At 42.0% G+C, this 57,671-nt stretch carries 52 protein-coding genes and 1 pseudogene (1 of these 53 running past the window's edge); 36 read left to right on the top strand and 17 right to left on the bottom strand.

Translation table 11 applies throughout. The annotated features are described in order from the left end of the window. Together V7K30_RS33910 and V7K30_RS33905 are read left to right on the top strand one after the other, a co-directional pair. A protein-coding gene (locus V7K30_RS33910) for an AAA family ATPase (protein ID WP_335006971.1) crosses the window boundary here: on the top strand, positions 1-655 show its 3' portion. Its footprint begins 746 nt before the window's first position; only the last 655 of its 1,401 coding nucleotides appear in the window; its start codon lies beyond the left edge, outside the window; it ends in the stop codon at positions 653-655. After that, positions 655-1,260 carry an RloB family protein gene (locus V7K30_RS33905; RefSeq protein WP_335006969.1) on the top strand — a complete coding sequence of 202 codons (606 nt, stop codon included), beginning with the start codon at positions 655-657 and terminating at the stop codon, positions 1,258-1,260. The genes V7K30_RS33910 and V7K30_RS33905 overlap by 1 nt, the downstream gene beginning before the upstream one ends. Positions 1,261-1,661: 401 nt before the next feature. On the opposite strand, the gene V7K30_RS33900 is transcribed toward V7K30_RS33905, so the two are convergent. The 4 genes from V7K30_RS33900 to V7K30_RS33885 all read right to left on the bottom strand — a co-directional run bounded on the left by V7K30_RS33900 (position 1,662) and on the right by V7K30_RS33885 (position 5,261). After that, on the bottom strand, positions 1,662-2,108 hold the full coding sequence (locus V7K30_RS33900) for a hypothetical protein (protein ID WP_335006967.1): 447 nt from the start codon (positions 2,106-2,108) through the stop codon (positions 1,662-1,664). Between the two features lie 258 nt (positions 2,109-2,366). Then, complete coding sequence (locus tag V7K30_RS33895; protein WP_335006965.1) at positions 2,367-3,773, bottom strand: NAD(P)(+) transhydrogenase (Re/Si-specific) subunit beta; 1,407 nt, start codon at positions 3,771-3,773, stop codon at positions 2,367-2,369. Beyond that, the gene (locus V7K30_RS33890; protein WP_191757267.1) at positions 3,770-4,063 is read right to left on the bottom strand and encodes an NAD(P) transhydrogenase subunit alpha; all 294 of its coding nucleotides are present in this window, start codon (positions 4,061-4,063) and stop codon (positions 3,770-3,772) included. Before V7K30_RS33890 ends, V7K30_RS33895 begins: the two co-directional genes overlap by 4 nt. Before the next feature lie 31 nt (positions 4,064-4,094). Next, positions 4,095-5,261: a Re/Si-specific NAD(P)(+) transhydrogenase subunit alpha gene (locus V7K30_RS33885; RefSeq protein ID WP_335006963.1), complete on the bottom strand. Its 1,167-nt coding sequence runs from the start codon at positions 5,259-5,261 to the stop codon at positions 4,095-4,097. Between the two features lie 763 nt (positions 5,262-6,024). Here V7K30_RS33885 and V7K30_RS33880 point away from each other — a divergent pair. From V7K30_RS33880 to V7K30_RS33850, 7 genes are all read left to right on the top strand, one after another. Next, positions 6,025-6,537 carry a DUF2808 domain-containing protein gene (locus V7K30_RS33880; RefSeq protein WP_335006961.1) on the top strand — a complete coding sequence of 171 codons (513 nt, stop codon included), beginning with the start codon at positions 6,025-6,027 and terminating at the stop codon, positions 6,535-6,537. 150 nt (positions 6,538-6,687) lie between these two features. Continuing rightward, complete coding sequence (gene rpmH, locus V7K30_RS33875; RefSeq protein WP_094327629.1) at positions 6,688-6,822, top strand: 50S ribosomal protein L34; 135 nt, start codon at positions 6,688-6,690, stop codon at positions 6,820-6,822. 29 nt (positions 6,823-6,851) lie between these two features. Continuing rightward, positions 6,852-7,274 carry a ribonuclease P protein component gene (gene rnpA, locus V7K30_RS33870; RefSeq protein ID WP_335006959.1) on the top strand — a complete coding sequence of 141 codons (423 nt, stop codon included), beginning with the start codon at positions 6,852-6,854 and terminating at the stop codon, positions 7,272-7,274. After that, positions 7,261-7,653, top strand: coding sequence for a PH domain-containing protein (locus V7K30_RS33865; RefSeq protein WP_335006957.1), 393 nt, complete (start codon positions 7,261-7,263; stop codon positions 7,651-7,653). The genes rnpA and V7K30_RS33865 overlap by 14 nt, the downstream gene beginning before the upstream one ends. A gap of 207 nt (positions 7,654-7,860) precedes the next feature. Continuing rightward, on the top strand, positions 7,861-9,012 hold the full coding sequence (gene yidC, locus V7K30_RS33860; RefSeq protein ID WP_335006955.1) for a membrane protein insertase YidC: 1,152 nt from the start codon (positions 7,861-7,863) through the stop codon (positions 9,010-9,012). Beyond that, a complete protein-coding gene (locus V7K30_RS33855) occupies positions 9,009-9,536 on the top strand; it encodes a Jag family protein (RefSeq protein ID WP_335006953.1) in 528 nt (175 codons plus the stop codon). The genes yidC and V7K30_RS33855 overlap by 4 nt, the downstream gene beginning before the upstream one ends. A 215-nt stretch (positions 9,537-9,751) precedes the next feature. Next, positions 9,752-10,270: a YceD family protein gene (locus V7K30_RS33850; RefSeq protein ID WP_335006951.1), complete on the top strand. Its 519-nt coding sequence runs from the start codon at positions 9,752-9,754 to the stop codon at positions 10,268-10,270. A gap of 100 nt (positions 10,271-10,370) precedes the next feature. Here V7K30_RS33850 and V7K30_RS33845 read toward each other — a convergent pair whose 3' ends face one another. Continuing rightward, complete coding sequence (locus tag V7K30_RS33845; protein ID WP_335006949.1) at positions 10,371-10,577, bottom strand: hypothetical protein; 207 nt, start codon at positions 10,575-10,577, stop codon at positions 10,371-10,373. Positions 10,578-10,698: 121 nt separating this feature from the next. On the opposite strand from V7K30_RS33845, the gene V7K30_RS33840 reads away from it, so the two are divergent. The 3 genes from V7K30_RS33840 to V7K30_RS33830 all read left to right on the top strand — a co-directional run bounded on the left by V7K30_RS33840 (position 10,699) and on the right by V7K30_RS33830 (position 13,627). After that, positions 10,699-11,190, top strand: coding sequence for a hypothetical protein (locus V7K30_RS33840; protein ID WP_335006947.1), 492 nt, complete (start codon positions 10,699-10,701; stop codon positions 11,188-11,190). Between the two features lie 188 nt (positions 11,191-11,378). Beyond that, complete coding sequence (locus tag V7K30_RS33835; RefSeq protein ID WP_335006945.1) at positions 11,379-12,890, top strand: AAA family ATPase; 1,512 nt, start codon at positions 11,379-11,381, stop codon at positions 12,888-12,890. 227 nt (positions 12,891-13,117) lie between these two features. Then, positions 13,118-13,627 carry an SH3 domain-containing protein gene (locus tag V7K30_RS33830; protein WP_335006943.1) on the top strand — a complete coding sequence of 170 codons (510 nt, stop codon included), beginning with the start codon at positions 13,118-13,120 and terminating at the stop codon, positions 13,625-13,627. A gap of 96 nt (positions 13,628-13,723) precedes the next feature. On the opposite strand, the gene V7K30_RS33825 is transcribed toward V7K30_RS33830, so the two are convergent. Together V7K30_RS33825 and V7K30_RS33820 are read right to left on the bottom strand one after the other, a co-directional pair. Next, positions 13,724-15,076 carry a serine/threonine-protein kinase gene (locus V7K30_RS33825; protein WP_335006941.1) on the bottom strand — a complete coding sequence of 451 codons (1,353 nt, stop codon included), beginning with the start codon at positions 15,074-15,076 and terminating at the stop codon, positions 13,724-13,726. A 189-nt stretch (positions 15,077-15,265) separates the two neighbouring features. Beyond that, a complete protein-coding gene (locus V7K30_RS33820; protein ID WP_335006939.1) occupies positions 15,266-15,388 on the bottom strand; it encodes a hypothetical protein in 123 nt (40 codons plus the stop codon). Between the two features lie 232 nt (positions 15,389-15,620). Here V7K30_RS33820 and V7K30_RS33815 point away from each other — a divergent pair, with 232 nt between their 5' ends. Then, complete coding sequence (locus V7K30_RS33815; protein ID WP_335006937.1) at positions 15,621-17,069, top strand: peptidoglycan-binding domain-containing protein; 1,449 nt, start codon at positions 15,621-15,623, stop codon at positions 17,067-17,069. On the opposite strand, the gene V7K30_RS33810 is transcribed toward V7K30_RS33815, so the two are convergent. Continuing rightward, on the bottom strand, positions 17,066-20,092 hold the full coding sequence (locus tag V7K30_RS33810) for an SMC family ATPase (RefSeq protein ID WP_335006935.1): 3,027 nt from the start codon (positions 20,090-20,092) through the stop codon (positions 17,066-17,068). The two genes, V7K30_RS33815 and V7K30_RS33810, sit on opposite strands and share 4 nt — an antisense overlap. Positions 20,093-20,462: 370 nt before the next feature. On the opposite strand from V7K30_RS33810, the gene V7K30_RS33805 reads away from it, so the two are divergent. The 9 genes from V7K30_RS33805 (at position 20,463) to V7K30_RS33765 (ending at position 27,766) form a co-directional block, all read left to right on the top strand. Next, positions 20,463-20,870, top strand: a complete 408-nt coding sequence (locus V7K30_RS33805) for a hypothetical protein (RefSeq protein ID WP_335006934.1) — start codon at positions 20,463-20,465, stop codon at positions 20,868-20,870. A gap of 362 nt (positions 20,871-21,232) precedes the next feature. Next, on the top strand, positions 21,233-23,515 hold the full coding sequence (locus V7K30_RS33800) for a tetratricopeptide repeat protein (protein ID WP_335006932.1): 2,283 nt from the start codon (positions 21,233-21,235) through the stop codon (positions 23,513-23,515). Positions 23,516-23,574: 59 nt separating this feature from the next. Beyond that, positions 23,575-23,799 (top strand): hypothetical protein, encoded by a 225-nt coding sequence (locus V7K30_RS33795; protein ID WP_335006930.1) that lies wholly within the window; start codon positions 23,575-23,577, stop codon positions 23,797-23,799. Positions 23,800-23,807: 8 nt separating this feature from the next. Next, positions 23,808-24,227, top strand: a complete 420-nt coding sequence (locus V7K30_RS33790) for a PIN domain-containing protein (RefSeq protein ID WP_335006928.1) — start codon at positions 23,808-23,810, stop codon at positions 24,225-24,227. 508 nt (positions 24,228-24,735) lie between these two features. Next, the gene (locus V7K30_RS33785; protein WP_335006926.1) at positions 24,736-25,014 is read left to right on the top strand and encodes a hypothetical protein; all 279 of its coding nucleotides are present in this window, start codon (positions 24,736-24,738) and stop codon (positions 25,012-25,014) included. A gap of 2 nt (positions 25,015-25,016) precedes the next feature. Further along, positions 25,017-25,466, top strand: a complete 450-nt coding sequence (locus V7K30_RS33780; RefSeq protein ID WP_335006924.1) for an HNH endonuclease — start codon at positions 25,017-25,019, stop codon at positions 25,464-25,466. A gap of 440 nt (positions 25,467-25,906) precedes the next feature. Further along, positions 25,907-26,593, top strand: a complete 687-nt coding sequence (bchM, locus tag V7K30_RS33775) for a magnesium protoporphyrin IX methyltransferase (protein WP_335006922.1) — start codon at positions 25,907-25,909, stop codon at positions 26,591-26,593. 262 nt (positions 26,594-26,855) lie between these two features. Beyond that, entirely contained in the window at positions 26,856-27,335 is a 480-nt protein-coding gene (locus V7K30_RS33770; RefSeq protein WP_335006920.1) for a hypothetical protein, read from the top strand. Between the two features lie 50 nt (positions 27,336-27,385). Further along, on the top strand, positions 27,386-27,766 hold the full coding sequence (locus V7K30_RS33765; protein ID WP_335006918.1) for a DUF423 domain-containing protein: 381 nt from the start codon (positions 27,386-27,388) through the stop codon (positions 27,764-27,766). Between the two features lie 443 nt (positions 27,767-28,209). Here the strand turns inward: V7K30_RS33765 and V7K30_RS33760 are convergent, their stop codons facing one another. Further along, a complete protein-coding gene (locus V7K30_RS33760) occupies positions 28,210-28,971 on the bottom strand; it encodes a nucleotidyltransferase domain-containing protein (protein ID WP_335006916.1) in 762 nt (253 codons plus the stop codon). Position 28,972: 1 nt separating this feature from the next. Between V7K30_RS33760 and V7K30_RS33755 the strand changes: the two are divergent. The 3 genes and pseudogenes from V7K30_RS33755 to egtD all read left to right on the top strand — a co-directional run. Next, positions 28,973-29,239 (top strand): annotated as a pseudogene (locus V7K30_RS33755) (ergothioneine biosynthesis protein EgtC); the annotation flags it as partial. Positions 29,240-29,320: 81 nt separating this feature from the next. Next, on the top strand, positions 29,321-29,464 hold the full coding sequence (locus V7K30_RS33750) for a hypothetical protein (protein WP_335006914.1): 144 nt from the start codon (positions 29,321-29,323) through the stop codon (positions 29,462-29,464). Between the two features lie 260 nt (positions 29,465-29,724). Beyond that, on the top strand, positions 29,725-30,759 hold the full coding sequence (egtD, locus tag V7K30_RS33745; protein WP_335006913.1) for an L-histidine N(alpha)-methyltransferase: 1,035 nt from the start codon (positions 29,725-29,727) through the stop codon (positions 30,757-30,759). 314 nt (positions 30,760-31,073) lie between these two features. On the opposite strand, the gene V7K30_RS33740 is transcribed toward egtD, so the two are convergent. Beyond that, on the bottom strand, positions 31,074-31,421 hold the full coding sequence (locus V7K30_RS33740; protein WP_335006911.1) for a hypothetical protein: 348 nt from the start codon (positions 31,419-31,421) through the stop codon (positions 31,074-31,076). Positions 31,422-32,248: 827 nt separating this feature from the next. Between V7K30_RS33740 and V7K30_RS33735 the strand changes: the two genes are divergently transcribed. Together V7K30_RS33735 and glpK are read left to right on the top strand one after the other, a co-directional pair. Beyond that, a complete protein-coding gene (locus tag V7K30_RS33735; protein WP_335006909.1) occupies positions 32,249-33,541 on the top strand; it encodes a hypothetical protein in 1,293 nt (430 codons plus the stop codon). A gap of 290 nt (positions 33,542-33,831) precedes the next feature. After that, the gene (glpK, locus tag V7K30_RS33730) at positions 33,832-35,346 is read left to right on the top strand and encodes a glycerol kinase GlpK (RefSeq protein WP_335006907.1); all 1,515 of its coding nucleotides are present in this window, start codon (positions 33,832-33,834) and stop codon (positions 35,344-35,346) included. 634 nt (positions 35,347-35,980) lie between these two features. On the opposite strand, the gene V7K30_RS33725 is transcribed toward glpK, so the two are convergent. Then, on the bottom strand, positions 35,981-37,144 hold the full coding sequence (locus tag V7K30_RS33725; RefSeq protein ID WP_335006905.1) for a choice-of-anchor tandem repeat GloVer-containing protein: 1,164 nt from the start codon (positions 37,142-37,144) through the stop codon (positions 35,981-35,983). Positions 37,145-38,313: 1,169 nt separating this feature from the next. On the opposite strand from V7K30_RS33725, the gene argC reads away from it, so the two are divergent. Further along, positions 38,314-39,306, top strand: coding sequence for an N-acetyl-gamma-glutamyl-phosphate reductase (argC, locus tag V7K30_RS33720; protein ID WP_335007043.1), 993 nt, complete (start codon positions 38,314-38,316; stop codon positions 39,304-39,306). A 108-nt stretch (positions 39,307-39,414) separates the two neighbouring features. Beyond that, positions 39,415-39,639, top strand: a complete 225-nt coding sequence (locus tag V7K30_RS33715; RefSeq protein WP_335006903.1) for a hypothetical protein — start codon at positions 39,415-39,417, stop codon at positions 39,637-39,639. A gap of 83 nt (positions 39,640-39,722) precedes the next feature. On the opposite strand, the gene V7K30_RS33710 is transcribed toward V7K30_RS33715, so the two are convergent. Continuing rightward, a complete protein-coding gene (locus V7K30_RS33710; protein ID WP_335006901.1) occupies positions 39,723-40,778 on the bottom strand; it encodes a DUF1350 family protein in 1,056 nt (351 codons plus the stop codon). 1,670 nt (positions 40,779-42,448) lie between these two features. Here V7K30_RS33710 and V7K30_RS33705 point away from each other — a divergent pair. The 4 genes from V7K30_RS33705 to V7K30_RS33690 all read left to right on the top strand — a co-directional run bounded on the left by V7K30_RS33705 (position 42,449) and on the right by V7K30_RS33690 (position 47,653). After that, on the top strand, positions 42,449-43,090 hold the full coding sequence (locus V7K30_RS33705; RefSeq protein WP_335006899.1) for a hypothetical protein: 642 nt from the start codon (positions 42,449-42,451) through the stop codon (positions 43,088-43,090). A 10-nt stretch (positions 43,091-43,100) separates the two neighbouring features. After that, entirely contained in the window at positions 43,101-43,928 is an 828-nt protein-coding gene (locus tag V7K30_RS33700) for a pentapeptide repeat-containing protein (protein WP_335006897.1), read from the top strand. Between the two features lie 713 nt (positions 43,929-44,641). Beyond that, a complete protein-coding gene (locus V7K30_RS33695) occupies positions 44,642-45,985 on the top strand; it encodes a DVUA0089 family protein (protein WP_335006896.1) in 1,344 nt (447 codons plus the stop codon). A 219-nt stretch (positions 45,986-46,204) separates the two neighbouring features. After that, positions 46,205-47,653, top strand: coding sequence for a PQQ-dependent sugar dehydrogenase (locus V7K30_RS33690; protein WP_335006895.1), 1,449 nt, complete (start codon positions 46,205-46,207; stop codon positions 47,651-47,653). A 649-nt stretch (positions 47,654-48,302) separates the two neighbouring features. Here V7K30_RS33690 and V7K30_RS33685 read toward each other — a convergent pair. The 3 genes from V7K30_RS33685 to V7K30_RS33675 form a co-directional block, all read right to left on the bottom strand. Next, positions 48,303-49,313 carry an aldo/keto reductase gene (locus V7K30_RS33685; protein WP_335006893.1) on the bottom strand — a complete coding sequence of 337 codons (1,011 nt, stop codon included), beginning with the start codon at positions 49,311-49,313 and terminating at the stop codon, positions 48,303-48,305. After that, positions 49,310-50,707 carry a tetratricopeptide repeat protein gene (locus V7K30_RS33680; RefSeq protein WP_335006891.1) on the bottom strand — a complete coding sequence of 466 codons (1,398 nt, stop codon included), beginning with the start codon at positions 50,705-50,707 and terminating at the stop codon, positions 49,310-49,312. Before V7K30_RS33680 ends, V7K30_RS33685 begins: the two co-directional genes overlap by 4 nt. Before the next feature lie 216 nt (positions 50,708-50,923). Beyond that, the gene (locus V7K30_RS33675) at positions 50,924-51,358 is read right to left on the bottom strand and encodes a hypothetical protein (protein WP_335006889.1); all 435 of its coding nucleotides are present in this window, start codon (positions 51,356-51,358) and stop codon (positions 50,924-50,926) included. A 47-nt stretch (positions 51,359-51,405) separates the two neighbouring features. Here V7K30_RS33675 and V7K30_RS33670 point away from each other — a divergent pair, with 47 nt between their 5' ends. After that, the gene (locus V7K30_RS33670) at positions 51,406-52,428 is read left to right on the top strand and encodes an NADP-dependent oxidoreductase (protein WP_335006887.1); all 1,023 of its coding nucleotides are present in this window, start codon (positions 51,406-51,408) and stop codon (positions 52,426-52,428) included. Positions 52,429-52,515: 87 nt separating this feature from the next. Beyond that, positions 52,516-53,940, top strand: coding sequence for a collagen-like protein (locus V7K30_RS33665; RefSeq protein ID WP_335006885.1), 1,425 nt, complete (start codon positions 52,516-52,518; stop codon positions 53,938-53,940). A gap of 3 nt (positions 53,941-53,943) precedes the next feature. Here the strand turns inward: V7K30_RS33665 and V7K30_RS33660 are convergent, their stop codons facing one another. Next, positions 53,944-54,504 (bottom strand): nitrate transporter, encoded by a 561-nt coding sequence (locus V7K30_RS33660; protein WP_442941134.1) that lies wholly within the window; start codon positions 54,502-54,504, stop codon positions 53,944-53,946. Between the two features lie 434 nt (positions 54,505-54,938). Continuing rightward, positions 54,939-55,514, bottom strand: coding sequence for a TIGR04376 family protein (locus V7K30_RS33655; protein WP_335006884.1), 576 nt, complete (start codon positions 55,512-55,514; stop codon positions 54,939-54,941). A 368-nt stretch (positions 55,515-55,882) separates the two neighbouring features. On the opposite strand from V7K30_RS33655, the gene V7K30_RS33650 reads away from it, so the two are divergent. Continuing rightward, complete coding sequence (locus tag V7K30_RS33650; RefSeq protein WP_335006882.1) at positions 55,883-57,400, top strand: DUF3131 domain-containing protein; 1,518 nt, start codon at positions 55,883-55,885, stop codon at positions 57,398-57,400. Positions 57,401-57,671: the final 271 nt, after the last annotated feature.

The following is a 57,671-nucleotide window of genomic DNA, read 5'->3' as shown; positions in this document are numbered from 1 at the left end:
AGAAATTGAGCTAGATTTTGATCAACACTTTCCAACTATGCCTAAAACTGTAAGAGAGAATTTTCTTGAGAAGCTTGCGGAAGCTGATGATAACTCAGTAGCAATGATAGAAAATACAAGAGGTAAACGGTATCTCCTTGTCAAAAGTGAAGGCGGTCAATTAAGCTTAATTCAATTAAAAACTCAGCATCGTCATGAAGATGGACATCTTATTGATTTTACGATTGAAGAAGAGTCAGAAGGAACTCAACGCTTGATTAATCTTGTTCCATGTCTCTTTCTCTTAAAGGAAGAAACTGAAAAGGTCATTTTTTTAGATGAACTTGATAGGCGTTTGCATCCTCTCCTATCTCGATGTTTTGTACAAGCAGTAATAGATTGTAGAGAAAAAAGTAATCAATTAATCTTTACAACTCACGATACAAACCTACTCGATTTAGATTTACTACGACGTGATGAGATTTGGTTTGTTGAGAAGAACCAGCAGGGTATGTCCAACCTTTATTCTTTAGCAGAATTCAAGATTAGACCTGACCTAAAAATTGAGAAAGGTTACTTAAATGGTCGGTTTGGAGCTATTCCTTTTTTTGGAGATCCACAAAATTTAGGATGGTTTTGTGAAACAGATAAATCTGTAGAGATGAGCCAGAAGTGATGGGAAGAATCAATCGAACTAAACTACTGGATCGTCAGCATGACCGAAGAGATGCAAAGCTTTTCATAGTAGCGACTGAGGGTAAAGAAACAGAAAAGCAATATTTTGGAATGTTTCATAGTACCCGAATTAAAGTAGAAGTGTTAGCTACTGGGGATGATGGTAAATCTGCTCCCCAATACGTGTTAGAACGCTTGAATACCTTTAAGGAGCAATATGATTTAAATAAAGACGATATGCTTTGGCTTGTCCTTGACGTAGACCGTTGGGGAGAAAAGAATTTGAGTATGGTGTGTAGTCAAGCCAGACAAAAAGATTATTATTTAGCTGTCAGCAACCCGTGTTTTGAAATTTGGTTGTGTCTACACTTTGAAGATTTAAACTCTGAAGATAAAACCTGCCAGGATTTTAAATCGAGACTACGAACACTTTTAGGAAGTTACAATAGTAGTAATCTAGATTTATCTTTATACAAACCTAATATTGCGGATGCAACAAATCGTGCAAAATTGCTGCACCCCAAATCTCAACACAACTGGCCTCCTACATTAGGAACACACGTATATAGGCTTGTTGAAATTCTTCTCCAAAGCTTGAGTAACTAATTTCAGAATAAAACACAAAAAACTTGCCTCAAAGCCTACGGTGGGCTTCGCCTACGCACAGTGGAGATTTTGCAGGGGATCGATCTTTTTAAACGAACCACAAACTAAGCAAATAATTATTTTTCCGCTATTTTAGCAGCGATTGATCTACCAATATTATGGAAATATTCATTTGTTAAACCTCTAGTTACAGGATGTTTAGCTATAACAAACACAGTCTGACTATTTTGACAAATTAATAAATCTTCTGAAGTTGGTGAAAACTCAACATCCGTTATTTTTTCAGTTATTCTTCTCCAAGAATATTCATATCCTATACCATAGAAAACAACAGCTTTAGGTTGATGTTCTTTTATTCTTTGACTAATATGATTTATTCGCTTTTCAAGACAATAATTTTTCTAAGTATCTCTATTAGATAAAAAAGTAACCTTAGAATATTCACCATATACCCAATGTTTAAGAGATGATGAGGGTAAAGGTAATAATTCTAATAAACAAGTCTCTTTATATTTTCTAGCTAATTCGTTTATTTGATATTTACGGACATCTTCTATATCAATATTCCCTGTTCCTTTAGCACTTAAGACAATGCGAATCAATTTATTCCATGTTGGTTGTATTTTTTCGTCCCATGTTTCCATATCTATATGATATTCTGCAACATCATCTATTTCACATTTGCCCCTGTTTGACCATATATTTATTCTTTTTTCAATATCTTGAAAATCTTCTCCTCTTTCTTCCATACCAATAAACCAATAATGTCCTTCATAATTACCATATCCATAAAATGCATCGACTCTTTTTTTTATAAGCTCATCATTAAAAAAATATTGACTTAACATAACTCTGTTATTTTACTTGGAAAATTAAAATTTGTTAGTGAAAAGTAATGGAGTATACATGAAATGTCAAGTAAAATAACCAAACTGAAAATTTTCATAAATTATCAAGTCTATAATAAATAAACTTTCTATTCTTTGCGCCTTTGCATGAGGTAATTTCCCGACAAAAAAACTTGCCTCAGAAACATCAAAGCCCCAAGGCAAGCTAACTCTCTACATTCTTTCTTTACTCCGCGCTCTCTGCGCCTCTGCGGTTCGTTAAAGTTGCTTCACTTCCGAAACCAACTTCGCCACCATATCCTTGGCGCCACCAAAAAGCATCGTCGTTTTATCCTTGTAGAACAACTCATTATCTACACCGGCAAAACCCGTACTCATCCCGCGCTTAATCACAATCGTCTGCTTCGCCCGATCTACTTCCAAAATCGGCATACCATAAATCGGGCTATTCTTATCACTCCGCGCCGCCGGATTTACCACATCATTTGCCCCAATTACTAAAGCCACATCTGCTTGATCAAACTGGGGATTAATATCATCCATATCGTACAACTGCGTATAAGGCACATTTGCCTCCGCCAGCAACACATTCATGTGTCCCGGCATTCTCCCAGCAACGGGGTGAATCGCATACTTAACATCAACGCCCATTTTTTCTAACTGATCTGACAATTCCCGGACGCTATGTTGCGCTTGGGCAACTGCCATACCATAACCAGGCACAATTACCACAGAACGGGCATAACCTAACATCATCGCCCCTTCTTCAGCATCAATGCTGCGGACGGTTTGATCAGTTGCACCACCACTAGCAGCAGCACCACCAGAACTAGAACCTGTACCAAAAGCGCTGAACAGCACACTAAATAAGGAGCGGTTCATCGCCTTACACATAATTTCGGTGAGGATTAAGCCAGATGCTCCTACCAAAGCCCCAGCGATGATTAACATATTGTTCATCACCACGAACCCCGCCGCCGCCGCCGCCACACCTGACAACGAGTTCAACAGCGAGATTACCACTGGCATATCGCCGCCACCAATGGGGAGGACGAACATCACGCCCAGCAACAATGAAACGCCAACTACTCCCAAGAATATGGGTAAGCTATCTGGTGTGATGATTAAGTAAGCACTACCTACTAAATAAGCACCCAGAAGCAAGAGGTTAAATGGTTGCTGGAATGGAAATGTAATCGGCGAACCACTGATTAAACCTTGCAATTTGGCAAAGGCTAAAAAACTACCCGTGAAGGTAATACCACCGATTAACACATCCAAAAGGATGGAAATGTTCACATCTAGGGGTATCGACTGAGAACTATCTAATAACCGCCAAAATTCGGCAACAGCTACTAATGCCGAAGCCGCACCGCCCAAGCCGTTAAGTAAACCCACCATTTGGGGCATTTCGGTCATTTGGACTTTGTAAGCTACGATCGCACCAATTCCCGATCCAATCGCCAAGCCCAACAATATCATCTCGTAATTCAACACATGTTGATCCAGCATTGTCGCGGCGATCGCCAGCAGCATCCCTACAGCCGCGACGAGATTCCCGTTTCTTGCTGTAGCAGGTGATCCCAGCTTTTTCAACCCCAGAATGAATAACGATGCAGCGACTAAGTACGTCAGCTGAATGCCAGTTGGTAAAAAGTCGCTCACGCCTTAATCTCCTTCTTCTTGAACATTTGCAACATTCTGTCTGTCACTAAAAAACCACCGACAACGTTGATTGTTGCCAATACCACAGCAATCAAACCGAGAATTACCGATACATTCGTGTCTCTCGCACCAGCAGCAACTATTGCCCCAAGTACCGCAATCCCAGAAATCGCGTTTGAGCCTGACATTAAGGGCGTGTGTAGAGTCGGTGGGATTTTGTTGATGACTTCAAAGCCAATAAAAGATGCCAAAACAAATACAAACAAAGCAGCAAGTAATGCCTCTGTCATGAAATCAAAACTCCTTATGGTAATTTGGCTACTAACCTGCTCCAACGCCGCTCAATGCTTGTAGTGCATCCCGCACTCGTTGATTGCGAATTTCACCAGCGTGGGTAACGCAAGCTGCATCAACGATGTCGTCGCTAAAGTCAACCTGCAAAGCTTTGTCTTTAATTAGCAGTTGCATCAACGAAGTTACGTTCTTGGCATACAATTGGCTGGCGTGAATTGGCATTGATGATGGGAGATTGATGGGGCCGATAATTGTCACACCGTTCCAGACAATATCTTTACCGGGTTCTGTACAAGCGCAGTTACCACCCTGGTCAGCAGCTAAATCCACAATCACTGAACCTGGTTTCATTTGTGCTACCATTTCTTCTGTAACTAGCCGTGGTGCTTGTCTCCCAGGAACTTGAGCTGTAGTAATCACCACATCAGAATTTTTGACGTGTTCGGCGACAACTTCTTGGGTACGTTGTTTGCTAGCCTCAGAAATTTCCTTGGCGTAACCGCCAGCAGCGACAGTTTCTTCGTCTAATTTGACTTCAACGAATTTTGCCCCTAAGCTTTGCACTTCTTCTTTAACGGCAGGACGGATATCAAAGGCTTCTACTACTGCTCCCAAACGTCTAGCGGTAGCGATCGCTTGCAATCCGGCTACACCAGCACCCATAATAAATACTTTCGCTGGTGCGATCGTACCTGCGGCTGTGGTTAACATCGGGAAATATTTCGGTAATGCTGCTGCGGCAATTAATACAGCCTTGTAACCTGCTAATGAAGCTTGCGAGGACAAAGCATCCATACTTTGCGCCCTGGTAGTACGGGGAATCATCTCCATACTCAAAGCTGTGACTTGACGATTTGCCAGTTGCTGTGCTATTGCGGGATTTCCCAAAGGATTGAGGAAACTGATTAATACTGCCCCTTCCCGGAGTAATTCAATTTCTGAGCGTCCATCTTCTCGTTCTTGCGGTGGGCTGACTTTCAGCAGAATATCTGTTTCGCCCCATAGTTTGGCACTATCGCTGATTATTGTGGCTCCTGCTGCTTCATAGGCAGAATCGTTGAAAAAAGCTCCCTCTCCTGCACCTGTTTCTACCCAGACTTCCAAACCTTGTTTTACCAATCGGGCAACGGCGTCAGGAATTAATGCCACACGACGTTCACAAACTTCAATCTCTTTAGCAACTGCTATTCTCATGAAATCTCCTGAAGATAAATACCTAATCTCTGCCAAGTAAGCGATTGTCCAAATGAGGAGTATCCCGCACCCATACTATTTAGGCAGGAACATCAGCCATGAATTTTACTGGTAGATTGAACCTTGAAACTTTTCTCTCCTACTCTTAGCTGTCCAGGCAAAGCCTGACTTTGCCCCTCGCAGAGGTCATATTTTCAGATAGTTGCAAACAGAGTTACCTATTGCACATCCTAAATTGATGATTCCCAAATTTTGCATCTTTATCTTCAGCTTGTTTTCGGGATTGATAAATTTTGGTATTCCTTTCTTATAGAGTAATATTGACCAAATTTTGAAAGTTTTATAATTTCCAAATTAAATTTTAAGGATTACGACTTTGATTCCAACTTATTTTAATCAATTTAGCGCAAGTTAAGTGGCGATCGCTGATGGCGTGGCTCAATTTTTATAACAAAATTATCAAATTTAGATACACTTATACATATTTGGAAACACAATCCAATCCCAACTGTGTTTCTATTTAGTTCAAAATTTGACCAACCTAGTCATCAAATCATCACTCTGTGAGGGTAATCAAGTAAATTGAGTATAAGCTAAATTTATAACTAAGTAATTTTGCTGTCGCCCAAACATCAGGGAGGATGGCACTTTTTGTTGTTACTGAACGTCAATTGTCAGGAAGTGAGTAGTAAACTTTAATAACGAATACTAACACACGGTTATTTAGATAACAGATTTATATTTTGGTAGAGGAAGCCCAATTATGCGACGTTTACTTTCCGCTTTAGCCGTGACTAGCTGTTTAGTGACTGGATTTCCAGCCCTGACTTGGGCACAAAGTTTACCTGGATTTACGCTATTTAGCGGCGTCAAAGCCGAAAATCAACTGCCCTTTAGGTTAGATTTTGGTGGACAAGCTAATGGTTGGGATCGATACATATTGAGGATTCCAGCCAAAAGAATGAAATTGGCAGTTGGTCAATTTGCCATTACCTACCCTGATTATTACAAAGGAACTTTTGACCAGAAAGAAATTGAAGTGCGAGTCAAAGGCAAAGCAGTTCCACTTTCTGAGGTGAAGTGGGACAAAGAAGGTAAGCTGATTAATATTTTTCCCCAAGAGCCGGTACCAGCAGGTAGCGCAGTTGAGTTAGTTTTATCTAACGTTAAAAACCCATCCTTCGGCGGAGTTTACTATTTTAACTGTCAAGTGCTCTCCCCTGGTGATGTGCCACTATTGCGCTACATGGGAACATGGATTTTGAGCATCAATTAAGACTGGGGACTGGGGACTAAGGAATAATAGCTCCTAATTCAGCACCCTGTCACTCTCCGTCTTTATCAATTCCCAATTCCCAAGTCACTAAAAAAGTGATACGATTGCAGATTGTGAGTTTTTATAAAAATCACCTAAGAGGAGAACAGTATGAAAAGAACACTAGGCGGCACTAGCCGTAAGAGAAAAAGAACCTCTGGTTTTCGCGCCAGGATGCGGACACCAGACGGCAGAAACGTAATTAGCGCCAGGAGAAGAAAGGGACGTCACCGTTTGAGCGTTTAGGGCATATTTAGCCAAAAGAAAGAGCATCTGTGGCTTTGCCTAAAGCAAATCGGCTAAAATCCCGAAAGGATTTCCAGGCAGTTTTCCGGCAAGGGATTCGGTGTCATGGCTCTTATTTAACATTGAGAGCCTTAAAGCCGTTATATTTAACAAAACCTTCTTTGGACACTGCCACCCAGACTACACAAGCAACTGACTCAGCACATCTTGCCAGCACGCGGATTGGCATTTCCATAAGCACAAAAGTTAGCAAAAGGGCAGTAGTTCGCAACCGAATCAAACGGCAAATTACCGCTGCTCTATACAACTTACTGCCCAAACTATCACCAGGATGGCGGCTAGTGGTCATTGTCAAACCCACAGCAGCAGAATCTAAGTGCGTAAGCCCACAATTTCTGCAAGAATTAGAGCAGTTGTTGGCACAAGCTGAGGTGTTCGATGGGAATTCGTGAAGATGTCTATTATGAAGGTGGCCCCCATCTTGGGGATTTAATTATCAACCTGCTGATTGGGCTAACTGTCGTTGGCATACCATTAACAGTCGGGGCAATTGTCAGAGCATTGTGGCTGCGTTTCCGGATCACCGATCGCCGAATTACCGTGACGGGAGGTTGGCAGGGGCGCGATCGCACTGACGTAATTTACTCAGAAATTGTCAAAGTCGTCAAAATCCCACGTGGCATTGGCTTATGGGGTGATATGGTGCTAACCCTGAGGAACGGCAGTCGTCTCGAATTGCGTGCAATTCCCAAATTTCGGGAAATCTATGACTACATCAATGAAAGAATTGCTGCGAAAAATCCCGAATATAGCGCTGCTGCCAATAAGTGATGGGAGTAAGGGAAGTAGGGGGAGCAAGAATTTTAGATTTTGGATTTTAGATTGAAATTTAATCCAAAATTTAAAATCCAAAATTGAATTGCCCCATGCCCCATTTGAATGTGCGGCTATCCGTAGCGAAGGATAGTCGCCGACAAATTATGATTTAGATAAATTAGATTCAGTCAGTTTACAGTACCTCAGGTTGAATTCAGAATAATGGATTTTGGTATCGGCTTTCTCTCGAACAACGTGATGCTGCCAATCATAGATTTTTTCTATGGTATTGTGCCTAGCTACGGATTGGCGATCGTTGCTTTGACATTGATAGTCCGCTTCGCGCTCTATCCCCTGAGTGCTGGCTCAATTCGCAACATGCGGAAAATGCGAATTGTACAACCTCTGATGCAGAAGCGGATGGCAGCAATCAAAGAGCGCTATAAGGATGAACCGCAAAAGCAGCAGGAGGAAATGGTCAATGTCCAAAAAGAATTTGGCAACCCTTTAGCAGGCTGTTTTCCATTACTAGTGCAAATGCCCGTCTTATTCGCCCTGTTCGCGACTTTGCGGGGTTCGCCTTTTGCAAGTGCGAACTACAGCGTTAACCTGCAAATCTTTCCCGCAGAACAAATCGAGCAAATTCAACCGCAAGCCTTTGCTACTGCTCCTCAAAATATTTACGTTGCGGATGGGGAACACGTTAAAGTAGCTGCAATCCTTCCCAGCGGAAACAAACTAGCGGTGGGAGAACAAACCAAGATACAGTATCAGACCATTGAGGGCAAACCATTTCAGGTGCTCTTAGCAGAACATCCAGAAAATAAGCTGATTCCTTATTGGAAAGTCACCAAAGGCGAAGATAAGATAAAAATTGATGCTCAGGGCAATGTAGAAGCCTTGCAACCGGGAGAAGTTAGCATTCAAGGAACAATTCCTGGACTAGCAGCAGAAAAAGGCTTTCTATTTATTGATGCTTTAGGGAGGGTTGGCGCACAAGATCCAGATGGCACAATCCACTGGGATATTGTCGCCATGATCGTCTTCTTTGGGATTAGCCTTTATGTTAGCCAAATGCTTTCTGGGCAAAATTCCAGCGGTGGCAATCCACAGCAGGATACAGTTAACAAAATTACCCCAGTCATCTTTTCTGGGATGTTTTTGTTCTTCCCCCTACCAGCTGGGGTGCTGATGTATATGGTGATTGGTAATATTTTCCAAACCGCACAAACTTATCTTCTCTCCCGCGAACCTCTACCAGAAGAACTGCAAAAAATTGTAGAAACCCAGGAGAAAGAAGCAGTAGTCACAGAACAAAAGGCATTGCCATTTGAACCAAAAAGTGCCAAGAAAAAGGCCACAGGGGGATCATGAGCAACATTCCCATGCAGCGAGGTCAGCAGTGGTTAAAAACCCTGCTGGAACTCACTGGAGTCCCTGCTGAGATTCAGGGTCATTTAGAAAGTGCCCAATCTCAAGACAGCGATTCCCCAGAACCAGATAACTACTGGTTAACAATTGACCAAACTAATTTGACGACAGAACAAATCCAGGTATTAATTGGTGCCGATGGTTCTGTGCTAGATGCGATTCAGTATCTAGCAAATTCGGTTTTAAACCTAAGCCAACCCCCTGAGGAACAAGCCTCTTACACTATTGAGTTGAATGGCTACCGGGTCAAAAGAGAGGCCGAAATTCGCGCATTAGCAGAAGCAGCAGCCGATGAAGTGCGCTTTTCTGGTAGAGAAGTGGAAATCAAATCCCTCAGTTCTGCTGAAAGGCGACAAATCCATACCTTCTTGAAGGAATTTGGAGATTTGGAAACCTTCAGTCGCGGTAAAGAGCCGCATCGTCATCTCGTTGTGCGACCAGCTTCGTTGGAAGAAGTTGGGAGTTAGGAGTTAGGAGAGACGCGATTAATCGCGTCTGTACAGGGGTTAGGAGTTAGGAGAGACGCGATTAATCGCGTCTGTACAGGGGTTAGGAGTTAATGAAGCTCATAACTATATAATTTCAAAATTTCTCTTGTTCCTAAAAGCTAAAATAATAATGTAGTATCAGTATAATTGCTGATAATCACCATTAATTTTCGTGAGGATGTCTCACAAATCCTATGGACGCAATTTATATTCCGCAGCTAGCTAAAGCCCCGGAGCGGACAGAGGAAGTTCAAGTTGAGGAATTTCTGCCTGGTCTGGAAACGTTGACACCAGTTCGCGGTCATGTGCGCGTGCAGCATCATGGCAATTACTTGGAAGTGTCTAGTCAGGCAGAAACAATTATTACTTGTACCTGCAACCGCTGCTTGCAGCAATACAATCGACGTTTAGGGCTTGATACGAAAGAAATCATCTGGTTAGACGAAACTGCAAATCAGCTAAATGACTTACCTTTAGAAAGGGAAGTGATTATGGAAGAATTGCTTGAAACTCTACCGCCCGATGGTTATTTTTATCCCAACGAATGGCTCTATGAGCAGATGTGCTTGGCAGTACCCCAGCGCCAGCTGTGCGATCGCAATTGTCCAGGTATTCCTGTAAGTAGTACTGTTGATAGTTCTGATAGTCCTGAAACTCCAGTTGATCACCGTTGGGCTTCTCTGGAAGCACTGAAAAAGCAACTTCCAGGGTAGTAATTTGGTAATTCCGTCAAACTTAAGTCTGCGCCTACACGAACTAAGCCTGTCTACACAGGCTTATTGTTTTATATTTTATTAAATACTTATATAGGAATCAGATTTGATTTTTGAGAATTGCAACTCGCAGATCCCCGACTTCGTAAAAGTTGTCGGGGATCTTGTTTCTCACGAATGATTCAAGATTGCTATAGTACGAGCCAATAGTAATTAAATAGTTTTTAGATTGTTCAAAGGATGCTGACTGAGTTCTGTTGTAGAGAAAGTTTTTCTTAGGGTACATTTTGGTTGGGTTACGACTCATACGCCTATTCTTTCTGTTAACCTGCTATTCAAACCGCGATTCTTGATTTCCGGTAATTTGCTAAGGACGGCGTTTTTAGGCAGAGGTTAGGTTGAGTCAGAGCAATAGTTGGTATCGAAATATGACTGAGCGCTTATTGATTGGAGTTTTGGCTCACACAAATGCTGGCAAGAGCAAGAGTTGGAACACACTGTTTGGAAGGACTGTCAAGACCGGCACACGCCAACGTCAATTGCTGTTGTCTGATACAGAGTGGGTGAATGTCTTCCTTGTTAGTGGGTCGCCTGAAGAGCGAGAAACTTATGTCGGCAAGATTATCAACTCCGAAAGTCCACGTATTGTTCTTTGTTCGATGCAGTACAGAAGCGATGTTACACAAACAATTAACTACTTCGCAGAGCGAGAATATCATTTATTTATTCATTGGCTAAATCCAGGCTTTAGTGATGATGCCAAAAGCGAAGATTATCTCAACCTCATTCCACACTTCCACCAACTCGGTTATATCCTAAAAATTAAGGACGGCAAGGCAAATCCTACATCGCGTGTAAATGAAATCCGAGATTTTATACATGCGTGGGCTGGCGTAAGAGGTTTATTGAACGTACCCTAACCAATTTGCCCACTCTAGACTCAAAAAATTTCCTGAACGCAAAACTAGCGATCGCTCACCTTTAAAAAATATCTCACATAGAGCGATCGCACTGGCAATCGCTATGAACTGGTAGATATTGGTTTTTTAGTTGTTATAAGCGATACAAACCTGAACAATGAGAGAAGAACTAATAACCACAGCTAAATATGAACTTCCGTGAAGAGTTTAAACTGCTGCTACGCGCCCGCTACCCCTTAATTTATATTCCCACATACGAAGAGGAGCGGGTAGAAACAGCTATTCGGGAAGAAGCAACCAACCAGGGTAATCGCCCAGTGTATACTTGGGATTTTGTCGATGGCTACCAAGGAAACCCCAATGATGCTGGGTTTGGGCGACGTAACCCATTGCAAGCTTTGGAATTTATCGAAAAATTACCAGCTTCTGCACCTGCGGTATTGATTCTCCGAGATTATCATCGCTTTTTAGATGATGTCGCGATCGCCCGCAAACTCCGCAATCTGTCGAGACTTCTGAAGTCGCAACCAAAAAATATTGTCCTATTGTCGCCACGCATCGCCATTCCTGACGACTTAACCGAAGTGCTAACAGTCGTCGAGTTTCCCTTACCCGCCGCCCCAGAAATTAAAACTGAGGTGGAACGCTTACTGCAAAGCACTAGTAACTCCCTTTCTGGCAAAGTTTTAGATGACTTGGTGCGCTCTTGTCAAGGACTTTCGATGGAACGGATTCGCCGGGTTTTGGCAAAAGCGATCGCTACCCACGGAGAATTGCAGCCAGAAGACGTGGATCTCGTTTTGGAAGAAAAGCGCCAAACTATCCGCCAAACCCAAATCCTGGACTTCTACCCCGCCACTGAGCAAATTTCTGATATTGGCGGACTGGATAACCTCAAAGATTGGCTGATTCGCCGGGGAGGCTCCTTTACTGATAAGGCGCGACAGTACGGATTACCGCACCCCCGTGGTTTAATGTTGGTGGGTATTCAGGGAACTGGTAAATCGTTAACGGCAAAAGCGATCGCTCATCACTGGCATTTACCCTTGTTACGTCTGGATGTCGGGAGGTTATTTGGTGGTTTGGTGGGTGAATCAGAATCTCGGACTCGCCAAATGATCCAAGTCGCTGAAGCCCTCGCTCCTTGTATTTTGTGGATTGATGAAATAGATAAAGCCTTTGCCGGAGTTGGTAGCAAAGGTGATGCCGGAACAGCCAGCCGTGTGTTTGGCACATTTATTAACTGGCTAGCCGAAAAAAGCTCACCCGTTTTTGTCGTCGCCACCGCCAACGACATCCAAGCCTTACCGCCGGAAATGCTCCGTAAGGGGCGATTTGATGAAATTTTCTTTGTGGGATTGCCCACCCAAGAAGAGAGAAAAGCAATTTATGATGTTCATTTATCCCGATTGCGCCCCCATAACTTGAAAAGTTATGACATCGACAGATTAGCATACGAAACGCCCGATTTTTCTGGGGCAGAGATTGAGCAAACTTTAATTGAAGCGATGCATATTGGATTTAGCCAAAACCGCGACTTTGCTACCGACGACATTTTAGAAGCAGCCAGTCAGATTATCCCCTTGGCGCGAACTGCTGTAGAGCAAATTCAGCAACTTCAAGAATGGGCTGCTGCGGGGAGAGCGCGTTTAGCATCGAAACACAATCCTTTGAGCGATCGCCTCCGGCGCACTACGTAAACGCATTCCGCAGTAGCTACAATAATGAATTAGTCAAAAGTCCCTAGTCAATAGTTAATGATGAATTATTATGGACTATTGATTCTTATACGGATGGGTTACATTGTTTCTCTGCTCGTAACCCTTGAGAGCCAGTTCAACGCCACTCCCCACAAGGCTGGCTCCTCAACGGGGGAAAATACGCACGTGACTGGCTCTCCTTGACTCTTAATAATCAGGTTTTAACTATGTTGTCTGGCTTCACAAAGTTTATACTGGGATTTTTCTTAGCGATCGCTGTGTTAGTAGGTGGCGGTGTTGCAGTTGCACTCTATTTCATGAATCGCACTGGCATGTCCCCTGCCAAACCCGTTTTTTCCAACGATAGCCCCTCGGTGAAAGCCCAAGCTCCAAAAGCAACTGAGCCTCGAGGAGGTAAACTCGCCCTTAAACCTGGGACTCAAACTCAATCGTCTCCAAGCTCAACCTCCACTCCCACAGAATCACCAAAGGCTACCCCATCACCAAAACCATTGCCATCGGGAGCTTACCGAGGGCGTGTTAATTGGGCTGAAGGCTTGAGTTTGCGATCGCAACCAAATCAAGAAGCTGAACGGATTGGTGGGGTTGGTTTTAATCAGAAAATTATTGTTTTAGAAGAAAGCGAGGATAAAGCTTGGCAAAAGATCCGTTTGGAAGGTAGCGAACAAGAAGGTTGGGTAAAAGCAGGTAATACTGAAAAAGTTGATCAACAATAGCTTAAAAAATCAGAGAAAAGGGAAGGGCTTGGGGGTTAGGTTTGAGAGAAAGTTGCACACGGCGTCATATTAGTCCTATAGTAATTTTCAACAAAACTAACTAATACCACAGGCTGCTAGTTTTATAGCTAAAGCATTGGGATATCGCCACGGTTGAGAACCACCAATCCAAATGCGTGAGGGTAAATGACCGATTGGTGCTTTGAGACTAAAATTGAATTCCGAGTTGGCATAACTATAATTGTATACATGCCAACCAACTTGATTACAAAAAATTCCATAGTCTCCATCCACGTTTTTGTAAATAAGTGTTTGCACGCTAAAACCAAAGCGTCCATGACTGTAATTCACCCATAAATTGTCAATGGTCTGTAAATCTTCACAGGTAAATTTATCAATATTACTACTAAGTATATAGCTACCTCTAGGCTTTGCTAGTGCCTGACACATCAGTTCCCAAGTTTCTCGATCTGCTAATTGCCATTTTCCTTTTGCTAATAAATTCTCCAAATGCGTGTAATCAATACTAGTTAATGTATGATAATTAGAAATATTTAGCAATTTATTTGGTTGTTGTTCCAGTATCTGCAACGCTTCTGTTGCAGATTTGAAGCGTTGCGAAACGGCATTTTTTAAAAGTTTATCTAAGATTTCACAGAGGCGAATGCTAACAGTATTGTCTGCTGGTAAATATTCCTGCCATACCCAGCGATCGTTAGCAATATCGAATAAATCAAATGGAGAAACATCGGTGAGTAAGTAAACACATGTTACACCCAAGCTGTAAAGATCGCTGGCTGGTAATGCCTTTCCTCGCAATTGTTCGGGAGCAATATATTCTGGACTACCTATTATTGTGCCTGTACGAAGTTGCCTCGTATTAGTGGCTAATTTAGCAACTCCGAAATCTATTAAAACCAAATCTCCTCGAATCGAACGGCGCATAATATTTTCCGGTTTAATATCTCGGTGGATTACTTGTCGGGAATGGATAAATTGCAGTGTGATCAATAAACTTTTTAATATCTCCCAAATTTGCGGTTCTTTAAAAACGCCTTGTTGTTTTAATTCTTGAGCGAGTGTTTGTCCATCTACTAATTCTTCGACGATATAAAACTTTTGATTTTGTTCAAAGTGCGCCAGTAATTTGGGTATTTGAGAGTGTTCTAGTTCATTAAGACGAAGGGCTTCTTGGTGAAATAGTTTGACTGCTTTGTGCCAAACGTCAGTATTTTCCTCTTGAAAACATAGCTGTTTGATCGCACATTTTGGTTGAGATGGAAGATGTTCATCAATAGCTAAAAACGTTCTCCCAAAGCCACCACGTCCAATAAGAGCGAGTGGGCGATATCGCTGTTTGAGTAACAATTCCTGACCACAACTATTACAAAAACGAGAGATGTCAGAATTTTGCGGCCGCAGGCAATCAATATTGGTACAGTAGCTCATGCTATAGGAGTCCTATTTGTTGCAATTACTATATATAGGAATCCGATTTGATTCCTGAATCACTCGTAGAGAAAAGGAACTCTTAACTCTTAACAGGGAAGAAGGAATAAAGGTGTACTGAGTTTTGTTCAAAAATCAAGTAGGAGTCCTATATAAAGTATTCCCATGCGATCGCCCCTCTTGCTAACCCTAAAGTTCCGGCGATTTAGCGTCTGTGACTCTTATAGCTAGATCAACTGTGGTGTAAGCCGTAAGCATGGCGATCGCAACGGAGAATAAAATTAAACGTATATCGTAGATACCGTGGAGCATTAGCTTGAGGATTATGCGCGATTCAATAGGCTTGAGATCAGATAATTTGCATGATTGATCACCTCTACAGAGGTAAAATCTTCACAAAAAATCCTTAACTGAACGGTATTAGAATTATGGTGACTCAATTACCATCAGCTGGGAAAAATTACTTATAAATAATCATACAAAAAACAAACATAACACAGAGAAACTGGTATAATCCTGTGTAGCCATAACTTGAAAAAAGCAAGTGAAAACAGGGGTAGATAGCTATTTAACCAAGCTTGCCTCAGTCTACGAGTCATCCGAAAGCGTCAAGGTTGTTCCTACCGTAGCTAATTTCAAATTTTTGAATTGGAAAAAGTTATCTAGCGGTGCGGCGATGCGTCTTTTGTCTGTAGCACTGACTATGGGGCTTCTGAGTATAGCTGGGCAAGCTTTAGCACTTCAGAAAATAGGAAGTAATGGGTCTGAAGTTACCAGTAGCCAGAGGTGTTTAAAAAAGTTAGGCTACTTTAACGGCCCGGTGAGTGGCAAGTTTGCTAGCTTGACTCAAAATGCTGTGATCAAATTCCAGCAAGCCAATAGAATACCTGCTGATGGAGTTGTGGGTGCTAGTACTCAACGAGCTTTGCAACAAGCATGTCAGAGTAGAACTTCTAGTAGAAATACCAGTAGCGGATTGCGTAGGCGTAGCCCAACCCAGGCATCGCCAAGTGGTCAATATCCTGTTCTCTCTCAAGGCAAAACTGGTGCAGCCGTGACAAGGTTGCAACAACGTCTACGGCAGTTAGGCTACTTTAATGCTAATCCCACTGGGAATTTTGGAAAAATTACTAAAGATGCTGTAATTTCATTCCAGCGGAATTATCGCATAGCTGCTAACGGGATTGTGAATCGACAAACTTGGAACGCACTCATGGGTTCCTCTCCGACTTCAGCGAGATCGAGTCTTTCAACTCAACAAGTGAGAGAACTCCAAGTGCGTTTGCGGCAGCTAGGTTATTTAAATACTAATGCCACTGGGAATATTGGCCCAATGACTAGAGAAGCCGTAATTGCATTCCAGCGAAATAATCGCCTACCTGTTGATGGCATCGCCAATGCCCAAGTTTTGGCGTCAGTGCGTAGAGCCTCCACAGGTGGATATCCTACTCAACAACCAGGTAGAAATTATCTGACTGTAGGCGATCAGGGAGAGAATGTCAGATTAGTTCAAGAGCGTTTGTCGCAGTTGGGTTTCTCTAATACCAATCCTGATGGCTTTTTCAACGATTCCACCAGACAATCTGTGATTGGATTCCAGCAATCTTCCCGACTTAATTCTACTGGAAATGTAGATTGGCAAACTTGGCAAGCATTAGGGTTGAATAGCTCGACTGGGGGCAATTCTGCTGAGGCTAATGGTTATGTATTACCTGAGACTAATCGCTATGCATTACCTCCTACGAATGACTATGTAGTACCTGTTACTAATGGCAACACATTAGTTGCTAATAATCCTTATAGAGTAATAGTGCCAATTTCCAGTAATGATACTCTGAGTAAAGTTCAACAATATATACCCAATGCTGTCGCGGAGCAATCTAATCTAGGGGATTATGTGAATGCTGGGGCATTTAGCGATCGCACACAAGCAGAAACGCTATCGAAAAAGCTCCGCTCCTATGGTCTAGATGCACGGGTAAAATACAATTAAATTGACAAACTCAACTGCGAACCCTCCTGAGTTTTATTCACCTCAATCCTGGCTTGGAAAGCTTCTTTGAGGTGTGGCATGTGGGTGACAGTAAGGATGCAGGCGAAATCGGAGGAGATCGCATTAATCGCGGCAATCAAGCGATCGCATCCTTCAGCATCCTGTGTACCAAAACCCTCATCCACAATCAACAATTGCAACGCCGCCCCCGCCCGTTGCGCTAATAATTTCGCCAGGGCTAAACGGATGGCAAAGTTAATTCTAAAGGCTTCTCCACCAGAGTAAGTTTCATAAGATCGCGTTCCTCTAGAATCGGCGATTAAAATATCCAAAGTGTCTATCAGCTTGGCATTTTTCTTGGTTGATTTCGCACTGCGTCCAGCTTTTTGAGTAATAAATTGGACATGAAACTGATTCCCACTCAGCCGCGAAAGTAGTTGATTTGTCTCGGCTTCCAGTTGCGGTAACACATTTTCAATCATCAATGCTTGGATACCATTTTTACCAAAAGCTTGCGTTAATTCCTGATAAACACGATATTCCTGCTTGCAAGATTGTAGTTGCTGCTGCTGTTGTTCATATTGAATTTGCAGCGTTTCCAGTTGATGCGCCAGCTGTTCTAAACGTCCCAACTTAGCTATCTGCTCATCAAGTTGCCGTCTCCGTATTACTAACTGCTGCTCTAAAGCTTGAATTTGGGCGGATGGGTTAGCTGTAGCTTGTAATTGCTGGATAATGCTTTCAATTTGTCCGCCGAGTTTTTGCCGCTCGGTTAATCTAGCGCTTCTAGACTCCTCTAACTCTTGCAATCTCGTCTGGAGTTGCGGATACTGCTGCTGGGCTGATAGTAGTTGTTGATACCGCAAATGCCAAGATTGAGCTTTCTTTACAGCTATCCGCAGATTGTTGTGCTGCTCGGAACTGTAGCCAATTTCGGCAATGTGACGTTCAAGAGCCGCGATTTGTTTAGCACATTCCGAATCAGTCTGATCCTGCTGGATTCTGGTTTGTAATTGGACAATTTGGGATTGTAATTCTGGTTTTCGGGCTAATAATTGCGCTTGTCGCTTAGTCGCATCTTTAATTTGTCCTTGTTTAATTTCTGCCCATCGCCAACGCTCAACTTCGCTCCGGGCGAGGGCGTGATCTTGTTCATTATAATTAGCTTGTTGCAGATATTGGTCTAGCTGCCGGAGTTCCGCTTGTTTATCGGGAGCGTAATCACCACCTTGGAGCGATCGCTCTAAATGCTGTTTTTCGGCAGCAATTTGTTGTAACTGTTGTTGGACATCAGTTGTAGCTTCTAACTGTGCTGCCAACTGTCCCCGTTGTTCGCGTAAACCATCGTAGCCCGCCAACTGTTGGGAAATGTCCCGATATTCCTGCCTCAGTACCTGAATTTCTCTGTCAGACACAGCCATTTGTTCTCGGACTACCCAAAACTGCCCTTGAGTATCTTCTAACTCAGCCTGGGTTTTTTCCACCACCCGACTCCAGTGATGTTCATCCAAGGGACGCTCACATAATGGACAAAGTGCTTCTGGATTTTGGAGCATTTGCAATTTTTGCTCTAATTCTGCCAGTAGCTTTTCATAGTCCCGTTGATGAGCTTGCAGACGTTCAATAAAGTGCCGCCTTTCTTGCCCTTTTTCCTGGACTCGTTGCAGATAAACCCGCTTTTTCTCCAGTTCCTCAATCTGGATTCCCACATCCATCACCGCTTGTTGTAGTTGCGGTTGTCGTCGCTGCTGGCGTTGCAATTGGTTCTCAGTATTTTGGATTTGTTCGAGTCGCGCGACTAAACTAGCATGAGTGCGATCGAGTTGGCTTTGTAAAGTTGCTCGTTGTTGCAACAAGGGAGTAACTTGCATTTGCAATTGATCTAGGCGAGCAACATGGTGACGGGCTGCGCCCAGTTGTGCCAAAGCCGCTTCGACTTCACCTGATTTAGTCAGAGTTTGCTGAATATCTCGCTCTTGTTGCTGCAAAGCTTCAATTTGGGCTTGGGCTTGTTGCAGTTGCCGTTCGATTTCGTGAATTTGTTTGGTAAGCTGTTGTTGCTTTTGTTGGCGAGTTTGTTGGGCGCGGGTGTATTCTTCAAATTTGATAGCAAAAGCTTCTTCTTGAGATTGGAGACTTTGATATTGGGCGTATCCAGCTTTTATCTCAGCTTCTTGATTTAATATTTTTTCTAAATCTGATAGCTGAGAGCCAATAGCTGATTGTTCTTGTTGGAGGCGATCGCAATCTTGGGTAAGATTTTGGTATTGCTGCTTCACAAAGTTGAGTTGTTGTTCCCAATTTTGGCGCTGGTGCTGGACAACTTGCAAACTTTGTAATTGAATATTATCAAAAGCTTGCACCTGTTGTAGTTGGTTGAGTTCCGCTTCTAACTCCACTCTTTGGGCTTCGGTTGTCTGGCGTTGTTGCAGCTGAATTTTTATCGACTCCAAAGAACGCTCTAGCTCTAGCGCCTGTGCTTTGAACTGACGAGAAGATTCCTTTGCCCGTTCTTCCAAATCATCATACTGATTGAGTTTCAACAACTCCGCTAAAATTTCTTTGCGTTCGGTGGGGCGCTTGAGCATGAATTCATCTGCACGACCTTGACGTAAGTAGGCAGAATTAATAAATGTATCATAATCGAGCTTAATGTGTTCTAGAATCAAATCCTGGGTTGCTCTTACCCCTTTACCAGTGAGTGAGCGAAACCCAGATGGGATTTCTATTTGAAATTCAAGAACGCTAGTACCTGCCCGAATTCGGGTACGAATCACCCGATATTTTTGCTGGTTACTTTGGAAAGTAAAATCAACCCGAACTTCTTTGGCGCCAGAATAGATGACATCATCTTCAGCAGTGGCGCGGCTTTCACCCCAAATCGCCCAAGTGATTGCTTCCAAAAGGGAAGATTTACCCGCACCATTGGAACCACAAATACAAGCCGTATGCAAACCGCGAAAATCTAAAGTTGCATCACGGTAACTAAGAAAGTTTTTGAGGATAAGTTGTACTGGGATCATTCACGCTATAGCGCCACATCTACTTTTAATAATTAACAGTACAGATGCACTGTTTGTTAGTTTAGCTATCTAGATATCAGGTTTCTAGTCTTGAAGACATCAATTTTACAAAATTTAACAATATAATAAGCAAATTTCTCTTGTTTCATGAAGAAATTTTGCTGTCTTCGGAGAAAAATGAAACTTCCCTGGAGGCGTCTTGTTATTTCTCCCTGTTGTCTGAGATAAAAACATTCATCGAAGAGTTGTTACAAGCATTGAGATGATTGGGCTAAATTTCGCGTCAAAGTAAAAGAATCAAGGTGATAAGGGAAAAAGCGTTAATATACTCAGTAAAAATGTACATTTCTGAGATAGACATCATAAACCAATGGATATAGCTCTACTTGTTAAACTTCTCGCTCCCTGTCTGCCATTTCTGTTAAATGTGGGTAACAAAGCCGTAGAAGGGGCATCTAAAAAAGTAGGTGAGGATGTTTGGATTAAAGCCAAAGCTATTTGGGATAAGTTACATCCCAAAGTAGAGGCTAAGGAAGCAGCAAAAGAAGCAGCTACGGATGTGGCGCAAAAGCCAGAGGATGAAGATTTACAAGCAAGTTTGCGAGTGCAATTGAAGAAGATTTTAGAAGCGGATACAGCACTGGCGGAAGAGATAGCCCAGATTTTGCAAGCATCGCTTGATAAACCTGGAGACAAGATTCAGTTGAGTGCTAATGCTTACGACCAGAGTAAAGTCAATCAAATCGGGAAGATTGACGCTAATGAAGTGAATTTTTAAACGCAGCCCTTTGTAGAGACGGCGATTTATCGCGTCTCTTGCCTTAACCAAACCATATTGAGTGCGATCCGCTCATTTGGTAGTATAATCTGCTAGTAACAATAGTTCCAAACACCAAGCTTCGAGTTCTGAACACCAAGTTCCGAGTTCTGAACATCAAGTTTCGAGTTCTGAACATCAAGTTTCGAGTTCTGAACATCAAGTTTCGAGTTCTGAACATCAAGTTTCGAGTTCTGAACATCAAGTTTCGAGTTTTGAACATCAAGTTTCGAGTTCTGAACACCAAGTTTCAAGTTCTGAACACCAAGTTTCAAGTTCACAACGACAGCACCCAGCAAAATTTGTATCTGTGCTGAGTAACTATGGCGGAAGAACCAAACCCCAGTAACCCAAAAGTCATCAAGATGGAGGGAACTGCTCAAGATGAGAGTAAATTAACTCAAATTGGTAGTGTTAATGCAGAAAATTTTCATCTGAACGCAGGACAAGTTCAATTTCTCGTTCATCTAGAAAGCGGTAGTAAGGCTGAATCGCCAGGAGTTCTCAGAGCTGGGGATCCTGGTAAAAGTTTGGCTTACTGGCAAGGAAGAACAGCAGAAATCGCCCAAATACAGCAATGGTTAACTGATGAAAATACCTTTTTAATTGGTATAGAAGGCATCGGTGGCACAGGTAAATCGATGCTAGCTGCTAAAATTTATGATGAAATTGTTGGTTTCCCCAAGCGATTTTGGGCTGATGTCAGTAACGGGGCAAGTTTTAGCGATTTAGCCCGCCAAGTCCTCACAGAGTTTGGCTTTCCCGTTCCAGAACAAGAAGCGCAGTTAGTAGAGGCGCTAGTTAGGTGTTTACGTTCTGGGCAATTTTTACTGATTATTGACAACCTGGAGAGTTTATTACAACCTGATAGACAGTGGGGAAGTCTATTTTACGGCGACTTTTTCCAAGCATGGGTGGAACATGGCGGGAATAGTAAGGTGTTAGTCACCACCAGGGAAAGACCAGAATTAAAAGGCTTTGAGTGGCTACCCCTGAAAGGTTTGCAAGTAGATGAAGGGGTAGCACTGTTAACTGTATTAGGCATTCGGGGAGATTTAACGCAGTTTGTCGAATTAGTAGATGGGCATCCCCTACTGTTGAGATTGGTAGCGGACTTATTAAAAGAAGAATATTCACAAGACCCCGATTTAAGCAGGTTAGCAGATTTAGGCTTAGGGAATTTGCGGCAGTTCTTGACAGATTCCCAAGTGGTAGGTGTCCATCGCCGGGAAAATGTGGGGATGGTTTTGGTGTTGGATGCCAGTTTTAATCGGTTGAATGAGTTACAAAAGGCGTTATTGCTGAATATTAGTGTTTATCGTGGTGCGATTGACAGTGCAGCAGCCGTGGCTATGTTGCCAGGAAGTTCAGCAGCCGAGATTGAGGGAGAATTGAGGAATCTGGTTAAGCGTTCTTTGTTGGTAGAAAAGCTTAATGGGAAGCGGCGATTTGAATTTCAGCCCGTGGTTTTGGAGTATGTGCGGTATCAGGCTGGCGATCGGACAGAGGTGCATCAACGAGCGATCAATTACTATCTTTTGAATCTTAAACAAAAACCTTGGCAGACTAAAGAAGATATCAAGGAATATTTAGAAGTTTTTCATCATTGGGTTCAACTAGAAAATTATGACTCGGCGTTTGATATATTATGGGCTTGCAATGATTTCTTGATATTGCGTGGATATTATACTATTCAAGTTGATTTATATGGACAGTTAATAGCAGCGTGGAAAAAGAAAGCGGAGAGAAATAACTTGAATCATGCTGCTGCCTTTACTTCTTTAGGTAATGCTTTCCACTCACTAGGGCAGTACCAACAGACAATTAAATGGCACGAGAAGTCTTTAGACATTAAAATAGAAATAGGCGATCATAAAGGGCAGGCTACTTCACTAGGCAATTTGGGCAATGCTTACGATTCTTTAGGGCAGTATCCAAAAGCGATTGATTACTACCAAAAGTCTTTAGAAATATTTCAAAAAACAGGTGATCGCAGTGGAGAAGGGGCTTCCTTAAACAATTTGGGCATTGCTTACCGAGGTTTAAGGCAGTACCCCCAAGCGATTGACTTTTTCCAAAAGTCTTTGAAGATATTTGAGGAAATAGGTGAATGCAGAGGTGAAGGTAATTCTTTAACAGGTTTGGGCAATATTTACTACCTGTTGGGACAATATCAGCAAGCAATAGAGTATTACCAGCAGTCAGTGGAGATATTTAAGAAAATAGGTGATCGCTCTGGTGAAGGCAATTCTTTAGGAAATTTGGGCAATGTTTACCGCTCTTTGGATAATTATGAGCGAGCCTTTGATTACTACCAGCAGTCTTTGCAAATACAAAGGAAGATAGGTAATCTTAGAGGACAAGCAAACGCCTGGTTTAATTTGGGGCTGACATTAGAAAAAGTCTATCGTGAATCAGATGCTCTGGGTGCTTATCGCAATGCCCGTGAACGGTTTCAGGAAATGGGAGTCAATGCCGAATTACTACTTTGCAACGATGCAATTGAGCGTCTTTCTCAACCAAAAACACCTGTAGTCTCCCACCGTGGGTTTTGGGTGTGGTTGCTTCGGTTGTGGCGTTGGGTTCGTGCTTGGTTTCGGCGATAAACAAAATCCATTCACTTATAATAAATCTAAGCTGTTAATTTCCAACTCCTTAATCACTTATGCAAAAACTAGAAATAGAACTTGATGAAGAAACACTTGCAAAAATCAACCAATTGGCACAAACCAATAATTGCCAAGTATCAGATTTAATTAAAGCAATGATTGATCATCTTACTCAACCAGAAGTTCTTAATGATTCATTTATTGGAAAATGGGCTAATGATTCTGAATTAGTTGATGAAATGGTTGCAGATATTTTAAAACACAGGAATTATAGAGACTAAAGTTAGTTGTGAGAAAATCTTTAATTGATACAGATATTTTATCAGAAACTCGCAAAGGTAAAAATCCTAAAATCAATGCTAAATCTATTACTTATAGAGCTATATGGCAACAGTACGCAATTTCTGTAATTACTGTTTCCGAAATTATCAAGGGATGGAGGAAAATAAATCGCAATGACCGCATTCAAGAATTTTTGGCAGATTTGTCTCAAGTAGAAATTTTGCATTTAGACCAAAGCTGTGCGGAAATTTCAGGTTTGATTCAGGCAGATTTAGAAAAAGCGGGACAACCAATTGGATTAGCAGATGTCTTAATAGCTTCTATAGCGATCGAAAATAATTTAATATTAGTAACGGGTAATACTAAACATTATCAAAATATCCAAGCATTAGGATATCCTTTAGTAATCGATAATTGGCGACAATGAAAATTTTTGTTTGATGTTCATAATGAACGAGATTCAAGACTTACACAAACAAGCAATGGATTTTGCAGAAATGGCACAGGTATCAAGATAATCATTGATACTAATCTTTGGATTAGCTTTTTGATTGGCAAGTAATTGAAAGAATTAAAAAAATATTTAAAAAACCACGCGATCGCTCTTGTCGATTCCCATCTAATGATACACTCATCACTGAGCCAACAGCGAGCGCAGGGGTGAAACTAATGCGTGGTTTAAGCTGGGTGGAGTATTATAGCTTTTCCTAACAAATGAGTTACATCAGAGCAAGCTCATCGCTTGCAGGGAGGGGGTTGGGGGTGGGGTTCTTGTACCTCACTCAACTGAGAACCGCTATAGTAGCAAGTGAACACGATTGTTACTTATATGGTACACCTAAACGAACTGTCATCAATGAACAAAGATAAACTCTTTTTAGACACCATTTTTATTGATACGCTATAATCACTCACAAGATTTCATAGAATTAACTATGACAACTCCATTGCTACCAACGCTTCAAAATCTACCTGCTAGCTTATCTTTAGAAGGTGCAATCAGCATTGAGTTGCAAGAGGGAATACCCATATTTAGAGCTTCTAGCATTGTCCAGAATCGCATTGCAGCTTTACTAGCTAAACAACAAATTTCTCCACTCAACTCCGAAGAAGAACAAGAGCTAGATAGCTACGAAGAAATTGACGATTACCTAAGTTTTATCAATCGTCTAGCTAGAAATATTTTACAAAATCCCAATAATCAGACTGTGTAAAAGTGGCTAGTCGTAAAATTATTGATGTAATTCAGCAACAAGTACGTCAGCGAGCCTCTGAATTGTGTGAATATTGCTACGCTTCAGAAAAATGGCAGTATGTATTATTCACAGTAGATCATGTTATTCCCTTAAGTCAAAATGGCAAAGATACTATAGATAATTTGGCTTTAGCTTGTTTCCCTTGTAACCGCAAAAAATCAGCCAAAACCACAGCCGTAGCTCCTGAATCTGGTTTAGAGGTTGCTTTATTTAATCCAAGAGAAAGTCTCTGGAGTGAACATTTTATTTGGTCTGCTGATAAACTTAAAATTAATGGGTTAACACAAACTGGCCAAGCAACAATAGCTGCGCTAAATTTAAATCGAGAAAGAATTGTAAATATTCGTGCTGCTGACAAAGTAGTTAACCGTCATCCTCCACCAGAAGATCCTATCGAGGATATAAGTTAATTTATATAGCGGTTCCCATTCAGATGCGGTACAAGATTATATCGCAGTAGGGGCACTGCCGTGTCGTTGCGGGTGTACCTCACTCAAGCGAGAAACGCTATAAACATCAAGTAATAAGATGTGTTTTGTAGTAAGAAAATGAACCAAATTCAAGATTTACCTGAAAATAGCATTGATTGATACACCCGCCATTTTCGCAATTATAAAACCACGCGATCGCTCTTGTGGATTCCCATCAATGATACACTCATCACTGACCCAACAGCGATCGCAATTGACCAATGCGGCAAGAAACTGAAAATAGGGTGTCTGATGCTAAAGAAAAAACTTGCTCCAAGCCCATAGCCGCAAACTATATCTAGAAAAATCTGGAAGACCGTTCTTATGGGTTCCTATCAATGATAATTTGAAGCATTGGGAACCCCTAAAAATCAAAGTTTATGAACGTAGCTGACGATAAAACAATTGTTCGTGAGTATTTCAATTCCACAGGGTTTGACCGTTGGAAGCGAATCTACGGCGATGGTGAAGTCAACAAAATCCAACTAGACATCCGCAATGGACACCAGCAAACCGTGGATACAGTTCTCGGCTGGCTGAAGGCTGATAACAATTTACCAGAGTTATCAATTTGCGATGCTGGGTGTGGTGTCGGTAGTCTCAGCATCCCTTTAGCGGTAGATGGTGCCAAAGTCTATGCCACCGATATTTCTGAAAAAATGGTGGAAGAAGGCAAGGATAGAGCAAAGCTTGCCTTGCCAAATGCCGAAAATCCCACTTTTGCCGTGCAGGATTTGGAATCGTTGAGTGGTAGTTACCATACCGTTATTTGCTTGGATGTTCTTATCCACTACCCCCAAGAAAAAGCTGATGAGATGATATCTCATCTCTGTTCTTTGGCACAGTCGCGGATAATTCTCAGTTTTGCACCGAAGACCTGCGCCCTGAGTATACTCAAGAAAATTGGCAGTTTCTTTCCTGGGCCAAGTAAAGCGACTCGTGCATATTTGCATCGTGAGGCTGATGTGGTAAGAATCTTGGAAAGTAATGGCTTTTCTTTGCAACGAAAAGCGATGACGAAGACTCGCTTCTATTTTTCCCGCCTACTGGAAGCTACACGTAAATGAAGTTAAAATCGCAGCAAGATAAATATTATTAGTCTGTCAAATTTAATTTGATAGGTTCGTAGTTTGCACTTTGGCGAAGACAGCGCAAACTACGAACAATCCGCACCTCTCAATTGTTTGTTGACAGGCTACTCACTAGCAAGGTAGGCAAAAAGTTCGGTACAAAAGCTAAAAAACCATCGCCGGGAGTAGATTGATATACTAGAACCTTTGCAAAAGTCAGGTTAAAATCGCTAGCAAAGTTCAAATCTGAAGTGGAACTATGAAAACTGCTGAAAAATTGGCTGCCGGTTGGCTACTGACACTCGGATTCATGTTTTTAATGCTATCAGCAACAGCGACATTGGAAAAATTTGCTACACGTAAGGTGTACATACCAGTGAAAGATGGATATGATTTTACCGCACCAAATGCTACTTATGAAGATGATAATACTGCTGTTGGTGGTCTAGTTTTTGGCGTTCCTACCCTAACACTGGGCACATGGTTAGCATTGGGATTGTACCGTCAAAGCAGACAGGAAAAAAAGGCGCTTAATCAGCAAGTTAGCGATCGCCTGCAATCAGTTTTTTATGAGATGCTACAAGAAAATCATGGGCGTGTAACTGTTTTAGGCTTTGCAATGCAGTCACAACTACCCGCAGCCCACGCCAGACAATATTTAGATGAAAAAGCTAAAGACTTCAATGCAAACTTTAAGGTGAATGAAGAAGGGGCTGTATCATATCATTTTGATGTCTAACTGATATCTAATGGCCCGTTAAATTCCACATCAACTTACGGCTAGGTCTAATGACGCAGATTTTTTTGATCGTAGCTGCCATTTTAGGCGGTTTGTCAGTTGCTGCTGGTGCTTTTGCTACCCATGCCTTGCGGGAAAAAATTAGTGAGCGATCGCTAGAAATTTTTGAAACTGGCGCTCGTTACCAAATGTATCATGCTCTAGCACTTTTTCTCGTAGCATTACTAATTAGTCGCACCGAATTTCCTCAACCCACTCTCGTAGCCAGTGGATGGCTGTTTATCATTGGCATTGCTATTTTCTCAGGAAGCTTGTACACCCTTAGCTTAACCGGTATTAAATTCTTGGGAGCGATCACACCACTAGGCGGCACAGTTTTGATTGTTGGTTGGGGCGCTTTAGCTTTTGCTGCTTGGAATTTGAAGTTGTAAAAAAGTTATAAATGGAGAGTTAGGAGTTAAAAAATCTTAACTCCTAACTCTATTTTTTTGAGGCTCAATTCCCTGCTTTTTACAGCAGATTTTATATGAATAGATCATAGTCAATTGGGTATTGTAATGCTCAATTTATAAGTTACGAATGAGGAACTAAATTTCTTCATTTCTAAGGAGAGAAAGTGAGTATAAAGTATAAAAATTAATAAAGCAACAAGAATATTTTCCAACCAATAGGATTGCCCAATTCATCAAACTTATTTCCGTAATCTTACAGAAGCCATGAATAAAAAAAAGCAATAAACAGGGACAGAGTTTTTAATCGTCTTACCTATTAAGACACAAACAAATTAGTATCACTACTCTCTAATCAATGCAAAATTAAAAATCTATTTTGGGAATTTATGTTTTTTCCAAGTTATGAATTATGACTTTTTAACTCATAATTCATAGTTCTTCGCTCTCAGGCGTAACAACAAATTATGCAAAGCCACCTTAGCTGAAGGTACTTCAGGCAATGGGCTGGATTCATAGGCCTCCTGCAACTTATTACGCAGACGTTCGTATTCTCTTTGATGAAAAGCGACATTAACTTCTGACAAAATAGACCTTTCTGTTCCTACTAGCTTTTGGGCGATTAAATCATGAATATATGGTAAAGCAAAAACCTCATTTAGCTTAATTAAATTAGCTTCAATTACCCCTGTTTGCATTAGATAAATCCCAGTCAATAGAACTCGATAAACATAAAGTAATGGCTTTATTCGATGCGTGCTTTCTTTATTAAAAAGTTTCCATTGTGTTGCGGCAAAACCAATATAGTGGTAGCTATGGTGACGGGTAATACAATTTTTTGCAACAAATTTCAATTCCTCATGTTCGGGTGAAGTTGTTAATACTAAAGGTGAATACAGTTGTTCTAACACATAACCATTCTTTTTAAGTAGCATCAAAAAGAATTTTTTGACATCATGAGTAACTAAATCAATTTCTAAAGATTCACGAACTTCTGAAACTTCAATAGTTTCATTCCTAGTCTCTAATCCCACCACTTCTTGAACTGGTAAAATATGCACACCACGCAAGTCATAATCAGAATCAGGTGACGGAAAGCCATATAAGTGGGAACCACTGATGATGGTGAATAAAAGCGGGTAAGGCTGTTGCCCAATAATTGTGTTAATAGAAGGTGGAATATTCATAATGTGCCGTTTACTTGCTTACCTCGGTTCACCTGTTTCTTTAGAGCATCTTTTGTATAAACCAGAACACTCACTGATAGTCCAGAGTTATCAACCCCGCGAAATCACCTCTGGGGTAGTAAATGCAGATGGCTTTGGTGTGGGTTGGTATCATATTCAAAAAGATATCGAACCCTTTACCTACAAAAATACCCTATCTATTTGGAATGACATCAACTTAGTCAGTCTCAACCGTTACATTGAATCAAAGTGTGTACTTGCTTATGTCTACGGCAGCAAGCTACGCAGTTGGGATAATCACTCAGTTTACGGTATTAGTTGGTATGAAGCTGAGGCATATTCGTGATTTGTGGGTAAGCTGTTACCCACAGAAGCCGAATGGAAAAAAGCAGTCAGTTTGAATGCACAAACTAATAATCGCCGCACCTATTCTTGGGAAGATGAAGAAGCAACCGCCCAACACTGTAATTGCGTAGTCGTAGATATCGCCTAATTGGTAAGACAACGGCAGTAGATACCTACCCTGCTGGGCAAAGTGCCTATGGTTTATGCTGATTGAGTAACGGTTTAGTAATAAATAGCACTTAAGCGCTTACTTGCTATCATTTCAATGGGAAAAGACCTAAAAATAGCTCTAAAGCTTGAGCAATATAGCTCAGGCATGATTTTATTAGCTATGACTATGTGTTTCACTGATTGGGGTAAAGGTCTGCGTTCAAAAGTAACCTATTACACCAACAATACGGAGGTTTAATGTCGATATCTAAAACTGTTAACAGCAATGTTACTTCTCAAAACAGCGTTGAAAAACGTTTGCATATACAGCGTTTGCTAGGAGCAACTCAAATAGTTACACCTAGTACTGGGAGTGATGTGGTTAAGGGATTAACTCAAACACCTAAATCTCTACCCCCCTGTTACTTTTATGATGACCGTGGTTCTGATCTGTTTGAGCAAATCTGTGATTTACCAGAATATTACCTCACACGCACAGAAACAACGATTTTACAGCAGTATGCTGGCGAAATTGCCAAGATAACTGGCCCTTGTGAATTGGTAGAACTTGGCAGTGGCAGTTCTACCAAAACCCGCATTTTACTAAGTGCCTACCAGAATCTAGGTTATCCCCTGCACTACCGACCAATTGATGTGAGTGCAGGTATGTTGGAAAGTAGCGCGAAGCAGTTATTAAGAGATTATCCCTTACTGCAAGTTTATGCACTAGCGGGAACCTATGAATTAGCCCTTGCACAACTCCTACCAACGCAATTACCCAGCAGGATAATTTGTTTTATTGGTAGCAGTTTAGGTAATCTTACACCTGATGAGTGTGATGTCTTCTTTTCAGAAATTACAGAAGCCCTGCAAGTAGGTGAGTATTTTTTGTTAGGGATAGATTTACGAAAGCCGAAACAGATTTTGGAACCAGCTTATAACGACAGCCAAGGAGTGACGGCAGCATTTAACCTCAATATGCTGGAGCATTTAAATCAGCAATTTGAGGGAAATTTTGACACCACGCAGTTTGAACACTGGGCGTTTTACAATGAGAGTGAGCATCAAATAGAAATGCATTTACGCAGCCTGCGATCGCAAGTTGTAGAATTACGCGCTCTTAAGCTCAAGGTTAATTTTGCAATAGGTGAGACTATCCTCACCGAAATTTCTCGCAAATTTGACCTTAATACTATCAAGCAGGAACTCACTGCACAGGGTTTATTACCTCTTCATGTGTGGACAGATCCAAATCAATGGTTTGGTTTACTGCTCTGTCAGCTGCAAGCATAAAGCAAATCAGGGTATGCCTCACATATATAGGGGTTCTCAGTTGAGTCCAATATAGACCTAACAAAAACAGCCCCAACCCTTGTAGCGTTACTTCCTAACGCTCAAAGCCTCTCTCCTTTTAGGAGAGAGGTCAAAGTATATTATATTGCATACAAACGAGAACCGCGATCGCTGATATTTGTCCCACCCCAGTGAGAGAGAACAATTAGAATCTCTCTCACTGGGGTAGTATTTTAACTAAATAATGTTGGACATCATGTATGAATGGATATCCCTATCAGCCCTAGTAAGTAAACTAAATGTTTAGCCGCTAATTATTGCCGCATCGAAGCTGTGGGAAAAATTCTACTGAATACGGGAATCCGTGGCTGAGGCTTAGTTGCAGTTATCTTGGCATTACCAGCAGAAGAGTTATTAGCTACCTCAGCAAGGATAGGCGGTTTGCTATTAGTAGAATTGGCAAAATCACTCAATTGAATAGCGGAAGGTGAATTTGAAGAGATGGAAGTAATATTATCAGTATTTTGAGTGTTGATTTTTATCGGAGTTTGAGCGTGAGATGGAGTAACGATCAAAGTCGAACTTGTTCCTAATACCAGCATGAGCAAATGAGAAAGATATTGTTGCATGGGGATTGGTAAAATGGATTGATAAATATTCAAAGCTTAAAGAAGTTGTGTTTGTTCTCAGTTGCAAATAAAACCGCAATTTTCCAAGATAAATCATGACGCTGTTATCCAATCAAACCTGAACACAGCGATTTTCAAATGAATAGACTACTAGCACTTAGAACATTAATTCGCTAACAACAACCGAGCCTCTCTCAATCACCTTTCCTACAAGGCAAGGGGAAGGTAAACTTCTCTTTTGTAAAAAGAGAGCGGTTATTTTAAAACTACTGAATCGGTCTGATAGAGAGTTGGCAAATAGATACACCTGGAAGAATTGATGTTTTGTCATCAACTAAGCCAGTACAACTATTAATATTTTAGTTATATTTAACTTGTTCCTGAAAGAGGAATCTTACGGAACTTTTAGAAAAAGCTGATTTCTATTTAATTCGCATATTTAACTAACTAATGCAGAAAGTATATGAACTTTTAATAAAAGCGGAGTTTGATGAAGTTGCTTCCGTCAATAGATATGTGTATACGTTCAGTAATAGATAATAATCTGACTAGATTAGGTAAATACTGAGAATATAAACCCACAGTTCACCGACTTATTTGAAAATTCGGTGAACTTCTTTCTTACAAATGATTTAGGATTGCTAGATATGAGTTTAGCTGTAGACATTCTAAAACTGCAACCCGTTCCTATCAGATGAGCCAGCTAACAATCAAGCGAGATTTTTTTTGATTTATGTCGATATTGTAAGGTTTACCATCTCATCAGAAACTTTCAGAGCATCTGGAGATTCTTACAAGTTAAACTAGACTTCTCTATTTAGTGATGGCAACACCCGTACCCCCTATTTTTATGAAAATATATGAAATTTAGAACCTTCAAATATCCTTTCGCACTCATGCTAGTCAGCTTCAGTTTTTTGCAGACAGCTGATGCTCAAACTTCTGTAGCTGAAATCTCCAAGCTATCTCAAGAAGTTTCTGTGCTTCGGAAACAGGGCCCTAGCGGGTTACAAGTATTTCTCAAATCCCATGCCAATACGATAAAAACCGATTCTTCAGGTGCAGTTCTACCTTCCCCTGCACTCCGGGTAGCTTTAGATGAACTCTGCCAACAACGGGACTGTTACGCCTCTCGTCTGTACTGGTACACTGACATAGAACAAGCCAAAGCTGCTGCTAGAACCAGTGGTAAACCCATTTTATCTCTGCGGTTGCTGGGCAGGCTGGATCAGGATTTGAGTTGTGCTAATAGTAGGTTTTTTAGGGTAGCACTGTATCCGAATGGTGAAATTTCTAAACTGCTTCAAGACCGCTTCATTTTGCACTGGCAATCAGTGCGCCCTGTACCGAAAGTAACAATTGATTTTGGCGACGGACGCAAGTTGGAGCGGACAATTACAGGCAATAGCATTCATTATATATTGGATGGGTCGGGTCGTCCAATCGATGCAATTCCAGGGTTATATAGTCCCAAAGCATTTTTGCGTCAGCTACAGCAGGCTGAAGTAGCGGTAAAAAATTACAGCAAACTTACACCAAGCGATCGCGAGTCTTTTCTAAGAAAATACCACAGCGATCGCCTGAATTCTATCCAAGCCCAATGGGTTGCAGATTTATCCCGCTTGGGTATCCAGTCTCCCCCTAAGTTGGTGAAAATTCCGAGCAATTCCAGTCAGCCACCGACAGCAGAAATAGCAAGTTCTTTAGCAGTTTCTAAGATGAGAGTTGAAACGCCAATGCTGGCTGCTCTCCAGTCTGATGCTCAACGGAATCAAAACGCTTTAGCTGAAATAACCGACCAGGAAGTTTGGAACAAAATCGCTCGACTCTATGCCGCAGATGTCAAGCTAGATCAGAACAGCATCTCTCTAATTAGAGCTAAAAAATCTCAGTCTGCCAACACTCAGAAAGATAATTTGCCAATTATAGTGAAAAAATTTGAAGCCACAATGGCTTTAGATACAGTCAGAAATGAATATATGCTACACAGCCAAATTCATCAATGGTTTATGCAGGGTAAGCAAACAAGGAGTGTGGAAGCGCTCAATGAACAAGTATACGCCCAACTATTTTTAACTCCTAGTTCTGACCCTTGGTTGGGGCTTTTCCCCAGTGACAGCTACAGCGCTATTGATAATGATGGCATCCGTTAAGCTTAAGACTTACGCAGAAGAGATCCCCCAACCCCCTTAAAAAGTTGGCTCTTTCAGATCCCCCCCTTTTTAAGGGGGGTTAGGGGGATCGAGGTTTAAGGTTTTCAGTGCGTAAGTCCTAAAGCTAATATCGGAGCGTTTAAAAACGCACAGGGACTCAATTTAAGTGCAACGCTATGCAAACAGGGAATTCAAAATGTACACAAAATAATGTATATCTGATTTGACGTGTATTGCTAAAATCGCGATACCTACGGCGGGCTACACCTACGCAGCATGTCAAAGCGGCTATGCACACACTTGGCAACACAACTCCATCATCGGGCTACATCTTAGCACTGGACTTAGGTACGACAGGCAACCGCGCCTTTGTGTTTAACGCAGACGGCAAGATTGTTGGGCAGGCATACAAAGAACTAACTCAGTATTATCCTCAGCCCGGATGGTTAGAACATGACCCTCAACAAATCTGGCAGGATACCTGTTGGGTGATGCAAACCGCAATTGGGAATGCCCAGATTGCTCCATCAGCGATCGCAGCCTTGGGACTAACTGTGCAGCGCGAAACCTGTTTGATTTGGGACAAAACTACTGGTAAACCACTCCATAGAGCGATCGTCTGGCAAGATCGCCGCACTGCTCCCCTTTGCCACCAGTTACAACAGCAAGGCTACGCTCAAGAAATTTACGATCGCACCGGATTAATCATCGATGCCTACTTTTCTGCTACTAAGCTCAGATGGCTATTAGACAAGTTTACAGATGTTGACTTGAACAATGTCTTAGCAGGCACTATTGATAGCTGGGTGCTGTGGAACTTGACAGGTGGGAAAGTCCATGCTACTGACCACAGCAACGCCAGCCGGACAATGTTGATGAATCTCAAAACCTGTGAGTGGGATGAGATTTTACTGGATCTGTTTCAAATTCCGGCTCATATTTTGCCCCAGATTCAGCCGAGTTTAGGAGTATTTGGAGTTACTGATGCGACTTTGTTGGGTGTAGAAATCCCCATCACTGCCATCTTGGGAGATCAACAAGCTGCTCTATTTGGTCATGGCTGCGATCGCCCCGGTTTGATCAAATGTACTTACGGTACTGGTAGCTTTTTGGTTGCTCACACAGGTAATCAAATTGTGCGATCGCCGCATCAACTCATTTCCACGGTGGCATGGACTCAAGGGAAGCCAAGGGAGACTTTAGATGTAGGCTATGCTCTGGAAGGCAGTATGTTTACTAGTGGTGCTTGTATCCAATGGTTGCGCGATCGCCTAAAGCTAATTAAAACTGCTGCTGAAACTGAAGCGATGGCCAATCAGGTAAAAGATAATGGCGGAGTCTATTTTGTGCCTGCATTTAGTGGACTGGGCGCACCTTACTGGGATATGAGCGCTAGGGGAGCCTTTTTCGGCATTACCGCCAGTGTACAACCAGAGCATCTAGTTCGCGCCGTGTTGGAAGCGATCGCCTATCAAGTTCTGGAGGTGGTGCAAGCGATAAATGCATCTAACAGTATCCCTGTTGGGCGATTAACCGTAGATGGTGGTGCTTGCGAGAACAATTTCCTGATGCAGTTTCAGGCTGATGTATTAGGTATTCCAGTTGAACGTCCGATAATGCGCGATACGACCGTTCAGGGTGCAGCATTTGCAGCAGGTTTAGCTGTAGGATTTTGGGAGAGCTATGAAGCACTGGTGCAGCAACGGCAAATTGAACGTGTGTTTGAGCCGAAGAACAATTTCCCATTGTCTAACTTTGCTACTTGGCAAAAGGCAGTGAAACGCACTCTCGCTTGGGAGGAGTAACCCTTCACCAAAAACGAGTTGAAGCGTTTCCACTTTCAAATAGCCAGTAAGCGTCAATCAATTTTGGATTTTAGATTTTAGATTTTAGATTTATCCCAGCAATCAAGTCATTAGCTCTCTGTCATTTAATTTTAGATTTTGGATAATAGAATAGGACTTACGCATTGACAGAAAAGACCAAGTATAGATAATTTGAAAAACCACATTCGTCGTAGGGGCAATTCATGAATTGCCCCTACCACGCGGGTCTATTTACCATCAATGAATTGATTAATATAGCGTTTCCTAATGACATGAAGTACATCAGAGCAAGCTCTTCGCTTGCGGGGAGGGGGTTGGGGGTGGGGTTCTTGTACCTCACTCAAGTGAGAACCGCTATAAAAACTTGAAACGGCATATTTACGTTCCTACACAACATGATTATTTTGTACAGTGCGTAAGTCCTATAGATTTATTCTCGCGTTTAAATTCGCTTGCTCTCAGATATGTTTAAATTTTGGATTTTGAATCTTCTCTACGAGAGGCTCCGCCAACAATCCAAAATCCAAAATTTAAAATCCAAAATTCGGTGACTATCTGAAAGTGGAAAAATCTACGTTCTACTATTTATTTTGCACGTAGAGCATTTTTAAAGCTATGGTATAAATTTAAACACTGTACCTTGTCCAGAAGCGCCACCAGTAGAGGCGGTACCGTAAAATGCACCATTAGCAAGTTGAATTAGCGTGGACTGCGGAGTTGCCCCATTCGTGCCATTAAAACTAAATAACAAAGTGATGGTTCCTCCAGTCAACCGATAGATGCCTCCTTTATTATTTGCACCACCTGTAGAGGTTGTACCATAGAAGTTACCGTCCTTTCCTTTTGTGAGTGCAGCGGTGGGGTTAGCCCCATTGCTGCCATTAAAACTGGCAACTAAAACTGGTGTACCGCCACCGAGCGGAACCTTAAATATAGCTCCTTGATTACTGGCTCCACCCAGAGAAGTTGTGCCATAGAGAAATCCACCATCTTCAATTAATCCAGACTGAGGACTTTGCCCATTAGCACCACTAAAGCTATATGAAGTTATTGCTTGTGCGGGAGTTAACTTGAATACCACACCCTTATTAGTTGCTCCACCTGCTGAAGCAGTGCCATAGTAGTTTCCGTCACTACCTAATTGCAACCTTGCTAATGGAGTTGCTCCATTAATACCGTTGAAGTTAACTACGGTACCAGTAATACCACCAGTCAGCGCAATCTTGAATATAGTTCCTTTATTGTTGACCCCACCGGCAGAAGTTATCCCCACCAAGCTGCCATCGCTACCTGAAATCAATCGACCTGTTGGGTTGGCTCCATTAGTGCCACTGAAATTCAAAAGAGTTGTCAAGTTTGTAAAAGTTGTTTTTTTCAACTGAAACAACGTACCGAGGTTATTTGTACCGCCTGTAAAGGTTGCACCATATAGATTGCCATCACTTGCCTGGAATAATCTCGCAACTGGGTTAGTTCCATTGGTTCCAGCAAAGTTAACTAGTGTCGTCAGAGTACTAAAAGTAGAACCAGTTAATTTGAATGCTGTTCCTTTACTTTGCGAACCACCTGCGGAAGTGGTTCCATAAAGATTGCCATCGCTCCCTGCAAGCACGCCTGCTTTTGGGGTCGCTCCATTAGTACCGTTGAAATTTATAACGGTCGTTAATGTTCCTGCAAAAGCTTGTTGCAAGGGCAATATTAATGGAGATGCCAACACAGCCAGGGAAGTAAAAATCAATACCCTATTCTTATTTTGACGTTGTTTGCACAGATTCATCTTGTTCACTTAACTCCTACAAAAATTTGCTCAGGCACGAACCCGAAATAAATCTCCAATCTACCCTTTAAGAACTGCTCCGCAGAACGTGGTTTGACTGTGAGCGTAGTCGGTTATTCGTTTTAATAAGGCTGGAGATTTATTTTTATCGATCTTCTTCAGACTGGGTATAGCGATTTTCGTATGGATGCAATCCACTATGGAGCGCAAGACTTTGCACTCTTCAACAGAGATGTATTCCATACGATTGAAAACAGCTATAAGAACTTGACATAACGGATTTTTTAGTAGCTGTTTTTCACAACTAATTTGTGATATCAGTACTATAAATTCGTTATTTAAACTAGATTTTAGTGAGAACTCACCAGGAATTTTGGTATAGTCTTGGTCAGGAAGAATTCAGAAATCCTCTGGCTGGCTACACCGCAATGCCTGTATTAACACTTAAGTTAATTGCTGAAAATTAGATCATTTATGATCTCGCTCAGTAGGATAACATACTGATTATTTTTTAGATGTCGTGAGCAACACAAAAAAGTTTAATTTAACTTTTACCTCTGCGATGGGAATCCGATTTGATTTTTGAAAATACCAGGGCAAACGCACGTAATTTGTGAAACCCTTGCTGCATAAGGATATTGATGAATAAATATCTCAATCATCAAACGCTCAAACCCTTGCTATTATAGGATTCTTATGCTTTAGATGCGTTTGCCCAGGCTTTCTCCCTAAATCAACTCCTCACTGAGCAAAAAGCAACCAATTTGACGAGCTTGAATTGATTGACTGCTTTGGGTGATACAATCAATTTTTGGTGTTTTCTAAAAATATTTGTTTTGACTTACAACACCTTTGCTTTCTTTACGAGTATTGGCATAGAGCAAACCTAAGATTTTACGCTTGGTTTTGCCTCATGGCAAAAAACTGAGCCAATAAAATCCTGTATGATTTTTGTGTCAGGAATTTATCCTGTCCTGTCGGACTGGACTAGGATTTTATGTTTTTCCTTACTTTGTATTGCACGCTCTTGTGTTGGGCTATTTCGGCAAAAGCTAGACTACCTCTATTTTTGGCGAAGGTATTGACTTTTATAATTTATTTACCAGAGTTCAAGTAAGTATTACTCAGTCAAAATAATACCACTCACAGATCGAGATGCTGGACGCATGATTACTAAACCTAAGATTTTTATTGATGGGGAATCGGGAACCACAGGCTTACAGATTTACTCACGCCTCAACCAACGGGATGACATCGAGTTAGTTAGCATTGAAGCATCTAAACATAGGGATGCAACTGAGCGAGCAAAACTAATCAATGCCGCCGATGTTGTCATTCTCTGCCTGCCTGATGACGCAGCCCGCGAAGCTGTTAGCTTAGTAAGTAGTAGTACGGTTAAGATCCTTGATGCTAGTAGTGCCCATCGCACAGCTAAAGGCTGGGTATATGGCTTCCCTGAACTAAATCCAGGACAACGAGAGAAAATCGCCAGCGCCCAGTTTGTCAGCAATCCAGGCTGTTATCCTACAGGATTTTTAGCCTGTATTCGTCCGTTGATTGCCAAGGGACTTCTGAAGAGTAATTTTCCCATGACCGTTAATGCAGTATCAGGTTACTCTGGTGGCGGAAAGAATCTGATCAAACAATACCATACCTTCCACGAACAGCAAGCCGGAGCAGAGTCGCTTTATCCCTATGGCATCTACGGTTTGCAGTTTGGACATAAGCACGTCAAGGAAATGCATCAGTATTCAGGGTTAGCATCGCCGCCGCTGTTCGTACCGGCAGTAGGGGATTTTGAGCAAGGGATGCTGGTGCAGGTGCCTTTGCCGCTAGGAATTTTGGATAATCCACCATCAGGTGAGGTTATTCATCAAGCAGTTGCTGAATACTACCAAAGTGAAAAATTTGTGCAGGTTGCTCCATTCCAAGATTCTACTCTGCTGCGAGACGGAACGTTTCTGGATGCGATGTCTACGACGGGCTACGCCTACGCAATCAACGGCACCAATATTGTTCAGGTTTTTGTATTCGCCAATGACACTACCAAAGAAGTGTTGCTAGTTGCTCGTCTCGACAACTTGGGTAAGGGTGCATCGGGAGCCGCAATCCAAAACCTAAACATCATGCTCGGTTTTCCAGAAGAATTGGGATTGTTATAAAAGAGCGTTAGGCAATAAGGAAAAGGGAATATGACTTTTACTCCATGCTCAATGACTAATGGCTTGTGCTAGACAGCGATAACTATTATTAGTGCGTAAATTACTCAATTGAAGAAGCAAAAAGGCAAATTGAGAAAGCAATCTGCCTTTTTACTTGCTGAATCTACCGAAATGAATGCGCGATATACTGAAATCAGAAAGCATTCAAGCCTTTTGAGAAAGCAATATGCCTTTTTGCTTGCTGAATCTACCGAAATGAGAAAGCATTTAAGCATTTTGAGAAAGCAATATGCCTTTTTGCTTATTGAAATCGACTTGAGCAAAATAGAATAAAGGCATCAGGGGAAACTACTGTTAAGAATTCAGCCTGGGAAACCGCAAAGGCGGGGTGGGGTTATTGGCGGTGGTTAGCATAACTACTTATGCGAACCTGATATTATTGACTTAATGATTTTGGAAGTTTCAATACTTTTTTTTGGTGATTCTTTTTTCAGCTCCTCAAGCAATTGAATTACATAATGCTCAAAGCCTTTATTTCGCTCTTTAACTGATTCAATCAAAGGTTTATCAAAAAGATTAATCACATACTTCCCTAGTTGAATCCCTAAAGGTTTTAAATGTCCGCCCTCTAAAGATTTCAGAAACTCTTGGGGTGGTTTTTTCAGAGTTTCACTAAACCATTCACAGGTTAGTTTAGCAATATCATCAGACTGAAAACAGACTAAACCCATGATATTAAATAGCTCACTATCCTTGATTAAGTTCTTGGTTTCTTCAGGAGTTGGTTTTACACCCCAACCAAGATTATCGATGATATCCGCTAAAAATTGCGGACGAATTGCGCTGGCTGTATCGCTAATATCAGGTGCTAATAGGATAGAAACTTGCCCTTTAATAAAGACACTGTTAATTTTGATATTCCGATGCACGTAAGTATAAATTAAGTTTTTAACTTCAGCAGTTTTTCGCGTCAGATCATCAAAGAGAATGTTAATGTCTGCAATGACACTTTCTATCTGTGACTTATCCGAAGTATTAGATAACAGTCTCCGAATAAACTGTTCTCTATCTTGAGGCTCTGGAGGTAAAGCAGTAAATCCTTCTAACAGGGAGATATATTTACAGCCAAGGCTATGTCCAATCCAAGAAAAGTTTTTATCATCTAGATAGGCTTCATAATCATATCCCTCAACACTTGCCATCCTTACAAGCTCTGGCAAAATTTCATACTGCTCTCTCATCAGAAAACCAGCTTCTACATAATGGTTAAAACTAAAATTAAACGGCAGAAGAATAATTGTATATCCCTGCTCAAATAGAGATTGAAGCAGATAGCGATAGAAAAGCATCGGGCCAAAAGTACCAAAGAAAGCCCCTGCAATAAATTGAATTACCCCTTTAGGCTGTGGATGTAGAGCAACCCAACTGTGAGAAACTGGTTTAAATCTCAGCTTTAATTTTGCATTTACCATGACTTAGGAATGAGTGCATCTCATTTTGGTAGGTGTATACTTAATCTCCAAACTGAAGTTGCTGCTTTTCGGATTCTTTAAGAGATTTTTTTGCAAAACTTAGATGCTCACCTTGGTAAGGTAGTAAACGCAAGTGGTTCTCAAAGCTTACAGCATTCACATTTATGAAAGGGAGTAAGGAGTAGAAAATAGTGTAGTTCAATAGTGAAATTGAATTGGCGCAAAACTTCTAATAGACTCTTTTAGATTTTGGCAATTTATTTAGCCAGAGTAATATCTGAGACAGTCTTAAAAACGTCAATTAACCACCCCGGATTGCAGCTTAATTTTTAAAGATATTAGAGCAGAAAGCCAAGTATTAGCAAGGTTACTGAGTCACTTTGCTACGTCATTAAGGGGTGGGAACTGAGTTTGTGATTACTCTCCCCGTAAAAACATTAGCCAAGTCCTAAATAATTCCATATTTGGACGATAGGCTCTTGCTTACGCTCAAACATATCGCCTATTGAATGTGTACAGAACGTAGCCAAATCACGAGATAGGTCTAATTGGATAATGGCTGGTCTTCCGGGTAGCTCCAATAAAACTTTAGATTTTCCAGTCGCTAAGTCAAGAGACTTGACCTTTCCCTCTAGTCCACAAGAGAGTAAAATACTACGCTGCCAGTCAAAAGCAATATCATAAGTTGTTGCCGTTCGATAACCGCGATCGCCAACTGTGATAACCTCACTACAAGAAGCGACTATGGGGAGTTGAGCGAATGTGAATAGAACCGTAAGAAGTGCCCATAGAAATTTTGAAGGATATGTGACTATTTGAGAGGATGTTTTAAAAGTCCTATTGTCGGTATAAAAAATTTTATATCCCCCTAGTCCCCCTTAAAAAGGGGGACTTTGATTCCAGTTCCCCCTTTTTTAAGGGGGGTTAGGGGGGATCAATAAGTGCCTCAAATCACAGCCAAATACTTTTAAAACATCCTCTGAGTGTACCCATCATTTTCTTTAAAGACACTGTACTTTGAAAGACTCAAGCCCTGCTCCTGCTTGCGCTACCCAACTTTGGGGAAATGCACCGGATTGGGATTAGGGTAGACGCTTCTTCGGCTTGTCGGCAGATATCGCTCGTCAAATTGTGGTAGAAAAACATGGTGCAGCGATGCCTACGGCGGCAAGCTACGCAGTTAATTCAATCTCAGGCAAGGGACTGAGTTTGTGATTACCCTGCCAGTCAAAGTTAATTAGCGAATAGCCTGTTATTTCCTTGTTTCCACTTACAGCACTTCTTGCCTACTTTGTCAATGTGTAAATCCTAGCACTGTCAGTTTGATTGGCTACGGTTTTGGCAGCATTTTGAAGACATCGGCATAAGTGCAGTGAACTTTTTCCGCTTCAGTTTAGCTAAAAACTTTTTTGTAACATCAAATTTATCAGTAAGTGAAGCCAAGCATTGCTTGATTTAGGCATTGCAGGCAGTGATTTGTGTCTAATAAAGCTTGTACAATTGTCAAGGCGGTTTTACTGCCAGAATACTTCTCAGGTGTAAGATTTATCGACAGCAAAATTTTTCTATTTTGTGTTTTTCCATCCTTGACTTGTGGCTAAAATGCCCCAAGTTAGACACTCATATCTTGCAATAGATAACTTTTACCCTTATGACTGGAGAGCAAAATCTTGGGAATAGAACTACGCAGTTTCGTATTTCTCGACAGCCTGCAACCTCAACATGCAGCATATATGGGAACAGTAGCCCAAGGCTTTTTACCATTACCAGGGGATACATCACTGTGGATTGAAATCTCTCCTGGTATCGAAATTAACAAAATTACGGATGTAGCCCTGAAAGCTGCCTCTGTCCGTCCCGGAGTACAGGTAGTTGAACGACTGTACGGACTATTGGAAGTTCATTCTAGCTCCCAAGGCGAAACGCGAGCTGCTGGTCAAGCCATTTTGGCGCTACTGGGAGTCCGAAGAGAAGAATGTCTCAAACCGCGTGTTGTTTCTAGCCAGATTATCCGCAACATCGATGCTTACCAAACACAACTTATTAATCGCACACGCCGGGGACAGCTACTACTAGCAGGGCAAACGCTGTATGTATTAGAAGTGGAGCCTGCTGCTTACGCCGCACTGGCTGCGAATGAAGCTGAGAAAGCCGCGGCGATTAACATTCTTGAAGTTCAAGCTGTAGGTAGTTTTGGACGGCTTTACTTAGGTGGAAAAGAACAAGATATTCTCGCAGGTGCGGCAGGAGCGTTAGCGGCCATTGAAAGTGTAGCAGGTCGGGCAAATCCTTTGGGTGGGCGTCAGGAGTAAAGGAGAAAAAATGGCAAATCGAGAGCATCTAGCTTTACTGAAAGCAGGTGCAGTTACATGGATTGAGTGGAGAAAGAAAAATCCTCAAATTGAACCAGACCTCAGCGCCGCAAACCTGCAAGGGGATAACCTCAGAGGCGCAAACCTCCAGGGGGTAAATTTGAGAAAGGTGGATTTGGGTAATGCTTTACTCGTGCGGGCAAACCTCAGTGGTGCTGACCTCAGTAGTGCCAACCTCTCCAAAGCCTTCCTCGTTGAAGCTAACCTGAGTGATGCTAACTTGAGTGTTGCTAACTTGAGTGGTGCTATATTTACGCAGGCAGATTTGAGTCACGCTAATTTGATTGGAGCTGACTTGAGTGAGGCGAATCTTAGAGACGCTGCGATCGCTCATGCTAATCTAATAGGAACTGACTTAAGAGGCGCTAACTTGAGAGATGCCGATTTAGGTGCAGCGAAGCTAATCCGGACTAATCTCTCTTTTGCCAACCTCATTGAAGCTAACTTGATTGCAGCTGACCTCAGCGAGGCAAATTTGTCCGAGGCGGAAATGTTGGGGACTTATCTTTATAAAACTGACCTTTACAAAGCTAATCTGAACAAGGCTCACCTCAGTGGTGCTTATCTGCTGCGGGCTAACTTAAGTGAAGCTGATTTGAGTCAAGCTGATTTGAGTTGGACTAACCTTAGATGTGCAAATTTAGCAGGGGCGAATCTCACAGGAGCTAACCTTAGAGGAGCTGACATTAGGGGAGCTAACCTCAGTGGCGTAAATCTTCAGGAGGCAATTATGCCTGATGCTTCAAGGCACAATTACTTTACAAGAAAAAGTAATTGACGTTTAGATTCATTTACTGGAATTTAAACTAATTTCCGGTGAAAAAACACCCAGCACTGCTGAGTTAATTAGGTTTATTAAGCTTGAATTTAGCACCATACTTTTTGGGGTATTTCTTCCCAGAATAAGCTTTAGTACTTAAAGGAAGCATATAAAATTTATGTAAAGCTTAAGTGTTATTAAGCTAAAAAATGCTTTGGATAATCTATCAATTTAACTTATGTATTTCAAAATGCACCTGTATCATATAAAAGTATTTTTTTTACAATAAAAAATTATATTGAAACCTAACTTAACGAGAATCCCGTATTAAGCCGAAAAATCTTGTAACCTTTACTAAAAAAAACAGTATGTTTGAAAAAAGACTTAATTAAAGTTTATCAACCTTTCTAACAGTATTAAAAATCACAAACTTTACATTTTTAAGATTTGGTAAAGAATTTGACGTAACCTTTCGCTCATGATAATTAAATAATTACAGGTGAGTTGAAAATAAAAAAATATGAGGAAAATAAATAATTAAAATAAATGAATTTAGCCCAATTACTAACCAAATCAATAATTAATATTTTCTAAGTAATATTGGTATTAATTAGGTTAATCAAGGCATCTGTATTTAAACTTACAGTTTTAAGTAATCCACATTGAACTTATAAAGAGTTCATTGACTGAGGCCGAACTTAGGCATTAGTTAGAAATTCAGGAAAAATAATATGGCAGTTATTTATGGTACTACAGATCCTGACACCAGAAATGGAACTTTGGGAGATGACACAATATATGGTTGGGCTAATGGTGGTAATGCCAATAGTTCGTCCGGTAACGATACCCTGAATGGTGCGGCGGGTAATGATAATCTTTTTGGTGGGACGGGAAACGACAGTTTAATCGGTGATCTTGGCAATGACACACTTGATGGCGGCTTAGGTTCCGACATCTTAAATGGGGGAGTAGGCAACGATACCTACGTCATTGACAGTGCTGTTGATACTATTACGGAGGCTGCTAATTCAGGCACAGATACCGTCCGGTCTTCTGTCACCTACACACTGGGTGTCAATCTAGAGAACCTGACGCTGACCGGAGCTAGCGTTATCAACGGGACAGGTAACAGTCTCAATAACATACTGTTTGGTAATACTTATAACAACACTCTAAATGGGAGAGCAGGCGATGACACGCTAGATGGTAATTTTGGTAATGATACTCTCAATGGTGAGGATGGCAATGATAGTCTACAGGGCGGGCCCGGCAATGACATACTCAATGGGGGGTCTGGAAACGATATCCTCATCGGTGTTTGGTCGGGTAGTCCACTCTCACCTGGATTAGGGGAGACTGATATCTTAACTGGGGGGGTTGGGCTAGATACATTTGTCCTTGGGGACGCTAGAAATGTCTTCTACGATGATAAAAACACTACGAATGCTGGTTTTGGGGACTTGGCTACTATTACTGACTTCAACCCTAATGAAGATCGAATAGAACTCAAAGGCTCACCAAAAAACTACCGCCTGCAATCTGTTGGAGCTAACACACAAATATTTTTAGACAAACCAGGAGCAGAGCCAGATGAGATTATAGGTATTGTCCAGGGGAGAGTAAATCTTAGACTTGATAGTAACGATTTCCTTTTCTATGAGGGGGAAAATGCTGGACAAGCTACAAACAATACACTAGCCAGCGCTGAAGGGTTGGGTTCTTTATCATCAGGCTCGGACGTTAATATCTCAGGTGAGTTAGTAACAGTTCAATCGGGTAACAATCCAGATTTCGACTTTTTTACATTTTCTCTAGCAAATCCAAAAACTGTCACCATCAGTGCGGTGACAACCGATGATACAGTTATTGGTCTGTTTAACAATGCTGGGATTTTATTGCAAAGTGACGACGATAGTGGCCCCGACCTTGGGTCATTAATCACCGCTTCACTGGGTGCTGGAACGTACTCAATTTCAGTGAGTAAATATGCTTTATTCCCTCAAAATGGCGGAACTTTCTCTGGCTCTAGTGACAGCAACTCTGCTCCTTATACGCTAGAAGTTCATTTGGCATAATAACCTTGTCAACTTAAGAGAGTACTGACAATTAGAAGGCAGATTAAAGGATACTTTTACTGCTGGCTAGAGGGACATAAGGACGTGTCCCCCCTTACCCGACAAGAGACTATTTATAAGCTAGTACCCATTACTCATTTCACCCCGTAATCTCTAAAATTTTTCTCTCATCAAGAAGATTTAGCAACAAAATCATCTGACTATTTTATGAAGAAAATAATGAATAACACCAAATCATCCAACCAAAAGCAACGTAGATTTATCGGGAATTTAGCTCTAAAAAAGTGCCTTTTCGCTGCCAAAACGCTGTTATTTACAATAGTTCTATTAAATCATGGCACTGCTGGAGTAAATGCTGCACCGAAAGCCCTGCGTCCTGATATTCAGATTCGCAATATTATCAATACATTATCAGTCTCTCCTTCTGTTCGGATTGCAAAAGATCCACGAAACAATACCCTCTATTACCTCAAACAAAATGGTGAGATTTATCAAGTCAATTTAGGTTATTCTACTAGTACACTTGTCTACAACTCTAGTAATCATAATCTAAGTGAGACTGAAGGTATGGCCATTGGCCCTAACGGTACAATTTATTTGGTTGGCAATGCAGACCTTGTGAATAACCAGACCAAAGCAATTATTGTTAAAGGCGTAATTAATTCGAGTGCAGGAGGGCGCATCTGGTCTATCTTAGCTAAGAGTGCAGGCTATCCTAAAAGCAAAACAGCCTATGACCATCGCTTCAACGGCGTGGTTGTTAGCCCGGATGGTAACTTTATCTATGTTAATAGCGGTTCTCGTACCGATCACGGTGAGGTTCAGTCTGCTGATGGTCTATATCCCAATACTCGCGAAGTCGGATTAACCGCCTGTATACTCCGCCTTCCTACTAATGGCAAAAATCTCTTTTTGGCAAACAATCGAGCAACCTTAAAGACAGCTGGCTATATTTTTGCAGAAGGAACACGTAATACTTTCGATATGGCTTTTGCACCCAATGGGGATTTATTTGGCACAGAAAATGGCCCCGATCGCGATATGTCAGAAGAATTAAATTGGCTACGTCTAGGTGGTAATTACGGCTTTCCCTGGCGGATTGGTGGGACAGACAATCCCCAACAATTCCCTAATTATAATCCTGCCACTGACCGTTTGTTAAACCCCCTATTTGGCGCAGTCACAAAAGGCTACTATCGTAACGATCCAACCTTTCCTGTTCGGCCTACTGGAAACTTAATTGAACCAATTCCTAATTTTGGGCCGGACGCAGACGAGTTCCGTGATCCTCTAGATGGCAAAGTCAAAGACGCCAGTGATCTGGGGCAAAGTGTGAGTACTTTTACATCACACCGTTCTCCTTTGGGCTTAGTTTTTGATACACAAGGAGTAATGAGTCCAGAATTCAAGAAAGATGGATTCATGTTGAGTTGGACGCAAGGCGATCCCACTGGCGAAACAGTAGCAGGCCCTTTTAAAGATGCCGGCCAAGACCTACTACATTTAAAGTTAACTAAAGTAGGAACTACCAACTATAAACTTAACGCCACGCGTATTGTCGAAGGCTTTAGTAATCCCATTGATGCTGAGATTATCGGCAATAAGATTTATGTTCTGGAATATGGTGGAAATGAAGGACTTTGGGAAATCACTATGCCCACTAAGTAAATTAGGACTTACGCACTGAAAACCTGAAACCTCGATCCCCCCTAACCCACGCCAGTCGCTCCACTTGGGGAAACCCCAGACGCTCTCTACGAGACGCTGCGCGAACGCGGACTCGCTAACGCTGCGCTATGCGCGGCATCGTCTCCCCTTCTCACATTGGGAGAGGCTAGCGCCCGCCGTAGGATGCCCGTTCGCAAGAGCGTCTCCTTTAGGAGAAGGGCTGTAGGGAGAAGACCGCGCTGGCTCCCCTTTTTAAGGGGGGGATCTGAAAGAGCCAACTTTTTAAGGGGGTTGGGGGATCTCTTCTGCGTAAGTCTTATAAATAAAGCAGACTGAGTATTTTTACATTGCTTAGTCAAAATTCCAGTCATTTGAAGACATGGCTAAAACTTCAGGACATTTTGGACATTTTTAAAGTTATTCCAAATGACTCTAGTAGAGTAGCCTCACTCTGATTGGTATACCCTAAAACTCTCATATTAGCGGCAACAATCTACGACTAGCCCTTTCAAGGTGACTTGTAAAATTTCTTTTTTCTCTGTGCGCCCTTTGCGTCTCTGCGGTTAAAAAGTCTTTTAATTAACCACAGAGAACACAGAGTCAAGAGGTTAAAGAGCAATACGCTTGGTGTTAGTGATATTTCGTATTGCTATGGGCGACTGGCGGAGGCGGTTGGGTACTGATGTCCTAAGATGGGATGGGCTGTGTAAGGTTCTTCAAGGAATTTGCGCTCTTCATCGGAAAGCTTCAAATCCACAGCCTCGACTGCTTCTTTGAGATGCTCTATCTTACTAGCACCAACAATCGGAGCCGTCACACCCGGTTGATGCAACAACCAAGCCAAGGCAATTTGTGTTGGTTTCACACCGCGTTTTTGGGCTAATTCTACGACGCGATCGACTATTTGAAAATCCGAATCTTGATAGTAGAGATTGTGAGCAAATTCATCGGTTTTAGCCCGCACAGTTTCCCCAAAGCTTTGCTTGCTGCGATTCCCCGCCAGAAAGCCCCGCGCCAGGGGACTCCAGGGAATGATCCCAATTCCTTGATCTAGAGATAAAGGTATCACCTCTCTCTCTTCTTCTCGATAAACCAAGTTGTAGTGATTTTGAATAGATACAAAGCGAGTCCAGCCGTGTTTGTCAGCCGTGTAAAGGGCTTTGGCGAACTGCCATGCGTAAACACTTGAGATTCCCAGGTAACGAACTTTACCTGATTTGACTACATCATGCAGCGCCTCTAAGGTTTCCTCAATGGGCGTTTCGTAGTCCCAACGGTGAATTTGATACAAATCGACGTAATCTGTCTGTAGCCGTCGTAATGAGGCATCAATGCCATCAAAAATATGTTTGCGAGACAGTCCCCGGTCATTGGGGCCATCACCGATTTTACTAAAGACTTTGGTAGCAATAACGACCTGATCTCTTTTCGCAAAATCCTTAAGCGCCCGTCCCAGGATTTCTTCGCTGGCACCTAAAGAGTAAACATCGGCGGTGTCAAAGAAGTTTATCCCCAATTCCAAAGCTAGTTTAATAAACGGGCGACTCTCTTCTTCTTCTAGTACCCATTCTCGCAATTTCCGAGAACCATAGGTCATAGTACCAAGAGCCAGGCGTGATACTTTCAGTCCACTTTTTCCGAGATTTACGTATGTCGTCATACTGTTTGCTCTACTTTTTGATAACGTTGTGAAAGTTCTAATGCAAGTTGAGAGGCTCGATGTGCCTCATCGATGTGTCCTAGCTGGCTATAAGTATTACCTAATTCCCGCTGGATCACTGGAATATTGCCACGGGCAGCATTGCGCTTTTCCAGGACATTCAAGGCTTTGTGATACTGCCGATCGCGAATCAAAGCATCGAGATAAATTTGTTCAAATAAATCTCGTTGGGCATGAGATCCACCTGTGGAGTATAAATCTGGTAACACTGGCTCTAGTTGAGCGATCGCCCTCTCCCAATCCCCACGAGCATGAGCAATCATCCCCCTAGCAGCCGGTACTGCCACCTCTGCCCAAGTCCGACGCGCATAGGGTAAGACTTTCTCTCCATGAGTTTGCATACTCTGTAACATTTCAGCCGCCCAGTCATCCTTACCACCCCGCACCAGTGCATAGATATATTGCAAATCCAGGAAGGCGAGGACGTGTTCGTGTAGCCGTGGTTGCAGGTAAGCAGCAAGTTCTTGCCAGCGTGAACCGACATCTACACCGCGTAACTCCAGCCGCAGCAACAATGCGATCGCATTAATCTGTTCGCGTCCATTGTCTTTTTTGGCACGTCCCCAGATGCGCGTGTCATATATTTCTAGTACTTTGGCAAAATTTTCAATATCCAGGTAGTAAAGGGATGTATGCCACCAAAGATGTCCATAAAAAGCCGAGCTACCATATTCCCAAGTGTCGCTAAGACTCTCCATTAAGCTAATTCCCTCTTCTAGGCGTCCTTGAGTTTCTAATACATGAGCAACGGCGTGGTGTGCCCAACGGTTATCTCGTTTCAGGGCGATCGCTTGTCGCCCATATTCTTCTGCTTCGGCTATTCGATGACACTCTTCTAACCCGAAGGCCAACATCCCGTAGATATAAGGGTTGTCACGATTGGCGGCGAAAACTTTTTCGGCAATCCGCAGCAGCCCTTGACTGTTACCGGAATTTCTATAGTGATATTGGGCCAGATGCACCGAGGCTAAATCGCGGGGAAAGGCAACGGCGATCGCTTCATGGTGAGCGATCGCTTGAGCAATATCTCGGTTTGCCCAAGCTTCAATTGCAGCGAGATAAAGTTTTTCGCGATCGTTAGCTCTTTTCAGGTTTGCTTTCGCCACATTGAGATAAGATGTCGCCTGGGTTAAGGCAACAGAGCCACCAGCAAACAGATAAAAGGCGGCAACTTGAGCATTGGCCATCGCACAAGCCGGATCAGCCTCAACTGCTTTGAGAATAACTTGGGCATCGTTACCAACACACAGTAATTGATCAACAAAGCTATTGATGGCATCTACCGCTGCTGATGAATCAGTAGTAATTTCGAGTCCAGATAAATTTTTTACCATTGGTTTCCCAGAGCATTGTACTGCTACAAGCATTACTTTGCAAAAGCTAGGCTGTAAACTACTTTATTTTAATCGTGTTACCGTAGTTAATAATGATTAGATTAAGAATTTCGGACAAAATATACTGTCATGATGATCGCTTTTCTTAAAATTAAGCAGTTTCGGAGTTGCGATCGCTTCTGAAAACGCCAAGACACAGAACTACTTTTGTTGGCATTAGTTTTTTCCAGAAGTTATTTTTTCACCTTTGTAAGCGAGAGCCTGATCACCTGCTTGGGCGAGTTCAATCAGTTGTTGTCGCTCTTGATCATGAAAAATACCAGCCGGAGGAGGCATCCGTTTCTCTTTGATTTGACGCACAGTTTCGTGTCGTAAAGAGAGTGCCTGATTGGGATAACTCAGGATTAATAAGGGATTCTGCTTGCTGGCGTTGTCAGGACTGTGGCAGACAACACAAGCATTTTGCCGCAGTTTGGCCTCAAATGCACGATAAGCAGCGTCAACTTTGGCGACGTGGGGGTTCGATGGAGAAAATAAACGGGTATAGAGAGGCATGATATAACCACTGACAAAACGCCAATTCCCAAAGTTCGTAAAGGCGTTCGGAAGTGTCACACTAAAGGTAGAAATTTTTTCTGAAGAGGCATACACATCTGTGCGCTCATCAATGGTCAGATTGATTTAGAGGAAAATAACTTATGTCTGATTTAATTAACAAACAAATCATCCTCAAAAGCCGTCCAGTCGGCGAACCAAAAGAGAGTGATTTTGCTCTAGTAGAAACACCAGCTCCCGAACCAGGTGAAGGCGAAATTCTTAGCCGCACCATTTATCTATCTCTCGACCCTTATGTGCGTGGTAGCATTAGTGTAGGTAAGTCTTATGCTGCACCAGTAGAATTGGGTTCAGTTATTGTAGGTGGTACAGTCAGCCAAGTAATTAAATCAAATCATCCTCAATTTCAAGTAGGAGATTTTATTCTTAGCGGTAACGGTTGGCAAACTTATGCTGTATCTAAGGGTGAGACACTACGTAAACTTGATCCCACTCAGGCACCTTTATCCTATAGTCTAGGTATACTGGGTATGCCTGGTCTGACTGCTTATGCTGCTCTGCTTGATGTTGGTCAACCGAAAGAAGGTGAAACTGTTGTGGTTTCAGCCGGTTCTGGTGCTGTTGGTGCAGTAGCAGGTCAAATTGCCAAAATTAAAGGTGCGCGAGTAGTAGGAATTGTCGGGAGTGATGAGAAGCGGGACTATATAGTTAAAGAATTAGGTTTTGACGTTGGCATTAACCGCAAAACTCAAGAACTTGATTCAGCGCTCAAAGCAGCTGCTCCTAATGGCATTGATGTTTACTATGACAATACAGCAGGTGTGATTTTAGAAACTGTATTGCAGCAGATTAACCTTGGGGCAAGAATTCCACTAGTAGGTTTGATTTCGGAGTATAACGCCACATCTACTCCACCAGGGCCTAATTTAAGACCACTGCTAGTCAAACGGGCCTTGATTAAAGGTTTTCTAGTTAGTGATTACCAACATCGATTTAATGATTTCTTGCGTGATGTTTCTGGATGGTTGCAGTCTGGTAAACTTAAGTATAAAGAAGATGTAGTTGATGGTTTAGAAAACGCTCCTGGTGCATTCATCGGTTTACTTCGAGGTGAGAACTTTGGCAAGCTGATTGTTAAGGTCAATGACGACCCAACAGCCAAATGAAAGGCACACCACTGGACACAAGGGAGCAAATTGTTCAAAGTCAGCGTCAGGAGTAGTTAATTCAACTAAAGTTTTAGGTGTAACTAGATGCATAATGGTTTTAGGAGTAAGCTGCCACTACTGCTGACATTCTGCTTATTTACTAGCTTTTTGCCTGCCTCTGGTTCAGTTTTATGTCCAGCCGTTGCCTCTGACGAATACTACAAAGTAGCCAGAAATTATGGCAGAGATGGACGCGCAGGAACCGATGGGCGATCGGGTAGAGATGGTGGCAGTGGTGAAAACCAAAATATTTTTGTCAATGGTTCACCCGTTAATCTTGACTTGTCGGGTAAAGATGGTGAAGACGGGGAAGATGGAGAACATGGCGATCAACCTGACTGTGGTCACCAACGCGATGCCGAAGGCGGGCTACGCGATCGCGTCAGCCACGACATAAATGCACCAGATGGTGGTAGTGGCGGTAACGGTGGGAAAGGAGGAGATGGGGGAAATGGTGGTTCCCTGATAGTTTATTACACCAATTTGGTAGACTTACGGAACATTGCCGTCCGGGCAACTGCTGGGGAAGGCGGACGCGGCGGTCGAGGTGGCAACGGTACTGAGGGTTGTCACTGTCAAAAACGGAGTTGGGAAGTGAAAACCTGCGAGGGAACTCCTGGTAGCCCTGATTATAAGTGTACTGATAAGGTTTATCGATGTAGAGATGGTAGCGATGGGCGAGATGGTAGCGATGGTAGCGATGGTAGCCAAGGGCGTTTAGGAACTTTGAGTATTGTGAATAGCAAGGAACCTTTGGCGGCTGATACTCCAAGTGTGAAGCTAGCAATTTCGGAACTGACAAACAAACCAGTAAACCTCTCGAAGAACAAGTGGAATCTTCGCAAAGGGGCAACTTCTCTACTTGCGCCTGGTTCTGCGATCGCTGATGATTACTCTGAGTTTGAACAGCGTCTAGAAGAGGCGTTTCAAATAGTTTGGCAAGAAAGACAACCCATCACCAGCTTTGGCAATCAAGCTGTAACACTAAATTTAACTGATAACAAACAAGTAGAAATTACTTTTCCTGAGGAATTATGGGTTGAGGGTAACACCAAAAGTGAAGCTAACTTAACAACATTTATCGTTAACCATGCCATTCCTAAGAAAGATGTCACCCGGTTAGCTGTGGCAGAATTTGCCGATGCAGGACAAAACCTCAACTTAAAAATAGTCGATTTGGCAGCAAAGTCTGATGCTATTAATACTCAGTTTCGCGTTAAATTCCGCGCACAGGATAGCTTGCACGGTTTTTCTGGCTACAAAACTGAATATGAAGGGGATATTCCTAACGAACTTGTGACTCGTGACTACAACCGTTTTACTCTAGCTTTGGGCAAACTCAAAATTCCTGACGAAGCTTTACGCCCTGGTGTCAACGTTGATATTGAAGTCGTAGCAACTCGTTCTTTGGGAATACGTTCTGCAAAGCAAACTATTAGCTGGCAGGGTGCAATCCGCAAGCCTAGATAAAGTTTAGGAAGATTTTTTCCCATCTGAAACCATTTGCGAGAGGATATAGGCTGCGAAATCTAGTAACTGATCCAGCAAAAAGCCAATGATACCGATGTATAAGATTACCTGGATTATGTAATCGGCATTGCCAGCTTTATAAGCATCCCAGAGGGTAAAGCCAAGTCCTTTTGGGCCGATTAACATTTCTGTGGAAATCACTATAAACCAGGCTACCCAAATGCTAACTTTCAAGGCATGAAATATATGAAATATAGCTACTCGAAAGTTATTATTCTGTCTCTGAAAATGCCGCATACCTATTGCTGTATTAATAATCATCGTCCAGAGAGTTCCAATAAAAACTACTATAATAGCAGCCGATTCGCTCTCTTGAAACGCTATTAGGGCAATAGGTAGCAAAGCTATAGGAGGGATACTATGTGGTATCTGAAATATCAGCCTAAATAGCTGATAAATCATGCTATTCATGCCTATTAAATATCCGATAAAACTACCCAAGACAGCGGCTGGGATGTAACCCACAAATAACCGTTGCAGGCTAGCTAAAATGTCTAAAAACATATTATTCTCTATGCCTCAGTTCTCATTGAGAATATCTGGGAAATACTGTGGCAACAACACAAAATAGCGAATAGAAAAGTGATTTTAATTGCACTTCCTCTTTTCTGATTACAAGATTTCCTAGATCCTCTCCTCCTTGGCGGTTACTCAAAAAAATTAGGTGTTTTTACGATGTGATAGTAGTAGTACAAAGAAGAGGTAAAACTTGGCTTTACTAAACTTTATCAGAAAAATAAATTCTGATTAGTAAATTAAATACAATTTCCAGATTTTACTTGCTTGATGATAGTTGTAAGTGTGGATATGTAAAATTTTAAATAGCAAAAAAAAATAGCAAAAATTGTTATTAGCAATACAGATGATAAATAGAATAAGAAGTATGAAGGATGAAATTTGTTATTTAACTTTCATCCTTTACAGTTTAGCCTTTGCGATTATTTCTCTAGATTCCGCTTCATTTGTTCTAACTCATCCTGAGTTTCCCAGCTACGGAACTTCTCTTCTAAGTCATCAAACCCACTAGAATAACTGCTAGTTTGATTTGACCAGCCACTGGTTTCAAAACGCTGCTGAGTTTGCGTTTTATCACGGACTGTCTGTGCTTCGGCTGCTTTAGCTTGCACCTCCTGTCGCCGTTGCTGAATTTTTCGCAGTAGTTCCTGAGATTGGTTAATCCTTTCTTTCAGCCCTTGCATGTGTCCCCAGCGCTGATTTCCTTCGCGCAACAGGGCTGCTTCTCGCTCACCCGCCGCACTTGCCAAATCTTCTCTACCAGCGTTTTTGGCTTTTTGAACACGGATATGCCAACGCTGAATTTCTTGAGCGGTGGACAGAATTTCTTCTTGCGATCGCTTCTCTTGTAATTGTAAATCTGCGATCAGCTTTAATGTGTCTTCCTCTTGCTCACGCAGCTGTTCTAGCAGCGCTTCTAACTCCAAATGTGGATTGTTACGCAAGAATTCTTCTAAACGGTTTTCTAAAAACCGACTCAAATCATCAAATAAGCCCACTGCTAGAACTCCAGAGATCGGGTGCGTGACTATTTTATTGTAGTAATGATCATCGTGGGCAGAATCTCAATTTTAATAGTTCCTGTCATAAATAGTTTTTCCCTTCAGATTGCTACACTCATCTCTATTGTGCCCATTTTGTCACAGCAGATAACTGTAGCAGCGTTGAGAGTCTTGACTAGTGGCAATTTGCGATGCTATGCGGAAAACAGGGAAACCGAAGAGGCAGGGGGCGCTAGGGGCAGAGGAGACATCCCGCGAAAAGTCAGGTGAACTTCTGGGTGTTAGTTAAATTTCAAATTTGGGAAGAATGTATTTGGTGAAACTACGCAAGCAACACTGACTTACAAGATAAGGCTTTAATCTGCATGAGTTCTGATTTTAAACCGCCACCTAAGAGCTTGTCCATACTAGCGTCTGTAGGAGGAGTAGTTACCGCTATAATCGCGATCGCAATTTTAAATGTTTGGTCTAAGCAACTTTCTAAGACTTCTATAAAAAAACCGGAAATATTAACATCCCAAACTGCTTCACGGCAGTTGGTACAACCGCAGAAACCCCAAAGCCCTGTCTCTGGTACTAAAGAAGCTGAAATAGTTGCCAGCCTTGATGCAAAATCTGTAGTTTTGCCAGGTCAACCCATTCCTAAGAACCAACTAACAATAGCCATAATTCCCTATGTTGCTCCTGGAATTGGAAAACTGACCTCAGAGGAAACAACAACTGCCCGTCAGGCTTGGTCATACTTCCAGCGCAATTGGAACGATGAAACTGGCTTGGTCAATTCCGTTGATGGCTTTGCCTCTGTAAGTATGTGGGATCAGACAGCGGCGATCGCAGCTTTGGTTAGTGCTAGAGAACTCAATATCGTGCCTGCGGCTGAATTTGAAGCTAAAATGAGCACAATGTTGAAAACACTGGCATCAATGCCCTTATACAAAGGCGAACTACCCAACAAGGTCTACAATGCAAAAACCCTCGTACCTGTTAATTATGGTCAACTAGAAAAACGCGAAGAAATTGGTTGGTCAGCCATCGATTTAGGAAGGATGGCAATCTGGCTGAAAATTGTCGGGGCAAAGTATCCACAAATGCGATCGCTTTCCACAGACGTTTGGAAACATTGGCAAGTCAAGCGTCTGACCAAAAATGGCCAAATGTACGGTACTGCCGTTATCAAAGGTGAAGAACAGTACAATCAAGAAGGTCGCTTGGGCTATGAGAATTATGCTGCCTATGGTTTGAAGCTTTGGGGCTTGGATGTTAAGCAAGCCTTGGATTATCAGTCCCATGTTGCCTTTGTTGATCTTTACGGACAGGGAATTCCTTACGACCAACGAGACTATAAAAACTCTGGAGCGAATAACTACGTTCTTAGCGAACCCTATATTTTAGATGGTATCGAAACTGGGTTTCAAGCTTTGCCTAAAGCCTATGCTGATCGGATTTTAGCTGCTCAAGCAGCGCGTTATGAAGCCACAAAACAATTAACCGCCGTCACCGAAGACAACTTAGATCGTGCTCCATACTTCGTTTACAGCAGCCTGTTTGTCAACGGAGAACCTTGGGCAACCATCGCAGATACCAGAGAACAGCACAACGATTTGCGATTCCTCAGTGCCAAAGCTGCGATCGGCTGGCATGTGCTTTATAATACTGCTTATACCCGCCAGTTATTTGATTTCGTCCAAGCTAACCTCAAGTCAAAAGACGGCTGGTACAACGGTTTCTATGAGTCTTTGCATCAGCCGAATAAAACTCTCACCGCCAACAATAATGGCGTAATTCTGGAGAGCTTGCTGTATAAGCAAATCGGACAACCGCTCACCGTTTGGGCAGGAGTCAGGAGCCAGGAGTCTACAAAGAGGGCTATCAGAACACCGTAAGTTACAGCTAACATTCTCAGACCATGAAAAAACTGGCGTTGCATAGAAATATGAATTCGAGCGTAGGCGTAACCCGTCGTAGATATCGCTATGCAATGTCCAAGAGACCTCTTGCATAAATCAAAAATTAAGAACCCCACCCCGCATTTGCTAACGCAAACGCTCCCCTCCCGAAGAGCGGCTATCCATTAGTCACATCTTTCTTAACATTTCTGTAAGGCAGACTCAGAGGGAATAATAGAAGTAAGCAATGAGAGCATCATTGACTTGA

Origin of the sequence: Nostoc sp., from assembly GCF_036917655.1 — a bacterium.
In the GTDB taxonomy this organism is placed as follows: domain Bacteria; phylum Cyanobacteriota; class Cyanobacteriia; order Cyanobacteriales; family Nostocaceae; genus Nostoc.
This window is presented reverse-complemented; position numbering and strand designations above follow the sequence as displayed.

Coding starts and splice junctions, on each gene's coding strand:
- V7K30_RS33850 (WP_335006951.1), top strand. CDS start 9,752: ATGGACGCAATTTATATTCCGCAGCTAGCTAAAGCCCCGGAGCGGACA.
- bchM (WP_335006922.1), top strand. CDS start 25,907: ATGAACGTAGCTGACGATAAAACAATTGTTCGTGAGTATTTCAATTCC.
- V7K30_RS33795 (WP_335006930.1), top strand. CDS start 23,575: ATGCAAAAACTAGAAATAGAACTTGATGAAGAAACACTTGCAAAAATC.
- V7K30_RS33665 (WP_335006885.1), top strand. CDS start 52,516: ATGCATAATGGTTTTAGGAGTAAGCTGCCACTACTGCTGACATTCTGC.
- V7K30_RS33800 (WP_335006932.1), top strand. CDS start 21,233: ATGGCGGAAGAACCAAACCCCAGTAACCCAAAAGTCATCAAGATGGAG.
- V7K30_RS33770 (WP_335006920.1), top strand. CDS start 26,856: ATGAAAACTGCTGAAAAATTGGCTGCCGGTTGGCTACTGACACTCGGA.
- V7K30_RS33650 (WP_335006882.1), top strand. CDS start 55,883: ATGAGTTCTGATTTTAAACCGCCACCTAAGAGCTTGTCCATACTAGCG.
- V7K30_RS33890 (WP_191757267.1), bottom strand. CDS start 4,063: ATGACAGAGGCATTACTTGCTGCTTTGTTTGTATTTGTTTTGGCATCT.
- V7K30_RS33825 (WP_335006941.1), bottom strand. CDS start 15,076: ATGAGCTACTGTACCAATATTGATTGCCTGCGGCCGCAAAATTCTGAC.
- V7K30_RS33695 (WP_335006896.1), top strand. CDS start 44,642: ATGGCAGTTATTTATGGTACTACAGATCCTGACACCAGAAATGGAACT.
- V7K30_RS33680 (WP_335006891.1), bottom strand. CDS start 50,707: ATGGTAAAAAATTTATCTGGACTCGAAATTACTACTGATTCATCAGCA.
- V7K30_RS33735 (WP_335006909.1), top strand. CDS start 32,249: ATGAAATTTAGAACCTTCAAATATCCTTTCGCACTCATGCTAGTCAGC.
- rpmH (WP_094327629.1), top strand. CDS start 6,688: ATGAAAAGAACACTAGGCGGCACTAGCCGTAAGAGAAAAAGAACCTCT.
- V7K30_RS33660 (WP_442941134.1), bottom strand. CDS start 54,504: ATGTTTTTAGACATTTTAGCTAGCCTGCAACGGTTATTTGTGGGTTAC.
- V7K30_RS33830 (WP_335006943.1), top strand. CDS start 13,118: ATGTTGTCTGGCTTCACAAAGTTTATACTGGGATTTTTCTTAGCGATC.
- V7K30_RS33710 (WP_335006901.1), bottom strand. CDS start 40,778: ATGGTAAATGCAAAATTAAAGCTGAGATTTAAACCAGTTTCTCACAGT.
- V7K30_RS33855 (WP_335006953.1), top strand. CDS start 9,009: ATGAGCAACATTCCCATGCAGCGAGGTCAGCAGTGGTTAAAAACCCTG.
- yidC (WP_335006955.1), top strand. CDS start 7,861: ATGGATTTTGGTATCGGCTTTCTCTCGAACAACGTGATGCTGCCAATC.
- V7K30_RS33900 (WP_335006967.1), bottom strand. CDS start 2,108: ATGTTAAGTCAATATTTTTTTAATGATGAGCTTATAAAAAAAAGAGTC.
- V7K30_RS33725 (WP_335006905.1), bottom strand. CDS start 37,144: ATGAATCTGTGCAAACAACGTCAAAATAAGAATAGGGTATTGATTTTT.
- V7K30_RS33885 (WP_335006963.1), bottom strand. CDS start 5,261: ATGAGAATAGCAGTTGCTAAAGAGATTGAAGTTTGTGAACGTCGTGTG.
- V7K30_RS33785 (WP_335006926.1), top strand. CDS start 24,736: ATGACAACTCCATTGCTACCAACGCTTCAAAATCTACCTGCTAGCTTA.
- egtD (WP_335006913.1), top strand. CDS start 29,725: ATGTCGATATCTAAAACTGTTAACAGCAATGTTACTTCTCAAAACAGC.
- V7K30_RS33845 (WP_335006949.1), bottom strand. CDS start 10,577: ATGAGTCGTAACCCAACCAAAATGTACCCTAAGAAAAACTTTCTCTAC.
- V7K30_RS33840 (WP_335006947.1), top strand. CDS start 10,699: ATGACTGAGCGCTTATTGATTGGAGTTTTGGCTCACACAAATGCTGGC.
- V7K30_RS33835 (WP_335006945.1), top strand. CDS start 11,379: ATGAACTTCCGTGAAGAGTTTAAACTGCTGCTACGCGCCCGCTACCCC.
- V7K30_RS33880 (WP_335006961.1), top strand. CDS start 6,025: ATGCGACGTTTACTTTCCGCTTTAGCCGTGACTAGCTGTTTAGTGACT.
- glpK (WP_335006907.1), top strand. CDS start 33,832: ATGCACACACTTGGCAACACAACTCCATCATCGGGCTACATCTTAGCA.
- V7K30_RS33865 (WP_335006957.1), top strand. CDS start 7,261: ATGGGAATTCGTGAAGATGTCTATTATGAAGGTGGCCCCCATCTTGGG.
- V7K30_RS33765 (WP_335006918.1), top strand. CDS start 27,386: ATGACGCAGATTTTTTTGATCGTAGCTGCCATTTTAGGCGGTTTGTCA.
- V7K30_RS33685 (WP_335006893.1), bottom strand. CDS start 49,313: ATGACGACATACGTAAATCTCGGAAAAAGTGGACTGAAAGTATCACGC.
- V7K30_RS33810 (WP_335006935.1), bottom strand. CDS start 20,092: ATGATCCCAGTACAACTTATCCTCAAAAACTTTCTTAGTTACCGTGAT.
- V7K30_RS33805 (WP_335006934.1), top strand. CDS start 20,463: ATGGATATAGCTCTACTTGTTAAACTTCTCGCTCCCTGTCTGCCATTT.
- V7K30_RS33760 (WP_335006916.1), bottom strand. CDS start 28,971: ATGAATATTCCACCTTCTATTAACACAATTATTGGGCAACAGCCTTAC.
- V7K30_RS33690 (WP_335006895.1), top strand. CDS start 46,205: ATGAATAACACCAAATCATCCAACCAAAAGCAACGTAGATTTATCGGG.
- V7K30_RS33905 (WP_335006969.1), top strand. CDS start 655: ATGGGAAGAATCAATCGAACTAAACTACTGGATCGTCAGCATGACCGA.
- V7K30_RS33700 (WP_335006897.1), top strand. CDS start 43,101: ATGGCAAATCGAGAGCATCTAGCTTTACTGAAAGCAGGTGCAGTTACA.
- V7K30_RS33820 (WP_335006939.1), bottom strand. CDS start 15,388: ATGCTCCACGGTATCTACGATATACGTTTAATTTTATTCTCCGTTGCG.
- V7K30_RS33670 (WP_335006887.1), top strand. CDS start 51,406: ATGTCTGATTTAATTAACAAACAAATCATCCTCAAAAGCCGTCCAGTC.